Annotated in this window: 58 protein-coding genes (2 of these 58 running past the window's edge); 27 read left to right on the forward strand and 31 right to left on the reverse strand. The window is 58.5% G+C overall.

The annotated features are described in order from the left end of the window. Both ACIQJ2_RS09755 and ACIQJ2_RS09760 read right to left on the reverse strand, forming a co-directional pair. Positions 1–1,875: the 5' portion of a thiamine pyrophosphate-dependent enzyme gene (locus ACIQJ2_RS09755; RefSeq protein WP_400670010.1), read on the reverse strand. Its footprint begins 1,449 nt before the window's first position; 1,875 of the gene's 3,324 nt are visible here — the first part of the coding sequence; the start codon lies at positions 1,873–1,875; its stop codon lies beyond the left edge, outside the window. Positions 1,876–2,098: 223 nt separating this feature from the next. Beyond that, positions 2,099–3,094: a sterol desaturase family protein gene (locus ACIQJ2_RS09760; protein ID WP_199142854.1), complete on the reverse strand. Its 996-nt coding sequence runs from the start codon at positions 3,092–3,094 to the stop codon at positions 2,099–2,101. 132 nt (positions 3,095–3,226) lie between these two features. On the opposite strand from ACIQJ2_RS09760, the gene aac(6') reads away from it, so the two are divergent. Continuing rightward, positions 3,227–3,667 carry an aminoglycoside 6'-N-acetyltransferase gene (gene aac(6'), locus ACIQJ2_RS09765; RefSeq protein ID WP_400670013.1) on the forward strand — a complete coding sequence of 147 codons (441 nt, stop codon included), beginning with the start codon at positions 3,227–3,229 and terminating at the stop codon, positions 3,665–3,667. A 21-nt stretch (positions 3,668–3,688) separates the two neighbouring features. Here the strand turns inward: aac(6') and ACIQJ2_RS09770 are convergent, their stop codons facing one another. Together ACIQJ2_RS09770 and ACIQJ2_RS09775 are read right to left on the reverse strand one after the other, a co-directional pair. Then, positions 3,689–4,351, reverse strand: coding sequence for a GNAT family N-acetyltransferase (locus tag ACIQJ2_RS09770; protein WP_400670015.1), 663 nt, complete (start codon positions 4,349–4,351; stop codon positions 3,689–3,691). 29 nt (positions 4,352–4,380) lie between these two features. Further along, positions 4,381–5,064, reverse strand: a complete 684-nt coding sequence (locus ACIQJ2_RS09775; RefSeq protein WP_400670018.1) for a pyridoxamine 5'-phosphate oxidase family protein — start codon at positions 5,062–5,064, stop codon at positions 4,381–4,383. A 94-nt stretch (positions 5,065–5,158) separates the two neighbouring features. Between ACIQJ2_RS09775 and ACIQJ2_RS09780 the strand changes: the two genes are divergently transcribed. Beyond that, the gene (locus ACIQJ2_RS09780) at positions 5,159–6,583 is read left to right on the forward strand and encodes a PLP-dependent aminotransferase family protein (RefSeq protein WP_400670020.1); all 1,425 of its coding nucleotides are present in this window, start codon (positions 5,159–5,161) and stop codon (positions 6,581–6,583) included. Here ACIQJ2_RS09780 and ACIQJ2_RS09785 read toward each other — a convergent pair. Continuing rightward, positions 6,573–7,436, reverse strand: coding sequence for a helix-turn-helix domain-containing protein (locus tag ACIQJ2_RS09785; RefSeq protein ID WP_400670022.1), 864 nt, complete (start codon positions 7,434–7,436; stop codon positions 6,573–6,575). The two genes, ACIQJ2_RS09780 and ACIQJ2_RS09785, sit on opposite strands and share 11 nt — an antisense overlap. 132 nt (positions 7,437–7,568) lie before the next feature. Between ACIQJ2_RS09785 and ACIQJ2_RS09790 the strand changes: the two genes are divergently transcribed. Then, entirely contained in the window at positions 7,569–8,504 is a 936-nt protein-coding gene (locus ACIQJ2_RS09790) for a phytanoyl-CoA dioxygenase family protein (protein WP_199090285.1), read from the forward strand. 76 nt (positions 8,505–8,580) lie between these two features. On the opposite strand, the gene ACIQJ2_RS09795 is transcribed toward ACIQJ2_RS09790, so the two are convergent. The 6 genes from ACIQJ2_RS09795 to ACIQJ2_RS09820 form a co-directional block, all read right to left on the reverse strand. After that, the gene (locus ACIQJ2_RS09795; protein WP_400670025.1) at positions 8,581–9,162 is read right to left on the reverse strand and encodes a histidine phosphatase family protein; all 582 of its coding nucleotides are present in this window, start codon (positions 9,160–9,162) and stop codon (positions 8,581–8,583) included. Between the two features lie 131 nt (positions 9,163–9,293). Beyond that, entirely contained in the window at positions 9,294–9,500 is a 207-nt protein-coding gene (locus tag ACIQJ2_RS09800) for a hypothetical protein (protein WP_400670027.1), read from the reverse strand. After that, the gene (locus ACIQJ2_RS09805) at positions 9,497–10,243 is read right to left on the reverse strand and encodes a COG4280 domain-containing protein (protein WP_400670030.1); all 747 of its coding nucleotides are present in this window, start codon (positions 10,241–10,243) and stop codon (positions 9,497–9,499) included. Before ACIQJ2_RS09805 ends, ACIQJ2_RS09800 begins: the two co-directional genes overlap by 4 nt. Continuing rightward, positions 10,240–10,368 (reverse strand): hypothetical protein, encoded by a 129-nt coding sequence (locus tag ACIQJ2_RS09810; RefSeq protein ID WP_281436204.1) that lies wholly within the window; start codon positions 10,366–10,368, stop codon positions 10,240–10,242. Before ACIQJ2_RS09810 ends, ACIQJ2_RS09805 begins: the two co-directional genes overlap by 4 nt. Beyond that, complete coding sequence (locus ACIQJ2_RS09815; RefSeq protein ID WP_400670033.1) at positions 10,365–11,264, reverse strand: MurR/RpiR family transcriptional regulator; 900 nt, start codon at positions 11,262–11,264, stop codon at positions 10,365–10,367. Before ACIQJ2_RS09815 ends, ACIQJ2_RS09810 begins: the two co-directional genes overlap by 4 nt. Before the next feature lie 265 nt (positions 11,265–11,529). Then, positions 11,530–12,567 carry an LLM class flavin-dependent oxidoreductase gene (locus ACIQJ2_RS09820; protein ID WP_400670035.1) on the reverse strand — a complete coding sequence of 346 codons (1,038 nt, stop codon included), beginning with the start codon at positions 12,565–12,567 and terminating at the stop codon, positions 11,530–11,532. Between the two features lie 214 nt (positions 12,568–12,781). Here ACIQJ2_RS09820 and ACIQJ2_RS09825 point away from each other — a divergent pair, with 214 nt between their 5' ends. Then, complete coding sequence (locus tag ACIQJ2_RS09825; RefSeq protein WP_400670037.1) at positions 12,782–13,159, forward strand: cupin domain-containing protein; 378 nt, start codon at positions 12,782–12,784, stop codon at positions 13,157–13,159. A 60-nt stretch (positions 13,160–13,219) separates the two neighbouring features. Here ACIQJ2_RS09825 and ACIQJ2_RS09830 read toward each other — a convergent pair whose 3' ends face one another. Together ACIQJ2_RS09830 and ACIQJ2_RS09835 are read right to left on the reverse strand one after the other, a co-directional pair. After that, positions 13,220–14,899: a phosphoethanolamine transferase gene (locus ACIQJ2_RS09830; RefSeq protein WP_400670039.1), complete on the reverse strand. Its 1,680-nt coding sequence runs from the start codon at positions 14,897–14,899 to the stop codon at positions 13,220–13,222. Between the two features lie 216 nt (positions 14,900–15,115). After that, a complete protein-coding gene (locus tag ACIQJ2_RS09835) occupies positions 15,116–15,493 on the reverse strand; it encodes a VOC family protein (protein ID WP_199142827.1) in 378 nt (125 codons plus the stop codon). A gap of 357 nt (positions 15,494–15,850) precedes the next feature. Between ACIQJ2_RS09835 and ACIQJ2_RS09840 the strand changes: the two genes are divergently transcribed. Further along, entirely contained in the window at positions 15,851–16,243 is a 393-nt protein-coding gene (locus ACIQJ2_RS09840; protein WP_400670042.1) for a YciI family protein, read from the forward strand. Between the two features lie 31 nt (positions 16,244–16,274). Continuing rightward, positions 16,275–17,546, forward strand: a complete 1,272-nt coding sequence (locus tag ACIQJ2_RS09845; RefSeq protein ID WP_400670043.1) for an RNA polymerase sigma factor — start codon at positions 16,275–16,277, stop codon at positions 17,544–17,546. A 32-nt stretch (positions 17,547–17,578) separates the two neighbouring features. Here ACIQJ2_RS09845 and ACIQJ2_RS09850 read toward each other — a convergent pair whose 3' ends face one another. Then, on the reverse strand, positions 17,579–18,979 hold the full coding sequence (locus ACIQJ2_RS09850; protein WP_400670045.1) for an MFS transporter: 1,401 nt from the start codon (positions 18,977–18,979) through the stop codon (positions 17,579–17,581). Positions 18,980–19,099: 120 nt separating this feature from the next. On the opposite strand from ACIQJ2_RS09850, the gene ACIQJ2_RS09855 reads away from it, so the two are divergent. Then, a complete protein-coding gene (locus tag ACIQJ2_RS09855; RefSeq protein ID WP_199142819.1) occupies positions 19,100–20,095 on the forward strand; it encodes a LysR family transcriptional regulator in 996 nt (331 codons plus the stop codon). Between the two features lie 55 nt (positions 20,096–20,150). On the opposite strand, the gene ACIQJ2_RS09860 is transcribed toward ACIQJ2_RS09855, so the two are convergent. Further along, on the reverse strand, positions 20,151–20,612 hold the full coding sequence (locus ACIQJ2_RS09860; protein ID WP_400670048.1) for a cupin domain-containing protein: 462 nt from the start codon (positions 20,610–20,612) through the stop codon (positions 20,151–20,153). Positions 20,613–20,778: 166 nt separating this feature from the next. On the opposite strand from ACIQJ2_RS09860, the gene ACIQJ2_RS09865 reads away from it, so the two are divergent. Beyond that, positions 20,779–21,594, forward strand: coding sequence for a DUF2066 domain-containing protein (locus ACIQJ2_RS09865; protein ID WP_400670050.1), 816 nt, complete (start codon positions 20,779–20,781; stop codon positions 21,592–21,594). 29 nt (positions 21,595–21,623) lie between these two features. On the opposite strand, the gene ACIQJ2_RS09870 is transcribed toward ACIQJ2_RS09865, so the two are convergent. Beyond that, positions 21,624–22,484 carry a glycosyltransferase family 2 protein gene (locus ACIQJ2_RS09870; protein ID WP_400670052.1) on the reverse strand — a complete coding sequence of 287 codons (861 nt, stop codon included), beginning with the start codon at positions 22,482–22,484 and terminating at the stop codon, positions 21,624–21,626. 520 nt (positions 22,485–23,004) lie between these two features. Between ACIQJ2_RS09870 and ACIQJ2_RS09875 the strand changes: the two genes are divergently transcribed. Beyond that, a complete protein-coding gene (locus tag ACIQJ2_RS09875; protein ID WP_400670054.1) occupies positions 23,005–24,168 on the forward strand; it encodes a TMEM43 family protein in 1,164 nt (387 codons plus the stop codon). Between the two features lie 125 nt (positions 24,169–24,293). Here the strand turns inward: ACIQJ2_RS09875 and ACIQJ2_RS09880 are convergent, their stop codons facing one another. From ACIQJ2_RS09880 to ACIQJ2_RS09895, 4 genes are all read right to left on the reverse strand, one after another. Beyond that, positions 24,294–26,090 (reverse strand): glycosyltransferase, encoded by a 1,797-nt coding sequence (locus ACIQJ2_RS09880; protein ID WP_400670056.1) that lies wholly within the window; start codon positions 26,088–26,090, stop codon positions 24,294–24,296. A 10-nt stretch (positions 26,091–26,100) separates the two neighbouring features. Next, the gene (locus tag ACIQJ2_RS09885) at positions 26,101–27,282 is read right to left on the reverse strand and encodes a DegT/DnrJ/EryC1/StrS family aminotransferase (protein ID WP_400670058.1); all 1,182 of its coding nucleotides are present in this window, start codon (positions 27,280–27,282) and stop codon (positions 26,101–26,103) included. Beyond that, entirely contained in the window at positions 27,279–27,848 is a 570-nt protein-coding gene (locus tag ACIQJ2_RS09890; protein WP_400670060.1) for an acyltransferase, read from the reverse strand. The genes ACIQJ2_RS09885 and ACIQJ2_RS09890 overlap by 4 nt, the downstream gene beginning before the upstream one ends. A 119-nt stretch (positions 27,849–27,967) precedes the next feature. Next, positions 27,968–29,311: a glycosyltransferase family 4 protein gene (locus tag ACIQJ2_RS09895; protein WP_400670062.1), complete on the reverse strand. Its 1,344-nt coding sequence runs from the start codon at positions 29,309–29,311 to the stop codon at positions 27,968–27,970. 390 nt (positions 29,312–29,701) lie between these two features. On the opposite strand from ACIQJ2_RS09895, the gene ACIQJ2_RS09900 reads away from it, so the two are divergent. Continuing rightward, the gene (locus tag ACIQJ2_RS09900; RefSeq protein WP_400670064.1) at positions 29,702–31,732 is read left to right on the forward strand and encodes a glycosyltransferase; all 2,031 of its coding nucleotides are present in this window, start codon (positions 29,702–29,704) and stop codon (positions 31,730–31,732) included. Positions 31,733–32,251: 519 nt separating this feature from the next. Here the strand turns inward: ACIQJ2_RS09900 and ACIQJ2_RS09905 are convergent. Both ACIQJ2_RS09905 and ACIQJ2_RS09910 read right to left on the reverse strand, forming a co-directional pair. Next, positions 32,252–33,973 carry a flagellin gene (locus ACIQJ2_RS09905; RefSeq protein WP_400670067.1) on the reverse strand — a complete coding sequence of 574 codons (1,722 nt, stop codon included), beginning with the start codon at positions 33,971–33,973 and terminating at the stop codon, positions 32,252–32,254. Positions 33,974–34,302: 329 nt separating this feature from the next. After that, positions 34,303–34,950 carry a hypothetical protein gene (locus ACIQJ2_RS09910; protein WP_400670069.1) on the reverse strand — a complete coding sequence of 216 codons (648 nt, stop codon included), beginning with the start codon at positions 34,948–34,950 and terminating at the stop codon, positions 34,303–34,305. Positions 34,951–35,367: 417 nt separating this feature from the next. On the opposite strand from ACIQJ2_RS09910, the gene ACIQJ2_RS09915 reads away from it, so the two are divergent. Beyond that, positions 35,368–36,621: a tyrosine-type recombinase/integrase gene (locus ACIQJ2_RS09915; protein ID WP_400670072.1), complete on the forward strand. Its 1,254-nt coding sequence runs from the start codon at positions 35,368–35,370 to the stop codon at positions 36,619–36,621. On the opposite strand, the gene ACIQJ2_RS09920 is transcribed toward ACIQJ2_RS09915, so the two are convergent. The 9 genes from ACIQJ2_RS09920 to ACIQJ2_RS09960 all read right to left on the reverse strand — a co-directional run bounded on the left by ACIQJ2_RS09920 (position 36,611) and on the right by ACIQJ2_RS09960 (position 41,045). Next, positions 36,611–37,552 carry a hypothetical protein gene (locus tag ACIQJ2_RS09920; protein WP_400670074.1) on the reverse strand — a complete coding sequence of 314 codons (942 nt, stop codon included), beginning with the start codon at positions 37,550–37,552 and terminating at the stop codon, positions 36,611–36,613. The genes ACIQJ2_RS09915 and ACIQJ2_RS09920 overlap by 11 nt on opposite strands. A gap of 80 nt (positions 37,553–37,632) precedes the next feature. Then, a complete protein-coding gene (locus tag ACIQJ2_RS09925; protein WP_400670077.1) occupies positions 37,633–37,905 on the reverse strand; it encodes a hypothetical protein in 273 nt (90 codons plus the stop codon). A 1-nt stretch (position 37,906) separates the two neighbouring features. Next, positions 37,907–38,083 carry a hypothetical protein gene (locus ACIQJ2_RS09930; protein ID WP_400670079.1) on the reverse strand — a complete coding sequence of 59 codons (177 nt, stop codon included), beginning with the start codon at positions 38,081–38,083 and terminating at the stop codon, positions 37,907–37,909. Positions 38,084–38,142: 59 nt separating this feature from the next. Next, entirely contained in the window at positions 38,143–39,051 is a 909-nt protein-coding gene (locus ACIQJ2_RS09935) for a DUF2303 family protein (RefSeq protein ID WP_400670082.1), read from the reverse strand. 51 nt (positions 39,052–39,102) lie between these two features. Continuing rightward, positions 39,103–39,441, reverse strand: a complete 339-nt coding sequence (locus ACIQJ2_RS09940; RefSeq protein WP_400670085.1) for a hypothetical protein — start codon at positions 39,439–39,441, stop codon at positions 39,103–39,105. 20 nt (positions 39,442–39,461) lie between these two features. Continuing rightward, a complete protein-coding gene (locus ACIQJ2_RS09945) occupies positions 39,462–39,602 on the reverse strand; it encodes a hypothetical protein (protein ID WP_199090323.1) in 141 nt (46 codons plus the stop codon). 66 nt (positions 39,603–39,668) lie between these two features. Beyond that, entirely contained in the window at positions 39,669–39,899 is a 231-nt protein-coding gene (locus tag ACIQJ2_RS09950; RefSeq protein WP_400670088.1) for a hypothetical protein, read from the reverse strand. Positions 39,900–39,966: 67 nt separating this feature from the next. Next, positions 39,967–40,131 carry a hypothetical protein gene (locus tag ACIQJ2_RS09955; RefSeq protein WP_400670091.1) on the reverse strand — a complete coding sequence of 55 codons (165 nt, stop codon included), beginning with the start codon at positions 40,129–40,131 and terminating at the stop codon, positions 39,967–39,969. A 563-nt stretch (positions 40,132–40,694) separates the two neighbouring features. Beyond that, positions 40,695–41,045: a helix-turn-helix domain-containing protein gene (locus ACIQJ2_RS09960; RefSeq protein WP_400670094.1), complete on the reverse strand. Its 351-nt coding sequence runs from the start codon at positions 41,043–41,045 to the stop codon at positions 40,695–40,697. Positions 41,046–41,140: 95 nt separating this feature from the next. Here ACIQJ2_RS09960 and ACIQJ2_RS09965 point away from each other — a divergent pair, with 95 nt between their 5' ends. The 16 genes from ACIQJ2_RS09965 to ACIQJ2_RS10040 form a co-directional block, all read left to right on the forward strand. Next, positions 41,141–41,371 carry a helix-turn-helix transcriptional regulator gene (locus ACIQJ2_RS09965; RefSeq protein ID WP_400670097.1) on the forward strand — a complete coding sequence of 77 codons (231 nt, stop codon included), beginning with the start codon at positions 41,141–41,143 and terminating at the stop codon, positions 41,369–41,371. Positions 41,372–41,580: 209 nt separating this feature from the next. After that, on the forward strand, positions 41,581–42,078 hold the full coding sequence (locus ACIQJ2_RS09970; protein WP_400670100.1) for a hypothetical protein: 498 nt from the start codon (positions 41,581–41,583) through the stop codon (positions 42,076–42,078). Beyond that, complete coding sequence (locus ACIQJ2_RS09975; protein ID WP_400670103.1) at positions 42,075–42,323, forward strand: hypothetical protein; 249 nt, start codon at positions 42,075–42,077, stop codon at positions 42,321–42,323. Before ACIQJ2_RS09970 ends, ACIQJ2_RS09975 begins: the two co-directional genes overlap by 4 nt. Continuing rightward, the gene (locus tag ACIQJ2_RS09980) at positions 42,323–43,720 is read left to right on the forward strand and encodes an SAM-dependent methyltransferase (protein WP_400670105.1); all 1,398 of its coding nucleotides are present in this window, start codon (positions 42,323–42,325) and stop codon (positions 43,718–43,720) included. The genes ACIQJ2_RS09975 and ACIQJ2_RS09980 overlap by 1 nt, the downstream gene beginning before the upstream one ends. Continuing rightward, positions 43,717–44,265, forward strand: a complete 549-nt coding sequence (locus ACIQJ2_RS09985) for a hypothetical protein (protein WP_400670108.1) — start codon at positions 43,717–43,719, stop codon at positions 44,263–44,265. The genes ACIQJ2_RS09980 and ACIQJ2_RS09985 overlap by 4 nt, the downstream gene beginning before the upstream one ends. Further along, the gene (locus tag ACIQJ2_RS09990) at positions 44,262–44,906 is read left to right on the forward strand and encodes a hypothetical protein (RefSeq protein WP_400670111.1); all 645 of its coding nucleotides are present in this window, start codon (positions 44,262–44,264) and stop codon (positions 44,904–44,906) included. Before ACIQJ2_RS09985 ends, ACIQJ2_RS09990 begins: the two co-directional genes overlap by 4 nt. Beyond that, positions 44,903–45,196 (forward strand): hypothetical protein, encoded by a 294-nt coding sequence (locus tag ACIQJ2_RS09995; protein ID WP_400670113.1) that lies wholly within the window; start codon positions 44,903–44,905, stop codon positions 45,194–45,196. The genes ACIQJ2_RS09990 and ACIQJ2_RS09995 overlap by 4 nt, the downstream gene beginning before the upstream one ends. Then, positions 45,193–46,461 carry a helix-turn-helix domain-containing protein gene (locus ACIQJ2_RS10000; protein WP_400670116.1) on the forward strand — a complete coding sequence of 423 codons (1,269 nt, stop codon included), beginning with the start codon at positions 45,193–45,195 and terminating at the stop codon, positions 46,459–46,461. The genes ACIQJ2_RS09995 and ACIQJ2_RS10000 overlap by 4 nt, the downstream gene beginning before the upstream one ends. After that, a complete protein-coding gene (locus tag ACIQJ2_RS10005) occupies positions 46,458–47,135 on the forward strand; it encodes a transcription termination/antitermination protein NusG (RefSeq protein WP_400670119.1) in 678 nt (225 codons plus the stop codon). The genes ACIQJ2_RS10000 and ACIQJ2_RS10005 overlap by 4 nt, the downstream gene beginning before the upstream one ends. A gap of 228 nt (positions 47,136–47,363) precedes the next feature. Then, a complete protein-coding gene (locus ACIQJ2_RS10010) occupies positions 47,364–47,933 on the forward strand; it encodes a hypothetical protein (protein ID WP_400670121.1) in 570 nt (189 codons plus the stop codon). Positions 47,934–48,100: 167 nt separating this feature from the next. Further along, positions 48,101–48,835, forward strand: a complete 735-nt coding sequence (locus ACIQJ2_RS10015) for a MerR family transcriptional regulator (protein ID WP_400670123.1) — start codon at positions 48,101–48,103, stop codon at positions 48,833–48,835. Beyond that, positions 48,750–50,528, forward strand: a complete 1,779-nt coding sequence (locus ACIQJ2_RS10020; RefSeq protein WP_400670125.1) for a phage terminase large subunit family protein — start codon at positions 48,750–48,752, stop codon at positions 50,526–50,528. The genes ACIQJ2_RS10015 and ACIQJ2_RS10020 overlap by 86 nt, the downstream gene beginning before the upstream one ends. Positions 50,529–50,530: 2 nt before the next feature. Continuing rightward, positions 50,531–50,725 carry a phage head-tail joining protein gene (locus ACIQJ2_RS10025; protein ID WP_400670126.1) on the forward strand — a complete coding sequence of 65 codons (195 nt, stop codon included), beginning with the start codon at positions 50,531–50,533 and terminating at the stop codon, positions 50,723–50,725. Then, entirely contained in the window at positions 50,725–52,263 is a 1,539-nt protein-coding gene (locus ACIQJ2_RS10030; RefSeq protein WP_400670129.1) for a phage portal protein, read from the forward strand. The genes ACIQJ2_RS10025 and ACIQJ2_RS10030 overlap by 1 nt, the downstream gene beginning before the upstream one ends. Beyond that, positions 52,250–52,897: a hypothetical protein gene (locus tag ACIQJ2_RS10035; protein ID WP_400670131.1), complete on the forward strand. Its 648-nt coding sequence runs from the start codon at positions 52,250–52,252 to the stop codon at positions 52,895–52,897. The genes ACIQJ2_RS10030 and ACIQJ2_RS10035 overlap by 14 nt, the downstream gene beginning before the upstream one ends. Before the next feature lie 99 nt (positions 52,898–52,996). Continuing rightward, positions 52,997–54,434 carry the 5' portion of a hypothetical protein gene (locus ACIQJ2_RS10040; RefSeq protein ID WP_400670134.1) on the forward strand. It continues 218 nt past the right edge of the window, so the window shows 1,438 of its 1,656 coding nt (coding positions 1–1,438); it begins with the start codon at positions 52,997–52,999; its stop codon lies off the right edge, out of view.

Genomic DNA, 54,434 nt, shown 5'->3' on the forward strand with positions numbered 1-54,434 from the left:
GCGCACAACGACAGGCACATCTGTCTTCTCGGTGACCGTGGCGACGATTTCCGCCCCCATGCCGACGGTGCGGTTGTCTTCATGGACAACGATCAGACGGCGTGTGCGTCTGGCGCTCGCCAGGACTTCCTTTTCGTCCCAAGGGGAGATCGAACGAAGATCGATCACCTCGACGGAAAAGCCCTGGGCTTCGAACGCCTTGGCTGCATTCGCGCACAAGGACACCGTGTTGCCATAGCTGACCAACGTCAGGTCACGGCCGCGGGCCACGTGGCGCGACAGCCCGGGATGGACGAAATGCTTGTCGAGGTCGGGCGAGGTGCGGCCGTCCGAATTGTTGAGCACCGCCTTGGGATAGAGGAAGACGGTGGGGCGCCGCGATTGAAAGGCGGCATTGAGCAGACCGGCCGCATCGCCGGCGCTCGATGGCATGACGACGTCGATGCCGGGCGTATGGGCGAGCATGCCCTCGAAGCTCTGGGCATGGAAGGGGCCGAGGCCCGGCTTGTAGCCGCCGCAGCTGACCATCAGGATGACGGGAGATTCCCAGGCGCCATTGGTGCGCCAGAACATGCTGCCCATTTCCGAGACGATCTGGTTATAGGCAAGCGGCAGGAAATCGGCGAATTGCAGGAATGCGACGGGACGCTGTCCGGCAAGCGCACGGCCGACGGCGGTGCCGACGATCGTGGATTCGGTCAGCGCGGCGTTGCGCACGCGGTCGGGATATTTGGTGCTGAGACCACGAGTGACGCCGAAGACGTCGCCCTTCGGATCTTCGATGTCCTGACCGAACAGCACGACATCCGGATTGGCGGCAAGCTGACGCTCCAACACATCGTTCAGCGCCTCACGCATCGTCAACGTGGCTTCGCGTTCGTTGCCGCGATATTCCGTCGCCTTGCCGAAGGATGCGGGGTAGGGAGCCTTTGCTTCCGGTTCGACCTTCGGGGCATCTTCCTTGCGAGCAAGAGCGGCTTCCGCCTGTACCTCGATCGTCAGTTCCTGCTCGATCGCCTCTAGCTCATTGGTATCGATGCCGGCATTTTTGAGCAGCGCGCGCAGGTTGGGCAGTGGATCGCGAGAGGAGCTCGTCTCAATTTCCAACGTCGTGCGATAGGTCTTCTGATCGTCGGCATTCGTGTGGTCTGACAAGCGTTCGACGTTGAGAAGCACGATGCTAGGCGTGCGGCTTTCGCGGCTTTGGCGAACTGCTTTGCTGAAGGCCTCCCGCGAGGTCGTCAGATCGTCCCCGTCGGTGCGAATGATATCGATGCCGTAGAAAGAGGAAGCCGGACCGCCGGGCAGGTCGAAGAAGGTCTGCTTGCTCGTCCGGGTCGAGATCGAGAAGCTATTGTCTTCAATGACGAAGACGACAGGGGATTGGCTGCGTACCGCTTCGGCCACGGCCTCGACGAATTCGCCCTGCTGTGTCGTTCCGTCGCCGACGCAACAGATGGCGATCGGCTTGCCGGGCCTGTTTTTCAGCGCCGCGCCGACACCGGCTGCGTGCAATGCATTGTTGCCGACGGGACCGACGATCGAGGTGATGTTGAGAGCGCGGGAAGAAAGATGCGCGCTCATCTGCCGGCCGGCGGAATGGGAATTGGCGGTGGCGAGAAGACTGGAGAAAAACTCGCGAATTGGCATGCCGCGCGCCAGCATCAAGGCTTTGTCGCGATAATGAAGATGCAGCCAGTCGTCTTCCTGGAGGAACTCGTTGAGCAGCGCCGTCGACTCATGCCCGGCGCCCGACACATGAAAATGTGCTATGCCTTGCTTAATGAATTCTCGCTCAAGGCGGTCTATCTCTCTAGAAATATAAAATATTCTATGAAGTTGCTTGAGGTATTCTCTGCTGAACCTCCCTTCCATCTCAATGATTTTCCTAATCTTTCATCACGAACAATTTACGTGGACCTAGGTAATCCCCTGGGGGGGCTTTTTCAATACACGTTAAATGACAATATCTTGCCAGATTGAAACGCAATTACGTGTGTTGTCGGGTCGGAATTTTTCGGAATGTTTCTATCCACAGCGCAGATGGGAAGATCGGCCTGGTCGGGAGGCGCGGGGCGATCATCCCAGGCAGAGCGTGCTAGCTGGTTTTACGAATCGGCGGTTCGCTCCGCCGTGTCGCGGCAGCGGCCTTTGCTGCCTGCTCCTCTTTGAGGATAAGCTCCTTCGGCTTTTTACCGATGATCTCCTTGCGGCCTTTCTTGGAGAAGGGCTGGGTGATCTGCGCAAGGAAGCCCTTGGCGACCTTGCCGGTGATGCCGATATCCGTGGAGGAGGGGCGTGGCGGATTGTAGAACGTGCCGAGAAGCTGATCCCAGATCACAAGATTTTCACCGTAATTGGTATTGCCTTCGGCAAGCAGCTTGGAATGATGCCAGCGATGCAGGCGCGGCGTCGAGAATATCCAGTCGAGCGGGCCTGTGCGCATATCGACATTGCAGTGGGTGAGCAGGCCAATTGTCGCCGTCACGGCGCCGATCCACAGGAAAACAGGCAGCGGTGCACCGAGCAGATAGAGCGGAATCTGACTGAGCGCGATCTTGAACAGCGAATCGATGATATGGAAGCGGCCGGTGTTGATGACCCACAGGCGCTCGACGCTGTGATGCAGTGCATGGAAGCGCCAAAGCGACAAATGCTCATGGGCGAGGCGGTGCGCCATATAGAGACCGAATTCGGCGATGACGAGGCCAAGCGCCACCTGGAAGATCATCGGCCACTGGTCCGGCCAGAAGCGGGAGTGATAGCTCAGCACCGGCTGCGCGACGGTGGCCACGGCCATGGGGAAGGACGTGCCGATGGCGGCGGCGATCTGTACGCCGCCCTTGCTCAGCAGCGTATGGGCGATATCGTTGAAGGTTTCGCCATCGCGTTTCTGCCAGGTTTTCTCGTAGGGCATCAGCCGCTCGAAAAGCGCAATCACCGCAACAGTCGAGAGATAGGTGACATTGAACCAGAGGAGATGCATGTTCGATTCGAAGGCGAAATAAGCACCAACCAAACCACCGCAGAAGATCGCCGGCCATAGAAGGGCTGAAACAGCAGCGTAAAGACGCGAACTGCTTTGAAATGTCATGCCATCGTCCTCAGATATCGATCATCGAATAGTTTTCGCGTGAGCAAGCGCGATATGTAGCGCGATGATTGTGGAGTCGAAAGTGAAATTTTTCGTCCGCGCTGGCGGCCGGCAAGCGAGTGGGGGCGAGACATGCGGATAGAAGAAGCAGCACAAGAACATCTGGACGATTGGGTGCGCTTGCGCGCAGAGCTTTGGCCCAATGGTTCGTTCGAACGTCATCGAGCGGAGCTCGCGCAATTTGCGTCCAATAAAAATGCCGTTGCGTTTCTCGCAATCGATTCTGCCAATCATGCCGTCGGTTTTGCTGAAGCGACATTGCGGCACGATTACGTCAATGGTTGCGAAACGTCGCCGGTCGCGTTTTTGGAGGGCATTTATGTGCGCGGCGAGCACCGCAGGCAGGGCATCGCGGAGGCGTTGTGCCACGCCGTTGCCGGCTGGGGACGGGCCGCCGGCTGCTCCGAGTTTGCCTCCGATGCATTGATCGACAATCTCGACAGTCATGCCTTTCACGAGGCGCTCGGTTTTGCGGAAACCAGGCGCGTCGTTTATTTTCGCAAGCTTCTTTAGAGCGCGACGGGGACTTTTCGCCTATCCGAACGTCAGCTTGGTCTTCTGATGTCCCGCTTCGTCAAAGTTTTCGGGAGCCAGCCAGCGCTGATAGCCCGCTTTCAGCTTGGGCCAATCGGCGTCGATCATCGCGAACCAAGCGGTATCACGGTTTTGGCCCTTGGCGACCATGTGCTGTCGGAAAATGCCCTCGAAGCTGAAGCCAAAGCGCTCGGCTGCCCGTTTCGAGGGTTCGTTGAGGTTGTTGCATTTCCATTCGAAGCGGCGGTATCCGAGCGTATCGAAGACGTAGGATGCAAAGAGATAAAGCGTTTCGGTCGTTGCCGGGCTGCGGGCGATCTCCGGTCCCCAAAGAATACTGCCGATCTCGATGACGCCATGCGCATTGTCGATCCGCATCAATGCCTGGCGACCTTCAGCGCGGCCGGTGCGCTTGTCGATGGTTGCGAAGAACAGGGGATCGGCGCTGGATGATGCCTTCTCGATCCAGGGGGAAAAGGCCGCGTAGTCGGCAGGAGCGCTCTCAAACAGATAACGAAAGCGATCTTCCGCGCCGGGAGCTTGAGCCGAGGCAAATAGATCGGCGCCATGGCGCGCCGGGTCGAGCGGTTCGATCCGGACAAAGCGACCTTCGAGGGTGGTTCGTTCTGGGCGAGGCACGCCGCTCCAGTTGGCAAGATCCATATCAACGTCCTTTGGTCTTCGAATGCAGTTCAGCGAATTCGGCCCGATGCTATCAGGTCTGCCAGCGCTTGTGGTAGCTCAATGTTGCCGGGCATGCCGGGTGCAGTTTCCGCCGGCGCCAGATGGCTTGTTATCGGCAGGACGCCGGCCCAAACCGGATAGCCCGCCTCGTCGATATCACCAGGCGGAGCGTTACGGACCTTGGCCGTGGCCTCGTCGATTTTCATTCGCAGGACAGATGTTGCCTTGACTTCCTGCGTGGTCATCGGCCGCAGGCTGTCCCAGCGTCCCGGAAACAGATCTTCGATGAGTTGGCGCAATGCATGGTTCTTTTCGTCGGGATCGTCGACCAGGCGAGCCGTGCCGAAGACCATCGCCGATCGATAGTTGACCGAATGATTGAAGGCGGAGCGGGCAAGCACATAGCCGTCCATGATGCTGCAGGTTAGGCAGACGGGCATGTCCTCGGAAGCGCGCAGAAAACGGCTGGCGGAAGAGCCGTGCCAGTAGACGTACTCGTCTTCGCGCCAGTGCAGCGTCGGCGTCACATAGGGCGCGCCGTTGATGACGTAGCCGACGTGACAGAGGGGTGAGGCATCCAGAATGGCGTGGACGTCAGCGCGGGCGTGAGTGCCTCGTTTCGGGCTGCGCCGCACGCGGCTACGCTCTGTGATGGGGTAGTCCGCTGACGATGGCGGCAGGTGATCGCTCATGGCTTCTTCTCCGTTGTGCCATTGATCTCTGTCAGCAAAGCGGTATGATATAAATAGCCAGTCTTTCAATTTTTATCAAACCAGTTGAGGCTTCATGGTATCCGTGGTGCAGTGGGCGGCTATTGACCGGGTAGCAGGCGATCTGGAAGGACAGGTCTATCGTGTGGTGCGCGATCGGATCCTGCACGGGCATATGGCGGCGGGACAACGAGTGCCCTCGACGCGAGCATTGGCAACTTCTCTCGGCGTCGCGCGCTCGACTGTCGTCATCGCGTATGATCGCTTGAAAGCGGAAGGCTATCTACAGTCGACGACGGGGGCGGCAACACGGGTCGCGGCGTTTTCGGCGCCGTTGCTTGGACAGTCCGTGACCCTTAGGTCGAAACCGCCTCAGACCACGGAGTTCGCCACGGGTGGTTTGTTCGAACCCGGTGTTCCAGATGTCGACGCGTTTCCCCACGCCGTATGGGCAAGGTATCTCGGTGCGCGTGGCCGTTCGCTACGGGTGCACGATCTCGGCTATGGAGCGCATGGCGGCATTCGCGAGCTGCGCGAGGCGATCCTCGACCACATTGCGGCAACGCGCGGCGTGATTGCCAGGCCCGAACAGGTTGTGATCGTTCCGACAACGGGTGCGGCAATCAATCTGCTGACCAGCGTCCTGCTCTGGGCAGACCATCCGAACGATGGCGTTATCTGGATCGAGGATCCGGGCTATGCCACCGCGCATGCATTGTTCCGCATGGCCGGTGCTGCGCTTGTGCCGGTTTCTTGCGACGCGGAGGGTATCGACATTTCGCGCGCAGTCGGGCCGTCACCCCGATTGATCTACGTCACGCCCTCGCACCAATATCCGACTGGTGCGACCATGAGCCTTTCGCGTCGCCTTGCGTTGCTGGAGTTTGCGCGCACTAAGGGCGCGATCGTGATCGAAGACGATTACGACAGCGAATTCCAATATGCGTCCCGGCCGATTGCCGCGTTGCAGGGGATTGATCGCGGGGAGGTGGTCGCCTATCTCGGGACGTTCTCGAAAACTCTGGCACCCGGGCTGCGCGTCGCTTATGCCGTCGTGCCCTCCAGGCTTGTGGCGTCCGTCGAGGCGGCGCAGCGGCTGAGAGGGGCGACGGTGCCGGTCCATATTCAGGCGGCACTTGCCGACTTTATACGTGAGGGGCGTTTTCGCGCCCATCTGCGCCGCATGAATGGCGTCTATGCGGAGCGTATGGCGGCTTCCGTTGCCGCTCTCAACGGCCATTGTAGTGCGTGGCTTTGTGTCGGTGCCGGGACGGGAGGGCTACAGCTGGCAAGCTGGTTCCGGGATGAAACTGTCGATGACCTTGCGGCGATGCGTAGCGTCAATGCCCAAGGCTTCGCGCTGCGTGCGATGTCGTCGCTGCATCTGGGGCCGGCGCGGCCTGGTCTGCTGTTCGGCATCGCCCGAATGGACGCCGAGGGGGCGGACGTGGCGGCGGCGAGAATCGCAAATGCATTGGCGACGTCATCCGTCAGCGGCTGACGAACATCGCCCTATATTCGCGTGGCGTCATGCCTTTCAGCGCCTTGAACTGCCTGTTGAAGTTGGCCAGCGAGGCGTAGCCGACGGCATCGCTGATGTGATGAATGGCTTGATCGGTGGAAGAGAGGCGGGCGCAGGCGTCGCCGATACGCATTCGCATTATGTAGTCGGAAATGGCGACGCCGGTATGGCGCCGGAACATGCGATGCAGGCCGGAGACGCTGAGCGCGGCGATATCCGCCAGCTCGCCAAGGCTGATCGTACGGGCATAGTGAAGATGCATATGCGTCAGCACACGGTCGATGCGTTCTCGGCTCTCTCTAGCGTCCGGTGTCTGGGCCGGCGTGCTGGCAAGCGGCATTGCCTGCCGGTCTTCCGCCACCGTAACGAGAATGCCGAGCAGCGACAGCAGGCGTTCGACCGGGGGCTTCTCAAAAATGCTCTCGAAGGCCGGACGCACGGCTGCCGCGACATCATTCGAAAAGTGAAGGCCGTTGTCGCCACGCCGCAGCATTGCCTCGATGGGTCGAAATTCCACAGCTCCGCCCGTCATCTGCAGCAGCCAATCGCGATGGAACCAGAGGACAAGCGCGATGTGCGGCTTCTTGTCCTCGATCTTGGCGCGTGAGACCCAGCTGTGCGGCAGGTTGGGGCCAACAAGCACGAGATCGCCGTCTTCATATTCGCCGCTGTGATCGCCGATGAAGCGCTGGCCGATCGAGTTCAGCGTCAGGGTCAGTTCGAACTCCGGATGATGATGCCACTGAAAGGGAATGCAATCGTCCAGCCTGCGGTTCAGCATGCTCCACGATGCCTCAGGTGGACGAGACAGAACTTCGAGATAGGGCCTCATAGCGCGTCCATAGAATGATGAAGGCCAGAATAGTATCAGAATTGGCCATAGCCGGGCAACATGACGGCGGCGAATGGCGCTACAACATTTTTGTCACCCGAAATCAAAGGGGTAGCCAGATGGAGGAAACAGATGCAGCCAGCCTTGAAAAGAGATGCTCACCCGACCGCTTCCGCAGTCACGACGCAACTGAAGGATATCCAGAAGACATTGCCGCTCAGGGTGTTGTCGAAGGACGATTGGCAGCATTGGATCACCAAGGGCTATGTGATTGTTCGCCAGGCTGTGCCGCAGGCGAATGTCGAACGGCTTGTCGAGCTTCTCTGGCGTTTTGACGAGAAGGATCCGAGCGACCCTTCGACCTGGTATGCGCCGCAGCGGCGCGAGCACAAGATGAAGGAGCTGAACAATACCGGCATGCTGGAGATCTACAATCACCAGTATCTCTGGGACAACCGCATGGAAAAGCGCATCTACGATGTCTTTGTCGATATTTGGGATCGCGAGGATCTGTGGGTCACCATCGATCGCGCCAATCTCAATCCGCCGAAGAAGGTGAAGGGCAATCCGAACGGCTTCATCCACTGGGATGTCGACACCTCGATCCGTCCGATGCCCATCGGTGTCCAGGCCGTCTTGAGCCTGAAGAAGCAGGATGGCGACGTCGGCGGCTTCCAGTGCGTGCCGGAACTCTTCGAGCATTTCGATCGATGGGAAAAGACGCAGCCCGAGGATCGCGATCCGATGCATCCCGACATGACGGGCCTGTCGGTCGTCAACATCGACATGGAACCTGGCGATCTGATGATCTTCAATTCGCTACTCGCGCATGGCGTCCGCCCGAACCATTCCGACAACCGCGTTCGCATGGCGCAATACATCTCCATGCATCCGGCAGAATACGACAATGTCGCTGAGCGCGAGGAACGCATCCGCCTTTGGCGGGAACTGGACTCCCCGAAGCGCGACGCCTTTCCCGGCGATCCCCGCGAATGGGAAAAGCATAATGCGACCACAGCAAAGCTGACGCCGCTCGGCGAGAAGCTGCTGGGCCTCAAGGCCTGGTAGGCAGCTGAAGATCTAGTTCTTGAGAAGCATCGAGCGGCCTTGGGTCGCTCGATTTACTAGCGGTGATGCGAAGCCGTCAGATCTCGTTCCAGCGGCGGATGACCGGCTCGGTCAGATCATGCTCGTAGCCAAGTACGCTGATGCTTGTGGTGTCGAGCACCAGATGCGCACCACCCTCCGGCGGCAGGCCGACCCAGCGAGCGGCGAAGACGCGCAGGAAATGGGCGCTCGAGAAGATCAGCACGGGGGCGTTGATGGCGCGAAGCTCGCTGATGATCCTGTCGGCGCGCGCGCCGACATCGGCCGCCGTCTCGCCATTCGGGCAACCGTCGCGAAAGACTTGCCAGCCTGGCCGCTCCGCCAGGATCGCCTTGGTGGTGATGCCTTCATAGGCGCCGTAGTCCCACTCCGCCAGATCGTCCTTGACGATGCGACGGTCGCCGAAGCCGGCGAGCGCGCAGGTATTTTGCGCGCGCTGGGATGGGCTTGACCAAACGGCGGCGAAATCGATGGCTGGCAGGCGACCTGACACCTTGCGGGCGGCTTCTTCGCCGTCGGCTGTCAATGGGATATCCGTGCGGCCGGTATGCCGGCCGGAAAGGCTCCATTCCGTCTGCCCATGTCGCACCAGGTAGACTTCAGGATAGGCGCTGCTCATGCCGGTTCTCCTTTGCGCTTGGCGTGCGGAATTCTTTGCATCTGCGAAGGGTTGTGTCGAGAGTTAAAGCTAATGGACAGGCGGCATGATAACCGCCTGCAAAACCAAAGCCTTGCAGGCGGTTGTGAATCTCAGCGCTTCACGGCGCGGCGGACGCTGTAAAGCAGGATGGCGAGGCAGCCGGCAAGCAGCAGCAGCCCGCCGGCAAGCGGCGGCATGGCGAGAAACTCCACCGCGCCGGCAATGACGAGGATGAGGATCAGGCAGAGCGTGGCGAGGCTGCCGTCGTCAATGAACATGCCGATGAGTTCGGAGAAGGCGATGCGCAAGATGGTCATTGGGCTGCCTTTGCTGTTGTGCTGCCGCGCATGCCGCGGATGATGGCATAGGAGGCGAGCGAGACGATGGCGAAGATGGCGATCAGCGCGAGGTCCGCTCCCGGCCAATGCGCGCCGAGACCCTCGCCGGTCCAGAAGATGCCGAAGCTTGACAGCATCAGGCCGACGACGAATTTGAGGGTGTTTTCCGGCACGGTGGCGAGCGGACGATGGACCAGAAGCCCGATGAGCATGACGAGCACGAAGGCGGCAAGCGCTCCGAGGCCGGCATAGAGCGTCAGGCCATGCGCGCCGCCGACGGCGATGACGATGAAGACCACTTCAACGCCCTCCAGTAGTACCGCTTTGAAAGCTGCGAGTCCGGCGAGATAATCGGCGCGGCGATCGGTGGATTGCGCCTGCAACGCTGCCGTCTCCTTGGAGAAGGCTGCCTCCTCGTCATGCAGGGCGATGACGCCGAGCGAACGGAGGATGGCCTTGCGCAGCCAGCGCATGCCGAAAAGGATCAGCAGAACGCCAACGACGAACTGCAATATTTCGATCGGTATCAGCGCAAGCAGCGGCCCGAAGATGAGGACAAGGGCCGCAAGCACGGCAAGGGCAAGTGCCGCGCCCGTCAGTGCCGGGCGCCAGCTGCGGGTGACGCCGACAGCGAGAACGATGGTGAAGGCTTCCACGACCTCGACGAACGAGCCGAGGAAGGATGCCGTCACAGTGGACAGAATGGGTGTGAGGTTGTTCATGAACTGATTCCCGAATGACGGTTAGGGCTTTGAATCGGCATGATATTTTTCGGATTGACTTCTTGATGTGCTGGATGAGCTGGCAAGGGGAGCATTCCAGCATGGCGACCATGGGTGTCGTTCACTTGCGCCTCCTCGTGCCACGTTTGCTCCACGATCTATCGATGGCGCCGCGTAGCTGGCTGAGTTGGTCGAGGCTGTCTATGGCGGTATCCCGGCCCTTTGCCGCGAGCGCCACGATCAACGCCTCGATCAACACCATCGTTCCGCCATGCATGGCGAGGTGGCCGGCATTGCCGCGTGGCACGGGCAGGACTTCGGCCACCCTGTCGGCAACCAGCAGGCCAAGGTCGTCGCTGATCAGGATAACGGGCACTCCATGACGGCCCGCATGTTCGAGCAGCACGTCCACTTCGCGGTAAAGCGGCGCATAGGCGATCATCAGCACGACATCACCGGTACCGACCCACAGCAGCCGGTCGGCAAGTGCGACGCCCGAGGAGGAGAGCGCGTTTGTCGGCAGGCCGATGCGATTGAATTGCAGGCTGGCATAGTCAGCCATGGCGCCCGATGGCCCAATGCCGAAGACATGACGCCGAGCGGCACCCGCCAGACTATCCACGCAACGCTCGAAGCTTGCTGCAAACGCATCTTGCCGCATGACCCGCAATGCCTGTTCATGGATGTTGATGACATGGCGAAGCGCATTGCTGGCCTGGCTGCCCGTCTCTGCCAGCGTGCGTTCCAGCCGCGCGCCGGGCGAGGGCGTTCCCGTTAGCTCGGCAAGCAGCGCGGCCCGGAGTGTCGACAGGCTTTCGAAGCCGAGGGCGCGGGCGGTGCGGACGACCGTTGCGTCGCTGGTGCCGGCGAGCTGGGCGATCTGGGCAGCCGAATTGAGCAGGGCGGCCTGCTTCTGGTCGACGAAGAAGCGCGCGATGCGTTGTTCCGCCGGCGCCAGCGTTTCCATCAGACCTAGAACGTGGTCGTCGAAGCTATGGTGCTTTTGCGTCTTTCCGCCCATCAGGAGTCTTCTCTATTGTAGTAATTGCTACCATTTTTATTACATGTAGCATTTGCTTCAATAAAAGGACAGCAGAAATAAAAACGGGCGCCCCGCTGTGTCGCGAAGCGCCCGTTGAGCCGGGTGATCATGGAAGGCTGCCGTATAGTTCCTCAAATCCCAATCGATTTAAGGATAAAATTATGCAGCAGGTTTAAAGCACTACAGCGACCTTTGCGCGTCACATAGGACGCGCGGCTCTGTAGGGCGGAGTATCCGCCCCGGACTATGCGGCCAGCGCCGCGCGCACGGCCGGGATCACCTTCTGGCCGTAGAGTTCGATACACCGCATCATCTTCTCATGACCGAGACCACCGGCGCTGTACTTCAGCTGGAAGCGATCGATGCCGAGCGTCTTGATGACCGGCGCGAGTTTCGCAGCGACGGTTTCCGGCGAGCCGACGTAGAGCGAGCCCTTTTCGATCTCGTTGTCGAATTCCGCGCGGGTCATGGGCGGCCAGCCGCGCTCGCGGCCGATGCGGTCGCGCATGGCCTTGAAGCAGGGCCATAGCTCCTCACGCGCCTGTTCATCCGTTTCGGCGATATAGCCCGGTGAATGGATGCCGACCGGCTTCACCGGCTTGCCCATCTGTTCGTAGGCGCGATGATAGAGGTCGACATAGGGCTGAAAGCGATAGGGGCTGCCGCCGATGATCGCGAGCATCAGCGGGAGATCGTAATGAGCGGCGCGCACCACCGATTCCGGGCTGCCGCCGACGCCGATCCAGGTCTTCAGCTGCCCGCTTTCGATGGTCGGGAAGACTTTCTGGTTGTGCAGCGGCGGGCGAATGCTGCCCTGCCAGTTCACTGGCTCGTTCTTGAGCAGGGCAGCGAACAGATCCAGTTTTTCCTCGAACAACTGCTCGTACTGCGACAGCTCGAAGCCGAATAGCGGGAAGGATTCCGTAAACGAGCCGCGCCCGAGAATGACCTCGGCTCGACCGTTCGAAACGGCGTTGAGGCTCGAGAAGCGCTGGAAGACGCGGATCGGGTCGTCCGAGCTCAGCACAGTCACGGCCGATCCCAGGTGGATCTTCGATGTGCGGCTGGCGATGGCGGCCAGAATCGTCTCCGGCGAGGAGACAGCGAAGTCTTCGCGGTGATGCTCGCCGATGCCGAAGAAGTCGATTCCAAGCTGGTCGGCAAGGACGCCTTCCTCGACGACGTTTCGGAGAACTTGCGCATGCGGAAGCGGCGCGCCGTTGCCATCGAAGGTGACGTCGCCGAAAGTATCGAGTCCGAATTCGACATTTTTTGTCGTCATGATTTTTCCTGTCATGTGTCGAAATGATAATGTTGAGACAGCATGTAGTGTCGCTCTCGATCATCCACTACCCGGAAAGTTTCGGCTGAAACCTTCGAAGAATTCGATATGCCGATGGCTACCAGTGGCGTTTGACATGCCGGCGTTGCCATCGGCAGCACTCGCGCCAATATTAGTTTGGCCGCCAGCTCAGGTGGATCAAGGGAGGAAATACATGGTCGCACTGAAAAAGGTCAATCTTACCAAAGCCTTTGCAGCCTTCGATGAGACTTGGAGTCCGCGCGTCGGTGGCGATATCAATGATTTTCAGATCAAGCTCGTGAAGCTCGAAGGTGGATTCCATTGGCACCATCATGACGACGAAGACGAGTTGTTCCTCGTCGTTAAGGGGACACTACGCATGAAGCTGCGCGAGGAAAACGGCGGTGATGTTGTGCTCGGGCCGGGTGAATACATCATCGTGCCGCATGGCGTTCAGCATTGTCCTGTCGCCGAGCCGACATGCGAGGTAGTGTTGTTCGAGAGGAATACGACACTCAATACCGGCAATGTCGAAAACGAGCGCACGATCCGTCAACCCAAGCGGCTTTGACGGCCTTGGCTCCTCTGCGGCTCGGCGATGGCGGAGCCGCAGAAGAACGAACGTCTCATCTCAATCCAGTGCGAGCTTGTTCGATGGCGAACGGCAGCCCGCAAAAACATCCAGGCTGCGATCGTAGGCCTTCGTCGCAATGTCCATCATACCGAGAACGCTGTGAAAGATGTTGTCGTGCGAATTCGGGCCTTCGGCGGCGCGTTTGGACAAGCATGCCATGTTGTAGCCGGCCGCCTTTGCCAGATCGTCCGCCATCCACACCAGCATCGGCACCTGCGTCTGCTGGGCCGGCGCGATGATATAGGGCGCACCATGCAGATAGATGCCGTTTTCGCCGAGGGATTCGCCGTGATCGGAGAAGTAGAGCACGGCGCCGGATACCGAATTCGAGCGCTGCTTCAGCTTGTCGATGACCATCGAGACGATGTGGTCGGTGTATAGGATGGTATTGTCATAGGCATTGGTGATTTCCTCCCGCGAGCAGGAGCTGAAATCGTTGGAGCGGCAATCCGGACGGAAGCGGCGGAACTCCTCCGGATAACGCTGATAATAGGCAGGCCCGTGGCTGCCTAGCTGATGCAGCACGAGAACGCTGTCCCCTTTCACCTTGTCCAGCCAGCCATCGACCTTGTCGACAAGGATTTCGTCCTTGCATTCGCCATCCTTGCAGAAGCGGGGATCGCCCAAAGGTGGCAGATAGGTATAGGAGACGCGGTTCGTCAGATCGTAGCTGCCAGTGTCGTTGTCCAGCCAGGTCACGTCGACCTTTGCGTGGGTCAGCACGTCGAGCAGGTTTTCCGTCTCCAGTCCCTTGCGGTGGCTGTATTGTTCGCGCGTATAGACGGAGAACAGGCAGGGGATCGATGTTGCCGTTGCCGTCCCGCAGCTGCTGGTGTTCGGGAAGTACACGACATTGCGCTTAGCGAGCTCCGGATTTGTTATCCTGTCGTAGCCGCCAAGCGAGAAGTTCTGCGCGCGGGCCGTCTCTCCGGCCACGATGATGGTCACGCGCGGCTTGCCGCCATCGACCACGCCGACCTTGCGGGCATCCGTTCCGAGGGGCTGGGCGACAACGTTGGCGTTCCGCTGCATATCGATGACATAACGCACGGCACTTGCGACCGGAATTACCGGATTGAGGGTATCCATCAGGTCGCGATGGGCGCGGCCGATGCCGGCATAGGTCTTGTAGAAGGTGGTGCCGGCAGCGACGAAGACCGCGGAGCAGGCAAGAATGACGGCGGTGTTATAGGCGAGTTTCTTCAGAATTGGACGGTGGATGATCCGCGCCCAAACGATCAGCAGCGAGGGTAGAACACCGGTCAACAATACATGCGTTGCGAAGCGCGCGGTGATCAGGTGTCCAGCTTCCGCACCCGTCGATACCGCCGCATTGCGGATCATTTCCTTGTCGATGATCACGCCGAACTGGTCGTTGAACCAGGAGCATACCGACGCCACGAGAACGAAGAAGATCAAGACGGGCTTGGTGACGTATTTGGCGGAGAAAAGGGTGAACAGCCCCATGATCCCGGCCGAGATGCCCGCCACGAAGGCGGCGAATGCGACGGGTTCGGCGGAGAAATAGTCGGAAGACTTCGTCCAGAACATCCGGTTTGTCACAAGAAGCACATAAAGGGTGACCAGAAGACATAATGTGACGCTGCCGATGGCTGGCCTGACGAGGCGTCGGCCAGATGAGGTCTTGTCGTCGTTCAATGGTTTTCTCCGAGGCATATCCGGTCGATCGAGCCGGAAAACCCTTACCGCAGGGCGCAGCTTTGATTGCGAAAGCGGACGACCTTGGCGACCATTCCTGACATTAACCTGAACGATGGAAGTTTCATCACCGTTGTTTGCACCGCGAAATCGACACGCAATAGTTGATGCGAGCCTTGCCTGATGGCTCGACATGAGCAGTCCAACTATGCGGGAAGCGTGTCGCTGCTGCGCCTATTCGCCGGTTTGGAAATAGGCCTCAAGCCGATAGCCATCAGGATCGATGATAAAGGCGGCATAGTAGAACTGGCTGTAATCGGGCCGGATGCCCGGCTTGCCATTGTCTTCGCCACCATTGGCGATGCTGGCGGCGTAGAAGCCGTCCACCGCTTCCTGGCTCGGCGCGACAAAACAGAAGTGCAGGCCCGAGCCGCGGTCGGCTGGGACCGGTCGCTCCACTTCGCTGACCCAGAACTGGGCGCGTTCCGCACCATAGCCTACCGTGCCATCGAAATTGCTCAAGCGCTCGTAGCCGAGCGGTGCCAATGCGGCATCGTAGAAGGTCTGCGCCCGTGCCAGGTCTTTGACGCCGATGGAGATATGGTCGAACATAGAAACGAGCTCCCGCCATGTTGCCCCGGAGCTTTACTGAAGCCGGTGCCCCTGGGGAGGCGCTGATCTTCGAAGTCCGCAGGTCCGATTTCGCTCACAATCTTGCAACGGTCATGCGAAGTCAACAAAGCGATACGACGGGTTGCAAGCTCACTCGATTGCGGCTTTTCTGATGTCATTGACATCGCTCGAGAGCTGCCGATCCCGATGGATGATATCGCCCGCAAGGGCGTCTCGGCCGCGACGCAGATTTTTTTGAAGTGACTGTCGATTTTCAAAAAGCTGTTTCGTTGTCACTATGAGCGGGCTTGTTAGGCGGCAATGGTGCCGGCGTCTCGCTTCCGGAGGACACTTCCAATGCGTTTCATGTCTATCGTCACCTCTACCGATTTCCTGCAGCCGTCGCCGGCGCTCATGGAGGCTATCCACAAGCTTGCCGATCGCGAAATCAAGGCCGGCCGCATGATCGATACCGCGGGACTGATGCCGCTTGCGACCGGCGCTCGCGTCACGATCAAGGATCGCAAGCTGAGCGTTATCGATGGCCCCTTCGTCGAGGCCAAGGAGGTCGTCGGCGGCTACGCGATTTTCGAGCTGCAGAGCAAGGAGGAGGCCGTGGCACTGGCGGTCGAATTCATGCAGTTGCACAAGGATCTCATGCCCGGCTGGGAAGGTACATGCGAGGTGCGTCCCTACTTCGACCCAAATGCCGAGGGTGTATGCGACCCGCTCGCCGAAGCCCGGGCATGATGCCTTCGATCCGCCATAGGGGCAGGCGGCCTTGACGGCCGCCAGCACCCATCGGGCGATCCTTGCCGTCTGGCGGGTCGAGCAGCCGCGGCTGATCACCAGCCTGGCGCGATTATTGCGCGATGTGCCGCTGGCCGAGGATCTCACTCAGGAAACATTGATCGTGGCTTTGGAGCGATGGCCGGAAACGGGCATCCCAGAACGCCCCGGCGCGTGGCTTATGACGACGGCCAAACGTCGGGCGCTCGATCATCTGCGCCGTCGCCGGATGCTTGATCATAAACACGAGATGATCGTTCGCGAGATGGAGGAGGACGAGCAGATCATGCCCGATCTAGATACCCCTCTCGATGACGATATCGGCGATGAGATGTTGCGCCTGATCTTCACGGCCTGCCATCCGCTGATTTCGCGTGAAGCGCGCGTAGCCCTGGCGCTGCGGATGATCTGCGGCCTGACGACGGAAGAGATCGCCAGGGCGTTTCTCGTGTCGGACGCAACGATTGCGCAGCGCATCGTTCGCGCCAAGAAGACATTGTCTGAATCGGGGCTCACCTATGAGACGCCGCATGGCGACGAGCTGTCGCAACGGCTGGCCTCTGTGCTGGAGGTGGTCTACCTGATCTTCAACGAGGGCTATACCGCAGCGCGCGGTGAAAACTGGCTACGGCAACAATTGTGCAACGAGGCGCTGCGGCTCGGTCGCGTCCTTATATCCGTCGCTCCGATGGAGCCGGAGGCGCACGCGTTGCTGGCCCTGATGGAGTTCAATGGGTCCCGCTCGGCGGCGCGGACCGATGCCGACGGCAATCCGATCCTTCTGCTTGAACAAAATCGCGCTCGTTGGGACCGGCTGCAGATCCAGCGCGGCTTGATGTCCTTGAAGCGGGTACAGCAGCTTGGCGGCGCCGGTGGAGCCTATGCGCTTCAGGCTGCGATCATTGCCTGCCATGCCAAGGCAAATACGGCGGCAGAAACCGATTGGCGGCGGATTGCCGATCTTTATGCGGAGCTTGCCGATCTTATCCCGTCTCCGGTCGTGGAACTCAACCGCGCCGTCGCGGTCGGCATGGCTGACGGTCCAGAAGCGGCGTTGGCAATTATCGAGCGTCTGCAGGATGAGCCCGCGCTCAAGGACTATCATCTCCTGCCGAGCGTTCGCGGCGATCTTCTCTACAAATTGGGCCGATACGAGGAAGCGCGGCTGGCCTTTGAGGCGGCCGCCGCGCTTGCTGAAAATCAAAGGGAACGTGATCTCCTGCTGCGCCGTGCCGCAGAAGCTGCCGGCGCGGAGAAGGGATGACCCGCCTTTTGGGCGGGCCATTTTGCTTCGAGCTACTCCGCAGCCTGATAGTTCGCCGCTCTTGCGCTGGATGAGCGCGGGCCGACGGCGGCAAGCAACGTGATAGCGGCGGCAAGGATCGTCACGAAGCCAATGCCGGCGATATATGGGTTCCAGCCGAAGCTCGGCGCGGCGCTGAATACAGCCGAAGCTGCGGCCAGAACGATGCCGCCGCCGATCTGGAAGGAGGCGAAGAGCATGCCGGAAGCCAGACCGGACTCATCGTCTGCGACTTCGGATAGTGCTGCGACCTGGATCGACGGATAGGTCATCGCATAGCCGACACCGAGCAGGATCTGCGAGACAGCGACGAGCACGATCGTGTCGATGTGTCCCGCCGACAATACCCAGAAGAGATAGCCGATGGCCTGCAGGCCGACGCCGAGCGTCATCAGTGTCGTGGTGCCGCGATTCTGCCCGATGGTGGCAAAGCGCGGAGCCAGGAACATCACGCAGGTTCCGCCGATGGCAAATGCGAAGCCGGTCGCGAAGGCCGACCAGCCGACGACGGTCTGATAATAGAGCGTGGCGATGAACTGGAAGCCGACATAGGCGCCCTGAAACAGGGCGGCGATCGCATTGGCGTGGCTAAGCTTGGCGCGGCGGAACATGGCGAGCGGTACCATCGGATCGTGATGGCGCGATTCCACGATCAGGAACAGAACGATCAGGATCAATGCGGCGAGGAGCGAACCCCAGGTCGCAAAGGCTTGCCAGCCGTCGGCAGCGGCGTTGGTAACGCCGAAGACGAAGAGCAGCAGGCCGGGAGTGATCGTCAAGGCGCCTGCCCAGTCGAAGCGCGCGCCGGAGCCGCTTCGCTTGTGGTCGGGAGGCAGAATAAGCGGAGCGGCGATCAGCGCGAGGATGGCGACGGGCGCACCCATGACGAGGGTTGCTCGCCAGCTGATGAGGGTGGCGGCTCCGCCCAGCACCATGCCGAGTACGAAGCCGGCAGCGCCGGTCGAGGAGAAGACGCCGAGCGCCTTGGCGCGAGCGCTGCCTTCCCCGAAGACGGAGAGCAGGAGGGCGAGGGCAGCCGGCGCCGTGAATGCGGCAGCGATGCCCTTGATCAGGCGGGCGGCGATGAGGGTCGGGGCGCTATCGACGAAAGCGCCGGCAATGCTGGCGAGAGCAAATACCGCGAGCGACCAGAGGAAGACGCGGCGATGGCCGAAAAGATCTGCCACGCGACCGCCGAGCAGCAGGAAACCGCCATAGCCGAGCACATAGGCGCTGACGGCCCATTGCAGCGAGGTCGCCTGCATGCCCAGCTCTTTCTGGATCGCCGGCAGGGCCACGCCGATGGTGGAGACGTCCATGGCGTCGAGGAAATTGGCGGCGCATAGCAGCAGCAACGCCAATCCCGCCCCGCTTCGGGTCTGGGAAGAAGTCATCGGAATCGTTCCTTTCTGTGCTGCCGTCTCTTGGGAGGTTGAAAGCGGCAGGGAACGAGAAAATGTACATCTTCAAATCCTATTGCAAATTGATAGTAACCATGTCAGGTATTACTGGCGATGATGAATGATGCGACCCTTCGAAAAATCGATCTCAATCTGCTGCTCGCCTTCTCCGTGTTGATGCAGGAGCGGAATGTGAGCCGCGCGGCCGAGCGCTTGCTGCTCGGACAGCCCGGTCTTTCCGCAGCACTTCGCCGGTTGCGCGAGACGCTGGATGACGAATTGTTCGTGCGCGTCGGGCGCGGTTTGCAACCGACGCCGCGGGCGCTTTCCATTGCGCCGGCGATAGAGGATGCGCTTTCCGGCATCGAGCGCGCCATTCGGCCGCCGGCCGCCTTCGACCCGGCGGACTGGCATGGTGAGTTCCGCATCGGTCTCTGCGACAACTTCGAATCCTCCTTTTTCGGGCCGTTGGTGGCACGGCTGCGCCAGCTCGCGCCGAACGCGAGGCTGACCAGCGTCGGGTTCGATCGGCGCGACGCCGTGCGCCTACTGGACGAAGGCGCCTTTGAATTCAGCATCTCCCTGCATGACGAACCTGCCTCCTGGCACATACGGGCGCCGCTATTCGAGCAGGCGTCCCTGTGCATCTACGACGCCCGGCATCTGAATTGCGCGGCGCCGCTCAGCCTGAAGCAGTTCGCCGGAGCGCCGCATGTGACCGTTTCGCTTGAGGGCGCCACGTCCAGCGGTGTCGATGTTGCTCTTGCGCGCCTCGGTCATCGCCGCCATGTCGTGGCGACCGTACCCCGCTTTTCAGCCCTGCCGACGACGCTGCGAGCCATTCCCGCCATCGCCACGGTTCCCGAGGCCATAGCCCGCTGCATGGCGCAACTGCACGATCTGACGATTTCGAAGCCGCCGTTCGAGCTGCCGGCCGATCCGGTGACCATGCTCTATCGGCGTGTCGATCAGGCTGACAGCCGTTCGGTGTGGTTCCGTCGCCTGTTCGTGGAGGTGGTGAAGGACGCGCTCTCGGCGAGCGGCTGCAGGATGGACGTATCGACCGACGCCTGCTGCTACGATCCGCCGGTACTGGCGGAAGCGGTGTAATCCTCCAGTTCAGCGTTTGAAGCGGAGATCGCTTCACACCTCCTGCGGAAGCACTTTAGCCATCCGGATAGGGCATGCCGTCCTTATGCACGAACCGTCCGTCGGTGCTCGAGCTCATCATATCGATGTCGGAGCAGGTGATGAGATCGGTCGGCGAGCGCGTTCCGGCCTCAAGATAAATTGCCGTACTGCCAGACTTGTTGACCAGGTGGTGACCATTGCCCGAAGCCTTTGGAAAGGCTGCGCAATCGCCGGCACGCAGCACCGTTTCGCCGTCATCCTCGATCAATGTCAATTCACCTTCGAGCACATAGACGAATTCATCCTCTTCCGAATGCCAATGCCGCTGGCTCGACCAGTTGCCCGGCGGCAGCCGCATGAGGTTGATCCCGAAATCCGTCAGGCCTCCGGCATTCCCCAGTCGTTGCCGTATGCGCTCGGCACAGGGGTCGTTGAATGGGGCTGGATAGCGCGTACCTTTGTGTTTCGCCACCGCCGCAACATCGATCTTCGGCATGAGAAACCTGCCTGCGATTTGCCATGGATGTGGCCAGTTAAAGTGTCGGTGGGAGCTTAACAAAAGCCATCGCAGGTCGTCCAGCGAAAGGCTTGAACTTCGGTCGTCCTTGTTCCGATCCTGGCGCCTATGGTAGTTTGGGCTCGGAACGTTGACACGGGACGAGATGAGGCATCTTGCACATCCAGGTTACCAATTCTGCGCGCTGTTGTTGGCGGGATCGTTCTTCGCGCCGTCGGCAGGTGCTTTCACCCCAAGCGATGTCTATACAGCCGTCAGTGTCGTAACGGGCCAAGGTGCGGAAAATCGCGCCAAGGGCTTTGTGGATTGCCTTGAAAAAGTTCTTCCTCGCGTGTCGGGCAATTCACGGCTGGCCAACGGCAAGGAACTGCAAGCGGCTCGCGAGCACGCTGCAGACTATATCGAGGGATTTTCCTACCGCGACCGGCTGGCGGACCGGCCCGTTCATGACGAACAGGGGACTTACGACAGGCCTCACGATCTCACATGCCGTTTTCGTAAGGATCGGATCGACAATCTGCTGGAGAGGCTCGGTTCCCTTCCGTGGCTCGCCAAACGGCCCACGCTCGAGGTGCTACTGAATGTGCGCCGTGGTGGCGCGGCCTATCAAGTGACGGCTGAGAACGGCCGCGATCTGGCCATGAGACAGGCATTCGGTGCCGCATCCGATCTTACCGGTATCGACGTGACCTTTCCTTCGGAGGGTGAGGACGATGGGCGCGCGGTGGCGGGTGTCGTGCCCTTGTCGGGCGAACTGGACTGGAGCGATAGCGAAGGAGGCTGGATCGCAACATGGGGGCTGAACATTCAGCAGGATGCGGACAATAAGCCCCATGAGGTGAGGTGGCAGGCGCGGGGTGTCAGCTTCGACGATGCCTTCCGGCTGGCGCTCAAGGGAGCCGCCCAGGTTCTCTCCGGCAATGGTGAACCCGTCGGCGTGTTGGCTCCCGCAGCGAAATGAGCGCCGCTACCGTCCTCCCATGATCGAGGCTACAAGCCCTTCTCGAAAGCCGGCATGCTCTTCCAGCCGGACCAGCGGCCGGAGAATATCTCTCGAGATCGTCTTGCGAGCCCGGGTTTGCCGCTCAGCGTATAGACGACAACGCCCATCAGCGGCCGTATCAGGTGAGGCAGGAAGAACTTGATGCTGTAATTGTGTTTCCGCATCACATAACCCATGCCCATGCTATAGGCGCGCATCTTCGCGACATTGGCGGCGGTGGTGCGGTCGCTGTGATCTTCAGGATGGTGGCCGATCAGCGTCGGGATGTAGTAGCCTCGATGTCCGGCCTTCAGCAGCCTCAGGGCAATATCCTGAATTTCGTATCCGCCCCAACCTGTTCCCGCGCCGGGGCCGATTTCGCCGTCGAACCCTCCGACCTCTCGGAATGCGCTGGTGCGGATGATGACTGCCCATTCGATCAGCGTCGTCCAGACGGTCTTTCGGTCGATGAAAGTCGGAGCATTTTCGAAATTGCCCATGATGGTATTGCCTTCGACATCGGCGGCGCGGCCGCTGTAGAAATCGCTCGGATGGCTCGATCTCAAGGTATCGAACTGTGCGATGAAGTCGTTGGGATACCAGCAGTCGTCGTCTGGAAAGAGAAGCCACTGGCCGCTCGCAAGACTGGCGCCGAGGTTGCGGGCCCGGCAAGCGCCACGGCTTTCCGCTCGCTTCCTGATGATATGCAACCGGCCGGACCAAGCGTCGAGAATGGGGCCTAACCGATCATCGTCGTTCTGATCGACGACGATGATCTCAAAACTACCCGTTTTCTGGGCTGCAAGCGAACTCAGGAGTCTTTCGATTTCGTGGGTTCGGCCCAGCGTCGCGATGACTATGGAAAGCATAACTTCAGATTCTTGCAGTACCATTGCAATTCCAACTAACGAATAGACAGCCGAAAACCGGTATTATAAATTTCATTGTTTTCCAATGCTTTTAATCGACCGGAGAATAATTTAAGAAAAATTGGTTTAGTCATAAAATGCATGATGATTTTACGTTGAGTTAGTTGAAGGTGCGTATTCGGTAAAAGTGCAGCAATTGACGGTGAAAAGCGCGGGCTTTTGATCAGGATCTTCTCTTGAAAACAATCCGCATGACGCGGTAGTGCCATATTACATTGAAATGCCTATCAAAATCTCTGGAAGAGCTCAATGCTGCCATGTGAGTGCAAGCCCCCATATCAGCCCAAAAATGGACTGTGATCTCATGACGGATCTATTCTAGCAGGCTGGTATTTCCAAACTTCCCAAGGTTTGAGCAGTCGGTCATTTCCATAGGGTGCGTTTATTGTCCGCATATGCTCGCGAGCCTGCGGGATCACGCGAGTGCGGGAGGCGAAATGCGCAAAAGGTGTCCTCAAGAATGAGTATTACTGAAACAACATCCACCTCCTGGTTCGGGCGTCTCAAGAATGCGCTGATAGGCGTCCTCGTCGGCCTTGTGCTGCTGATCGGATGCGCTTGGCTGCTGATCTGGAACGAAGGGCGCGCCATCGGCACTTACCGGGCGCTGGCGGAAGGTGCCGCTCAAGTCGTGTCGATCCCCAGTGATATCGTGCAATCCTCGAACGAAGGCAAGCTCGTTCATATCAGCGGTACGGTCAAACCGAACGGTGTGCCGCAGGACGGCGATTTTGGCGTGTCGGCGCGGGACGCAATTGCCTTGTTCCGCCAGGTCGAGATGTTTCAGTGGGTCGAACACAAGCAGAGCAGCTCCGAAAAGAAGCTGGGCGGAAGCGAGGAAACGACCACGACCTATTCCTACACAATGGAGTGGCGTTCGGAACTTGTACGATCCAGTGATTTCAAACAGGCGGAAGGCCACCAGAATCCGGAGCGTATGCCTGAAAGCAAGACTTTCGCCATCGAACGCGCCGGCGTGGGTGCGTTTTCGGTGCCGGGAAAAGCAATTGCCGATATCGGCGCCTATTCCGATCTCACGCCAACGGATGAAGAGCTTGCAAAGCTCGGGCAGGGGTTCGGAACAGATAGGCCGGTGCGACGCGACGGTCATGCCGTCTATATCGGTCGAGGAACGTCATCGCCGGAGGTGGGCGACCTTCGCATTTCCTACCAGCGGATCGATGCGAAGGAGGCCAGTGTTGTCGGCAGGCAAAATGGTGCCACGCTCGTTCCTTACGAGACGACCAATCATCACAGCATCCTTCTCAGTGCCGCCGGCGACACCGATGCTGCGCAAATGTTCAAGGCCGCCGAGAAGGAAAATGTGATCATCACTTGGCTGGTAAGAGCGGCAGGCATGGTCGGTCTGTTCGTCGGCTTCGTCTGCATCTTCTCGCTGTTGAGCGTAATCGGCGATGTGATCCCGTTCATCGGATCCATCGTCGCGTTCGGAACGACGGTTCTGGCTGTTATTCTGACTTTGCTCGTCGGCCCGCTGCTGATCGCCATCGGCTGGCTGGCATATAGGCCAATGATTTCCATCGGCATCATCGCAAGCGGCATCGCGCTGGCCGCACTTGTGATCCGCTATCGCAAAAGGAAAGCCACGCAATCGGTGGCATAACGGCCGATCACCCAACAGACAGCGGTCCGGCAGATTTGTTTGCTGGACCGCCTGTTATTGGTTCTTCGTTTAAGCATCGCATTCGGCAGAAAGGGTCGTGCCGCCCAAGCGGATACGGCTCCGGGTTAGTTCGGAGGCTTTCCACCTGTCATGTTGAGGAAGTTCTTCATCTGGAAGCCATGAATGCCTTCGACAAGCGATCGGTTTTCGTCGGAAGCCATGAAGTCATAGAGAGTCTCGAATGCAAAATCGCGAGTATGCGGATTCACATTCTGCGAGAAGATGAAATCAGCCAGATAGAACGGAATCAGTCTCGCATCGTCGAAGCGGTTACCCGCATTCTCGGGAAAGATCAGATTGAAGTCGGCGATCGAAGGTATCTCCAAATAGCGCCTGGCGAGTTGCTTGTGTTCGAGCCGCCAACGATGGCTTCCGGCACTCGATGGAGCACTGGCCTGCGCCTCTCCGTCGCGAATACGGAAGCGAATGAGTGGCTTCGGCATGACATGAATTTCGTGTTTTAGGCAAAGTCTGATCCACATTTCATAGTCCGGCAGATTGCCGAACCTCGGATCGTACAGCCCCAGTTCTTCATAGCACTCGCGGCGCACCAAACTGCTCGGATGGCACAATGCGTTGCGTACGAAGAAGAATCTCAGCCATTCGTGTCGAGTCCGGTTTGGCTGGTCGAAAATGCGGCCAAGGTGATGCTGGTGATCGGCGAGCGGCTGGCTTTGCTCTCCGATGAAACTTGCCGGAGTGAAGACTGCCGCGATCTCCGGGTGTGCATCCAGGAATGCGACCTGCTCGGCGAGCTTGTTGGGCTCCCAAACATCGTCAGAGTTCAGCAGCGCTATATATTCGCCCCGGCTTTCGAGGATCCCGTGATTATGCGAATGGGCCGCGCCGCGATTCTTCTCGAAAAGGAAAAGCTTGACCTTAGGGTCGTCGGCATAACGGCGCAAGATCTGGGGCGTTGTATCCGTAGAGCCATCATCCATGATCAGCAGCTCGAAATTCTGGTAGCTCTGCGCCAGCACCGACTCCACAGCCTCAACGACATACTTCTCGTGATTGTATGCCGGTATGACAACAGAGACCTTGGGTCGGCCCGATGTCTCAGATGTCCCGCCTAGGATCTCGGTTTTCTGCTCGGGCACCGATGTCGTGGCCGCAGCACTCACGGCCTCTTTCATGCCAAGATAGATGACCGATCGCTTGTTGATGCCGTATGCGGCGGCTTGCTCTTCCGACACCATTTCCAGGATCGGATATTCGCTCAGGGCAACACCGCCGCGCGTTAGTGTGTCGCGGAAGCCGGACTTGGAAAAAATGCGAACGTGATCATCTTGCCCGAAGTGACGCCAACGGTCCGCAGGTGTAACAGCGGCAGGGTTTTCGTAGGTCTTGTCGATGCTCAACAGGATGGGAGCCATGATGATCGCAAAGCCGCCCGGCTTCAGTACTCTGCGGAGTTCAGAAACTGCTTTGATCGGGTCTTCGACATGCTCCAAAATGTGCGAGCAAAGAATGAAGTCATAGGTATTGTCAGCGTAGGGTAGCGCGTGGATGTCCGCCTTATCATCGGCTTCGGGCATATAGAGATCGCAGCTGCGATAGGAGATGAAGGGATGGCTCTTGACCCAACGGCTGAATAGCGCTGCCGGTGCGAACTCCAGAAATGTGTAGGTTTGGGCTTTGTCGAGGTGAGAAAACACGCGCTCGAGGAAGAGCGTATAAAGCCTATCACGATCATTGCTGAGGCATTTGGGGCAAGTGTAGGCGGGGACATTCAGCGTCTCGAAATTATCGAGTCCGTGTGGCCAGCCATGTGCTGCAAGATTGTCCGCGTAGTAGGATGGAAGCGGCTGGAAACCGTAGCCGTTCATTCGGCAGACGGGGCAAAAGGAATTGCTTTGCATTGTCGTCCTCTTAAATCGCGCGTCGGGAAAGCGAGTTGTCGCCTACGGACACTCGATCGGGATTTTCGTGCGCCGCCAGAAGCGTGTTGAATACTCTCGCCAGCTCATTTGCCGACAGTGCGCCGTAGAATGGCAGGCAGAGCACTTCTCCCGATGCCTTTGTGGCAACCGGAAGATTAGAGGTCTGCGCCGATGGCAAATCTCTGTAGTGCGGAGTTGAACTGCACAACGGATAGAAGTACTTGCGGGCCAGAATGTTTTCGTTCCGGAACCGCGTATAAAGCGAGTCGCGGCTAAATCCGGCTTTTTCCGCGTCGATGCGGATGGGCAGATACTGATAGCTCGGGGTTACATTTGCCTGCGGTTCCATCAAGGTGACGCCGCGCATGGCGCTCAAGAAGGGCCTGTACCGATCGAGCAGGGCCTTGCGGCGTCCCCACTCCGCCTCAACCATGTCGAGTACCAGCAGGCCGATGGCGGATTGGATCTCGTTTGCCTTGCCGTTCAGGCCTGGGCTGAGAATTGTCTCTTCATTCGCGATGCCGAAGTTGCGCTCAAGATAGATTTTTCGCTGTAGTGACGGATGCGGCGATAGCAGCCCGCCACCCTCGACTGTGTGAAACAGCTTGGTGGCATGAAAACTATGCATTGTAACGTCGCCGAAGCGGCTGATTGGAATGCCGTCGATCCGGCTGCCGAACGCATGTGCCGCGTCATAGACAACCTTGAGGTCATGACGCGTTGCAATCGCGTCGATGGCCTGCACGTCGCACGCTATTCCATAGACATGGACGCCCAGGATGGCACAGGTTCTCGGCGTGATGAGCCGTTCGATGCAGGTGGGATCCAGTGTAAGCGTGACGGGGTCGATATCGCAGAAGACTGGGGTGAGCCCACATGCCGTGATGACATGAACGCTTGCCGGAAACGTGAACGGTGTGACGATGACCTCTCCACCCAAAGGTAAATCCAACACACGAAGAGCGGCGTAAAGGGCGTTGGTGCCGTTGTTGAACAAGCTCACAAACGGCATTTCAAGGAACTCTGCGAGCCGGCTTTCAAGCGCGCCATGCTGCGCACCCATATTGGTCAACCATTGTGAGGACCAGATCTCGGCGATCTTGCGCTGGACCTCATCTTGATCGGGCAACAGAGGACGAGTGACCGCGATGGATGAAAGCTCGTTGCTCATAGGCGTTCCTCAAGTTTCTTTTCGTGGAGAAGAAAATCCCGCTGGCGGGATTTGAGGCGCCGCGCGGGATTTCCTGCATATATTGTGAATGGTTCCAGGCTTTTCGTTGCCAAGCTCATAGCGCCCAACGCGGCGCCCTCACCGACGATGACGCCGGGCAGCAGGACGCTGCCGGTGCCGATGATGGCGTGACGGCCAATAGAGACATTTCTGGATATGACGTTCGTCAGTTCATTGGGAACGGTCGGATTAGTCAGCCACAGTCCGCTATAGTCGTCGCTGTGAGCGTAAACGGAGACGCGAGCGGAGAGGCCGCTGAAGTCCTCCATGGAGATACCCGCAGCGTCGCTGCCGCCGTGGAGGACGCAGTGGCTGGCGATGTGGATGTAATTGCCGAGAGCAATCGTGCCGCTTAATACCGCGAAGTCATCTATGCGGACGTTGTCCTCCATGGACATGGACGCGGCGCCATAAAACCTTGCGTATCGGCTGACCTGGCAATTTCTCCCGAAACTGCGGAAGCCGATGGCCTGCAACTCTTGATCGGACAAGAAGCTCGTGCTCATTCTGAGTTCCGTTTTGGTACCCCAACCGGATAGCTCCGGCCGCTTGCGTGGAGCTTGAGGGGAGGGCAGGTAGCCGATACGAAAGGCTCCGCCGAATCTTCCGGCAAGCCTTGGTCTGACTATCCGGCGATGCCGGTATAGAGCCCTTCCGCGAGCCGTCGCCATGTCAGGCCGCTAATGCTTTCCATGGCGGTTTGCCGCATTCTGTGACGCTCATCTGCAGGAAGCGAAACGGCGCGTTCCAACGCCTTCGAGAGACCTGCCGGATTGGTGGAATCGTAGACGATCCCGTTTACGCCGTCGTGGACGGTTTCCGGCAAGACTCCGAGATCGGGAACGATAACCGGCCGGGAAAACGACAGGGCGTTCAGCGCCGAGCCGGAGGTGAGAATTCTACTGTAGGGCAGAACCGCAAAGTCCGACGCATTGAATATCCATTGCAGTTCCGCATCACTGAGGCGGCGTTCGATCAGCGTGATGCCGGGCGCATTGCCGGCCATATGGGCGACCGTTCCCGGAATGTAGGGCGGCATCGGCTGACCGGCGATGATGAGGCGGGCGGCTGGATGTTTCATGCGCACGACGCGAAATGCCTCGATGAGAGGCTCGATACCCTTGTAGGGCCGCAGCATGCCGACGAACGAAAAGACTATGTCGCTTGCTGCAAGGCCCAGGCGGGCGCGGGCAGTCGCCTCGCTGACGAAATTCTGGTAGACGCCGACATAATTGGGGTGCGGGAGGATGACGATCCTGTCCTCCGGCAGCGGAAATTCCTCTTGCACGACCTGTATGGCGCCTGCCGAATGCAGATGTATCCGGTCGGCGCAGGCGGCGATCTCCGTCGACAACGCCCTCTCCACGGCGAGATAGGGGCTCTCGTGCGAAAGTGCGTTGTGTATCGTCCAGATGACGAAGCCGCCGAGGCTGCGGAACGTCCGAAGCTTGGAAATGAAGGCATCCTTCAGCGCTTCGGCAGTGGCGTAGTTCGGCGCATAGGCAATGATGGTATTTGTCCAATGCAGATGGAAGATGTGCTTCCGCCGCACGCTGCCGCGTTCCGCCCGTAAGGCGGCGATGGCCTGGTCTATTGTGCCGGGGCCGATGGTGTTTTCATCTGGGAACGACACTTGTATCAGCGGCTGATACGGGTTGGCAGACCCGTAGTCGGGGAAGAAATGGATACGCGCCGTGCTTGATGTCGGCAGAGGCATGGGAGCCGCATCTTGCGGGAGAGCCGGTCGAGCGGATGTCGCGCCGCCGTGCTGCGCATCGCCGAGAGCATCGAAGCATCGCGTCTGCTCCGTTCGCAACAGCTTGAAAAGCTGTACCATCTCGGCTTGAAAGTCCGTCAGGACCTGCTGCTGAGCAACCACTTCCGAAATGCGCGTTTCAAGTGTTGCAAGCTGCGCCTGGTCGATAACTCCCCCATGCACTGCAGCCTTCATGAGATTCAGGTCGTCCATTCTGCCCAAGCCCAGTGATCATCGAAATTGGCATATCGTCTAATCTGGAATCCTTGCGCCGGCCTGTCTTCGTTCTAGGCAGGTGTCGGCTTGGCTCGGATGTTCCCGGTGGGGCGGACGGCTGTTTCCAACAGGCTCACGCAAGCTTATCGACCTACCACGAAGGCGAGGCGAAGACTGCCTTTCGTCTCTTGGAGATGCGGGACGGCTGGTCGGCGTTGTGAAGTTTGCATTCGGGGCGGCCTATGCCTTTTGCAATCGCTTGGCTCGACCCTTCGGGCGGAGGAGCGATTAAGGCGACCCTTGTCGGTGACCGTTCTGCGGGCGTCATGAGTTCGGCGCTCGTCGCATGTGAGGCACATCCGGAATCCATATTTGGGCGATACGCTAATGGCTGACGACATCATCACGAATTCCGAAGAACATCAGGGCGAGGCGACCCGTCGGGTCGAGGCGATCAACAGGGATCTGGATGCGATCCTGGCTCAGCAGCGGCAGATGATCGATCTTTATGTCGAAGGTGCGGAGTTGCTGCAGGGCATGTTCAAGGATCAGCAGGATCGGTTTGCCTCGCTGGGTAGCCGGCTCCCGATGGAGCCCGTTGCTGACCAAAGCGAGGTGCATTCGATCGATTTCGTCGTGCCGGTCTACAATTCGCTGCACCATGCGAGGCTTTGCATTGCCAGCATATTGCAACATGCGACGCCGCCCTATCATCTTTACGTGGTCGATGACAAAGGCGACAGCCACACGTCGCGCGAACTGGCAGCTCTGGCCGCCGGCCTCGATAATGTGACCTTGATCGCCCATAGCCAGAATGCCGGCTATCTGAAGTCGGTCAACGAGGCAATGGAGCTCGGAAAATCTGATATTTGCGTTCTCGTCAATTCGGATGCGATGCTTTCCCCCGGCACTTGCGAGCGGCTTCGCGGCGGCTTTGCAAGGGACACCCAGATCGGCGTCATCACCGCCGTATCTACCTGGGCCAACTGGACGAAGATACCCTTTCCTCCCGGCACAAACATGCTGGACCTGCGGGAGTTCATCGCGCGACAGAATGATCTCGGTCTTGCCGATATCGGAAACGCGTCCGGATTCTTCTTTGCGATACGGCGCGAGTTGTTCGACACGCTCGGCCTGTTCGACGAGGCCTATAATCCAGGCTATTGGGAAGAGACGGATTTCTGCATGCTTGCCCTGGAGAAAGGCTGGCGCGTCGTCGTCGACCGGCAGCTCTACATCTATCATCACGGCTGGGGCAGTTTCCAGAGTTCCGGCCGAGACTTTCACATGGCGCGCAACAGATCGACATTCATGGCGCGCTGGGAAAGGCAGTATGCGGCGCTGGATGCGAACTGGCGCTTCCACAATCCGACGGACGCGGTCTCCTCGCGGCTTGCAGCCGTGTCGCAGACCCGGTCCGACAAGCCTCGCGTTCTCTTCGTGAGCATGGACGGCCGTAGGACGGAGCAGTCGATCGCCCTGATCCAACTGGTCAATGGGTTGGTGGCCGAGGGTATCAGCGCAAATATAGTCTATCTCAGCGGTATCGACGAAACGCTGCTGGACATGACCCCCATGTATTTCCGGCCGCTGATCATCGAGGCATCCGTCGAACAGCTCAGAAGCTACAATATCTATGTCGGAACCTGCGAACAAACATCCGAGCTGATCGAGGCTTTCGATCCGTCGCTGGGTGCTACGTTGTTCAGCTTTGCCGCGAACGATCGCGGCTCTCCGCAGCTTCGGCATGGCCCGAAAAAAGCACGCCCGATCGCACGTATGCCCGGTTTGATGGATGGCCACAGGGATGTGCCAAGCGTGCTTCCCGGCGTCAATCTCGATATTTTCTATCCGCGGGACATGCCGCGTACGAGCGACGTCCTTCTTTGCATTACCGAGGCGGTGTGGAAGGAAGATCGGGCCGGGATCGTTCGCTTCTGCGGTATTCTGAGCGAGGCCATGCCAGGTATCCGCGTCGCGGCAATCGGCCCTGCCGCAATAAAGGTGGACCTTCCGGCAATTGCACATCGTGGCAATCCGCACCGGCTGACTGAACTTGCAAATTACTATTCCGAAGCTGAGATCGTTCTGCATTGGGGTGCCGCGAGCCAGTCGAGGTTGACCTTCCTGGAGATTGCCGCATGTGGCGGCATTGCAATGATGGATACCGGGTCGGCGGAAGTTTGCGGTGCCGAGCATATGAAAAACGCCTTGTTGGCCGACAGCCGCGATCCGCTATCAATGTCGGCTGCAATCACCGGTTTGCTCCAATCGCCCTCGCTGTTGGCAACGATGCGGGATGCGGCCCTTTGCATCGGCAATTCCCGGTCGCTACAGGCCGAGGCGGCACAGATGGCAGCGATTTTTCTGGACGCCGGCACGGCCACGCATTCCGACGCGATGCAAAAGGCATCCTAGCCGGCGTATCTGACAAAGAGCGTCTTGCTAGCGGGGGCGTAAGCCATCCCGACGTGGAAGCCGTCGAGTTTGCGATGGCATGCATTGAGCCGGGTGGCCGAGGCTATCTTGAAACCACTGAGATGAGGCATGCCAAAACCCGTTCCCGGAACGATTGCCATGTCTCTGAATTCCGGAACCCTGGGAAAAGGGTGAAGGGGGATCTTACCCTAACAAGGAACGGGCTGGGTAAGATCCGATTTGCGGCTTCGTCCTTGCGTGCGCCCACATAAACGATACCCACATCTGCCGTAGGCGGAACTGTTTAAAGAGCCGCATGATGGTTTGCGCACTGGTGCTGATAACTGCAGCGCCAGTTGCTGTTGGCTTTGTTGGACCGCGAGCTTGGCAGAGGCCTGTTTCACATCGGCATCCACGAGCCGCTGATACCCCTGGCGATGCTATCCATCGGGTCATTGGCAAAGTTCAATTGATAAGCCTTCCTTCAAAACGGGAGAGCTGGCTCTAGTTCATCCTGTTTTAACGGCTTGAATACAGCTGAAGGATCGTGCCCGCGCTGCTATTGGCAATCTGCAATGCTTGAACTGTCAGCTGCTGCTGTGTTTGCTGTGCCGCAAGTTTGGCGGAGGCTTCTTCCATATTGGCATCCACTAGGCGACTGACGCCTTCGTTGATGCTGTCCATCAAGTCGTGCGTAAAGTTCGTCTGTATGTCTATCTGCTTGCTAAGCGAGCCGAGCAAGCTGGCACCCGCAATCGAGCGATTCAGCATATACTCAACGCCCTTAAGATATTGGTCGATGGAAAAATTGGAAGCTGTGACATCGATCTCGGCAAGATCGAAGTCCAACGTCCATACCGGATTGGAATGCACGTTTCCGACCATGACGCGTGCGGCTCGGTTTCCTGCATCGGGGTAGATTGTTTGGTCCGCCGCAAAGGTTATCGTGCTGCCGGCAGCTTTTACCGACAAACCGATTCCGGCCGTGACGAACTCAATGACCTTTGCGAGATCACTTGCATTACCAATGAAGCCATCATTCGTGCCGAGCGCCGCATCGACCGTCGTGCGATCAATCGTGAAGGATTGAAGCGCGCCTTGTCCCACTTTGGCATCGAAAAAAACCTGGGCTTTCGGAGACACGGTAAACGGCGCGGTGAAGCTGATGGATGCCTCCGGATACATGTTGTCATGGTTCTGTGCCGGTGGATTTTCGAGACCCATCGCAAAGCCGTTAGGATGTACGCCGCCAAAACTGGACGCGACATTTGATATGTCGATGCTGGATCCGGGATTGCCGGAGGTCTCGAGCGAGCCGATTTCGAACCGAGTAGGATCGCTGATCGAGCCTGTAAACAGGGTTTCATTGGCTGTCGCGGGGATCGCGTTGTCGGTGAAAAGCTTGTTCAGAACGACTCTCATTTCGGCGCCGTTATGGATAGTGCCATCTGTGGTGCCGAGCGCCGCATCGACAAGGCTCTTGTCGATGCGCAACCCTATAAAGTCCACGCCCGCAGAATGGGCTCCGGCGTCTACCGTCAGGTCGAAGGTGATGTAGTCTGTGGCGCCAAAGGTGGCAGGGCCGGTGAAGATGTGACTTTCGTGGCCTTGGTGCGCGACGGAATTAATCCCCGTGTTTCTGAAACCGCCAATGTCCCCGACGCCACCGATTTCCTTTTGGAGAATGCCGCCGCCGCCGCTGTTCAGCATGCTCGTCGACTTAAGGTTCACGTTCGTCGTCGTAACCGCTATCGACCCGTCTTGCGATCGAACAAATGACGATACGACGTCCGCGGTCAGATCGCTGGTTTCCATCAAATGCGTCGGTGCATTTGTGATAAGCCAATTTTGTCCGCTGAAACTTGCCGATGCCACGACCGCGTTAGCCTGGGCGTTCAGCTGTTTCAACTCTTCCTGAATTTTCGATTTGTCGACGCTGTTTTCCTTCGCGGCAACCAGCTTTTCTTTGAACTTGCCGAGGATATCGATAATGGATGATGTTGCGACATATCCAGTGGTGACCTTGGCCGCCCCAAGGCCAAGGGCGTCGGACACTGCAGAAACAGCCTTGCTGTCGGACCGCATGGATGTCGCGATCGACCAATAGGCCGCATTGTCCGAGGCTGTCTGCACCCGGAGACCGGAACTGACTTGTCCCTGTGTCTGCATGAGTTGGTTGCCGACAGTGCGAAGGGTTTGCAGCGCAGCCATGGCTGCTGTGTTTGTCAAGATGCTGGTCATGTCAAAAGCTCCGTAAATACAGGCCAGCCCGGGACATCGTTATCAGTCCGGCGCAAAAGCTGGCAGGGATGGGAACACTTTTGACGGTTAACCACGAGGGTGCTCGTCGTAATGGCGAGACCGTCACCCCAAAACACGAGCGAACTCGATAGATTAGGGCTGCTCGGCAAAATTGGATTCTGCAATCATAACGAGCACTTTCGTTAACGCTTTTGCACCGGAATTGGTTAACAAAACGTTAACGGCGAAGATGAAGGAAGATGTCCTTGATCGACAGTCCAACGCGTCATCGGCTGGTAACTAACTCTGCATGCTCCCTGCTGCCGACGCTAAGAGAGGTCGTTCTGGCGCAGATATTGAGATATGACACTCGCGACCAACTCGAACTCCGGCCGGAAATCGGCAATGAGTTTCACCAATTTCCTCTCCATTTCGTCGGTGTCGTGGATATTGTTCACGGCAGCGGAGTTTTTCCGCAGAAATCGTGAGTAGAGCCGCCCCTTGTCAGCCGCGCCGGCTTGAAACTGGATACGCTCCAGCCTTGCCGCCAAAGCCGCTGCTTTGATCGTCGTGATCACGTCCTTGCGAACTTTGTGATTTGAAATGGGGCCGACTTCCATGTTCAGCTTCAGGTACCCATCCGTACCCCCATCGCCTCTCCACTCCACGAAGGCGATAAAGGGGTAGCCCGACCACCAGTTCTCGCAACCGCGCCACGGGCCTTCAGCCTTGTCGAACTCTTCGCGCCATTCTTCAGGCAGAAAGCTCACAAGGTTATGGGCAAGCCCCGAGTACAGGAAGCCGCGATTGCCAATTCTGGCCAGCTTGCCTTGGGCGGGACTTTCACCAAACAATCTTTGAACAGCGAGCGCAAAACCTGAGCCAGGCCTGGGCTCGGTGACCAGATCCAGCACCCTTTTATGATCCCGGAACAGTTGGCGTGCCATATTTTCCATTTCAGAGCGTTCTCTGCTCATACTGGTCCGCTCCTCAACAATTTGGCATTGGCGCCTTCGGGGATTCGTTGGCCCGAGAAAGACTAGCGTCTCGCTCCAATTAAATCCATAGGTTGCAATAGCTGGCGCCATATCTTTTTTGTATATTGGCAGGCGTGAGCAGTCGCGCTGGCAAAGCATCCATGTGGCAAGGACGTAACTGATGTGGGGGAGGACAAATTGATGGCGCACCCGGCAGGATTCGAACCTGCGACCTTTGGAATCGGAAGGCAAGCGTGAACGATTTTCCGTTGCTTCCTCTTGTTTACCCCATTTTGATTTTGCTATTCAGATCAAGCGGTAAGCCATTTCCGCAATTACAACGGTCTGGATCAAATTTACTCTAATTTGCTTCCTGCTGCTTCCTATATGCTTCCTGTAACGGGTGGGGTTGCCGGCTTGGCGAAACTGACGAAGAGAATGATAGACGCCCTAGCGGTGCGCGACAAAGACTATTTTGAATGGGATGACGAGTTGCCGGGATTCGGCGTGCGGGTCTGGCCTAGTGGTCGCAAGACCTATGTTGCGCAGTATCGTTCCGGCAAACAGACCCGCCGCTTCAAGATCGGGGCTCACGGTCCGTTGACTGTTGAAGAGGCTCGTAAGGAAGCGAAGGGCGTTCTAGGTGACGTGGCTCGGGGTGATGACCCACAGCTTGACCGTTCGACACGGCGCAAGGCGCTTACGGTGAAAGAGCTTTGCGACATGTATTTCGAGGCGGCTGATAAGGGGCTTGTCTTCGGCAAGCGCGGCAAGCCGAAAAAATCCTCAACTCTGTATGTCGATAAGGGGAGGGCAAACCGCCATATTGTCCCGCTGATAGGCAACCGACTCGTACAGGAACTGACGACTGCCGATGCCATCAAAATGATGCGTGACGTAACGACGGGCAAGACTGCAGCGAACGAAAAAACGGGAAAGTTGCGGGGAAGGGCGGTTGTCACTGGCGGGGCCGGGACCGCATCGCAAGCGGTCACTCTTCTTAGCGCAATCCTCACCTATGGCGTTTCTGAAGGGATCATCCCGGCAAATCCCGCACGCGGCATTAAAAAACCAGCAGTGGGAAAGCGTACGCGGCGACTTAGCCCGAAAGAGTATCGGGCACTCGGTAAAGTTCTTGAAGCTGCAGACGATGAGCTCTGGCAAGGCGTTGTCGGCACTAAACTGTTTTTGCTGACCGGGTTTCGTTTGAGCGAGATTGCAGGCCTGATGTGGTCTGAGCTTGATAAGGCGGGAAGCTGTTTGCGGCTTGATGATTCAAAAGAGGATGCTTCGATTCGTCCCGTTGGAAGTGTCGTCTTTGATGTGCTTGGTCGCGTTTCACGGGAGGGCGAAAATCCATTCGTGTTGCCTGGGCCACGAAGCGAAAAGGGTCATTACACCGCCTTAGATGACGCCCTCGAACGTCTCACAGAAAGAGCAGGGCTTGAAGGCGTCACGTCGCACACGCTGCGTCATTCTTATGCCAGCGTGGCAGGGGATCTTGGATTTACCGAGATCACCATATCCGCGCTATTGGGCCATGCTGCCGGTAACGTTACACAAAGATACGTGCACCACCTTGATAGTGTCTTGATTGCGGCAGCCGACAAAGTTTCCGGTGAAATCTTCCAAATGATGACAACCGATAGCCAAGTCGAAACTACGATCTAGATCGAATTGTCTGCGGCATTAGAATCGGAACGAGATAGAAATACAGGAGTAAGCCGAAGTTTATCGCAAGGGGCGGTATGTTCACCCATCCGTCTGCCGCAACATCTACTAAACCTGCGTATGGCCCAAAAACATATGTAGTGGTTGCCTCTGCTGCTGAAACGCTGGAGATCGAAGCGATGAAAATAAGAAACAGAGCGTAACGGACGTTTGTGCTAGTCACTAAGCGCTTCAAGAGAAAGAGATGTAGCGCAAAATAAAGACCGAAGATCACAAGAAAAAACCATACGCCCCAACCTCGAATATTCACCATTATCCCGCCGCCACCCGGCAGCGTCCTTGTCAGGAAATCCGGTTTCACAGTTATGGAAGGAAGATTAGCAACTCGCGCATCGAAGGAAATCGGGGCGGCATCACGCCTGAAAATTGCTGCTTTCGCAACATCTTCACTTGCTGTCAAATAAACACCTACTGAAACTTCATCACCGCTATTCAGAAGGGTGGGCGAGCCTGTATACAAATTGTCCGAAACGCGCTTCCAAACCACAGAAACGTTTTGAGACCCGCGCCAAGGCGAGTTGCCCACGGCAATGATGCGCCAATCAGGCAGGGCAGTTAGCTTGATATCACTAAAAAAATCCGATGGCAGTATTGGCGCGTCACCAGTGTTTTCGAGCGAAGCACGATAAATATAAAGCTTCTGAACAGGCTGTTTGCCGTTGGAAACGGAAACCGAAATATTCGTGCCAGTATCCTGCAAATCTTTTAGCGGATCGATAGGGCCGATAAAGTCGGCAGACAACTGTTTGGGTGGTATCGGCCCTCGCCCAGCCATGTAAAGTGTCAGCCAAATTGTGGCGCCAATTGTAAGCAATCCGACCAGTACAACAGCTGTACTCAGTATGTGCCCAACCCAGTCACTTTTCGTCATATTTCACACTAATTGCGAATCTTCCAGCTAAGTTACCGCATTCTACGATGCGATATAGATCTTCCGCAATTCATTGCATCTTACAGATTTCTTCGACCCCTTTCCGAGGTTGAGCGGACTGCCTTCGACAGACGTTCTTCGGCCCAGGCGTCCAAGTCCTGAACGTGATAGAGGGGAATGCGACCGCTGTATTGCATGGCGGGTCCTCCCCCAATAGTTGCCAATTTGGCAAGTGTCGAAACGGCAATATCGATGCCGTGTTTAGATGCAAGGTAACTCGGCACATCGCTACGACGCAGACGGGGGCGCTGCGCGGGCATCGGATTGGCAGTTGTAGTTTCGGTAGCGATCATTTTAGCATTTTCCTTTTAAGATACGGACTGTTTCAACGAAGCCGGGGCGCTGGCGGCGAGCTTTTTGCTCGGCTTGCAGGGCGTTTGCGGCGATGGTGGTGACGGTCGCTCCGTCGTAGAAGCGGACACGGAAGAGCCGGCTTGTTGCGGTGGCTTTGGTGGCGGTCGGCTGTTGCATGTTCTTCGCTCCGTTCGTGGGAGCGGAGCGGGCGAGGGGTGACGCCCGCTCCGCTGATATCAGACGCCGGCCATTTCGGGCTTGCCGGTGAATTTCGGCAGCTCAAGCGCGGCGGCGGTGTCATGAAGGGCGAAGTTGACGGCCTTGGTGATATGGATATCCGGGCGATAGAGCATGAATATCCACGAAAGCACGCCGTCGCGCAGACGGTAGCGCAGGCGAACCGGCACACGGATGCTCTCGCCTTCGAAGAATGGCGCGATACTCAGAATGAAGATGCCCGGCACGGTGATAGGCTGGCCGGCGGCGTTCTTGTGGTCTTCCTCGAATACGATCTGGCTTTCGCCGGATTGCAGCTTGACGGCATTCTTGACGCGGGTTTCCGCATTGACCTGCAAGCCGCGCGAAAGCTCGATAAGCTCGTTAGGATAGGCAACCTTCGTGTTGAACATGCCGCCAAAGTCCTTCGCCTCGTCCGGATCGGGCGACGACAGCTCGGCAATGTGGTCTTCGATAAACTCGGCAAACTCGCCCTGGCTCATTGGCTGGCCGTTCTTGGCGACCCAAGCTTTCCACTCTTCGGAGAGCGGGAAAGCGTAGTGGATGCGATGCTTGCCGTTGTCCGGGTCTGCGCCGTGATAGTCGATGACGGCGGTGAAGCTCGGTCGCTGCCAATCGGTGATAGCAAAGATGGCACTGCTTGCCGTCTTGTGTCGGCCCACCAACGCAATGAAGGAATCCAGCGTCTCGACGGTCGCCGTGCCGGTCTTGCGCTCCGGGCGGTCGCGCCAAGGTGCGAATACGTTGGACAGCTCGGTAACGCGTCCGTTCGACGGGTCCAGCAGCGCCGGCACGCTCGACGGGATGCCCTTGGCGTTTGACGGTGCGGGCACGGTGATAACGCGGGCGTTCGCTTCGGTCGCGAGCTTGGCGATATCGAGCACGGCGGCCTTTGAAGATTGATCCATTTCAGTTCCTCTATTGGTGCGCGGGTGCGCGGTTGAAAAAGGCGGGAAGGGTTATTGCTGCGCGCTGGTGACTTCGCGCGGCGTGAACATGTCGTGTTGGCGGGGATGCTCGGTCGAAAGCGCACCGTCCTCGACAACCCAAAAGACCGAGTTCTTGCGGGGCAGCTTGGGCGTCTTGGATTCCAAGTCGGCTGAAATCGTCACCATGCCGTCCTTGACGGCGAGGCCAAGCTTGAGGGTCACGGACCCCTTGAACGTCGCAAGCGGGTTGTCTTCGGACATGCCGGAAAGCTTTTCGAGCGTGTCGCCGATCTCTTTCGAAAAGGCCGGGTTGAGCTGGCCGTTTTCCAACATGCCGATGATCATTGAGGCATCGCGTATTTTCTTCATGCGCGGTTTCCTTTGGTCGGTTAGCGGGTGAGCATGATTGCCAGCACGGCGAGGCCCATGCCGGCGGTGATGAGACCGATTGCAGCGCAGAGCGCGCGCACTTCCTGATGCAGCCGGGGCAGGCTGGCGGGCGTGATGATCATTGGGGAAATGCGGAACATGATGTGATCTCCGTTCATCCGTTCGGGAAGCCGGCCCGAAGGCCGGAAACCGGAGCGGATGCGGGGTTACGCGACGATATCGCCGAGCGCCTGGCTAACGTCATCCAAGCTCGACACGCCTTCGTCCAAGGCGTCGATTGCGGTTTGCGCGTCCTCGCCCTTCTGGCCGTCCTGAAAGGATTCCGGCATGTTGTCGTAGTAGTCCTGCTCTTCGTCGCGGCAGGTTTCCAGGATGCTCTTGGCCTCTTCGATCATCGCGATAGCGCGGGCGATTTCTTTGCGGCGTTCTTTGTTCATGACGTTCGATCTCCATCCGTTCGGGAAACCGCCCCAAAACGAGGCGGAAACCGGAGCGGATGCCAGATCAGGCGGCGCGGGCGTTCTCTGCTGCGCGCAGCATCTCCGCGGCCTTGCCGGCGTGCTTGCTGATTTCGTCTTTGGTGAAGCCTTCGGCCTTCAAGTCGGCCTCGGTGAAGCCGCCGCCGCGTTCGCGTGCCAGATCAGCCATCTCTTTCGGAATATTGCGCATAGCTCTCTCCATCCGTGTTGGGTGCCGGTCCTTTTCGTCCGGCTGCTTCCCGGCGCTCATTGCGCTTGGATGGTCAAATAAGTTTCATAACTTGCAACTTTTGGCAAGAGTCAAAAGTTTCCTAATGTGCAACTTTTTTGAGTGCAACGTGAAACTGGTTTAGGACCTAACGGATGGCTGCGTTGTTGGTGTGTGGATTTTGCTTTCGCGTCGACTATGGTGGCATACTTCGGCAACGTGTCCTCGGAGGCTTGCTCGGTGCGAAGTTGTCTCAGTGAGTGTTTGTCAGATTGGGGAAGGATGGCGACGAATGTCTAAAGGGGAGGGAGCAGACAAGCCGCCTAAAACGGTGGACGAAATTATGAGGGAGAAGCCGCCGGGGCAGACGGCCTATCTTGTCACGCTATTTATCGCGGCACTCCGCTCGGCGTGGCCCAAGTCAAAGAAGGACGACCAATAGCTTCGCTGGTCGTCGTGGTGCATCGATCTATGTTATGTGTTTGTGGATTTCGCTACGCGCAAGGCATCTGCTCGCTCGCATCATTTGGCAATTCAGGCGAAGGCTACTTTCCGTCTGTGCCGGTGCCATTGCCCTGTTGATCAAAGAATAGCTTGAGCATCGATATTGCCCGGTCTTTCTGCTCTTCGGTCTTGTCTCGGAAAAACTTGGCAAGCCAATCGTCGTGCGGTTCGCGGAATAACCCCTGCACGTCCGTTCCAAAAAGGGCGGCGAGCTTTTCCAAATATTCGGGCTTGGGCAGGGTTCCTTTGAACCACTTGGAGACAAGCCCTTTATCAACGTTTAGCTCTTCAACGATGTTCACTTGCTTGAGGTGGCGCGTCTCTGCCCACTCAGGAATGTAGTGGATTCTCTGAGGCGTCTTATTCGTGTGAATACGGCTAACGTTGCTCATGTTTCAACTTTACTCTCGAGAGAGATGGAAGGCGTTAGCACATCGTGAAACCGTGCCTCTTGCGAAAAGTGTCAACTTATGAAACATATCGCGGTATGGAACATCCAATTGCGAGATACCGGCGTGAACATAACTTGACGCAAGATGCGTTCGGGAAGCGCGTTGGTGCGACCAAGGGGATGGTTTCCAAGTGGGAGGCGTGCCGTGTTCTGCCGCGCCCGTCACTGCTGGTTCGGATCGAAGACACTTCGGGCGGTTGCCTGTCGGCAAGCTCTATAGTGCGCTCGTTCGTGACTGCGTCTCAATTTCAGGAGGCCGCAGAATGACCGGCCTCTTTCACCCTTTGCGCGGCCAATCCTCCCGGCCTGCTGCACCCCGCGCCGCGGCGCTCTCTTGTCTGTCGCCCGGCGCGGGGAAATCTCGTTTTGCATGTGGGCCTCCGTAGCTTCGTAACGCCCTGAATTTCTCATCTTCGATCATTTCCCACCACGGGAAAAACGCCGGGAATTTCCCGGCGCGGGAAAGGTTTTGTCTCATGATTCAGACTGCATGGTTTCATCGTATCAAGGCAGCACAGCGCGATCTCATCCGGCTTGTCGGCGGTATCGAGCGTGCTGCCGAAATCTCTTCGATCTCGAAAAGCCATATCGGGCGCATGAACAATGCGACTGACCCGGAAATGATGCCGTTGCATGCCGTTTACGCCCTGGAATCGGATTGCGGCGTGCAGGTCGTGACCTCGGCGATGGCAGAGTTGCACGGCAAGCGGCTGGTTGAACCGGAAAGCGAGCGCGGAGCCGATCATTCCTTGATCGCTGCCTATTCCGACATGGTGCGCAAGGCCGGCGACCTGATTTCGGGCGGTGCGGTCGCTATTGCCGATCTCGTGGTGACGCCAGCCGAAGCGACCAAGATGGACCGGGACGCGGCGGAACTGGAGCAAGGGATAGCGACACTCCGCAAGGCGCTCGCCAATGTGAAGGCGGGCGGCGGGCAAAAGGTCGGCTTCCATGTGGTCGGAGGTGGACAATGAAGCCTCAAGCCGATCACACCATTGATGAATTGATGTCCCGCCCCTTGTCCGAACGTGCAAGGGGTTTTCTGCGTGAGGTGCAGCTTTCCGGCGGGCGCGTTGATGTCGCCCATGACCCCGTTCGCCAACGGCTCGCGCAGGAATGCCGCCGCTGCGGCTATCTGCATGTTCGCGAAGATGAGCGCACCGTTAAGCTGACTGGCTTGGGGCAAACCTATCTAGACCGACTGATGAGGGCGAACTGATGCCCGCTTACTCATCCGTCAAACTTCCCAAGCCCGGCCCGAACGCGCTCGCCCTCATCACGACGGCGGTTAGCGAAGGCGTTGTGAAGGCTATCGAGCCAAGACATGTGACGGCGGCAAACAATGCCGTTGGCAACGGATATCTCACGCGCGACAAGAAGGATGGCAAGACTTACTATCCGACCGACCGCGCCCGCGACATGCTGGCGATGCTGAAAGGGATAGCAGAGCCGGGCGATCTGCCAACTTCTGCGGATATCCCGAATAATTTGCCGGATATCCTGCCTTCTGCCGATGCATCGGGCCTTGTTGCGACTGTCGAACGGGCGCGGGCGCTGCTGGATGAGGGCGATATCGTCAACGCCCGCATTGTTGCCTCGGTCGCTTATGCAACGGCAAAGTCGGCAGCGCAATTCGCCGAGCAGGTTGGCGCGACCGAAAAGCTGATCGCCAAAGCCCGCCGCATGCAGGCGGACGCGCTGTTGATCGAGACGCGGGCGAAAATCCTCATCGCGGACAAGTGGGATGAGGCGCAGGCATCCGGGCAGGCGTCGAAGGGTGGTCGCCCGAAAACCGTTTCCGATGGAAACGGTTTTACCTCGGAAGAAACCGGCCTGTCGCGCAAGGAAATCCATTCGGCTCGAAAGCTTGCGGCGGCGGAACATCGTGAGCCGGGCATTGTCGAGCGTGCTATTCAGGCGCGGCTATCCGCCGGGCTGGAACCGACACGCGCCAATCTGCGCGCCTCCGTGGGCACCTCGACGGCGACGAAGGAAGAGCGCGGCAACAACCTCTATGAGACGCCTGCGGAAGCAATGCATACGTTGCTTGCGCTCGAACACTTTTCGGCGACGGTCCTCGAACCTTCTTGCGGGCGTGGCGCGATTTCGCGGATGCTCGAAAGCGCCGGATATGGCGTCGTTCTCGCCGATCTGGTCGATTACGGCACGGCGGACCAGCACGGCGAGTTGCAGGCCGTGCAAGACTTCCTGACCTCGCAGCCGCCGGAAAGCGGGTCTTACGACATCGTGACGAACCCGCCCTATGGCGAGGTGGTCAACGCCTTCGTCGCCCATGCCTTGCGGGTCTTTCGACCGCGTAAGATGGCGCTTTTGCTCAATCTCAATTTCCTTTGCGGCTTTGAGGATGACGACCGCAATTTCGTCATGGACGATTGCCCGCCGTCTCGCGTCCACGTCTTCAAGCGGCGGTTGCCAATGATGCACCGTGACGGATGGGACGGGAAAAAGGCCAGCAGCCGCATGAATACCGCTTGGTTCGTGTGGGAGCAGGAAGTTGACGGCAGCTATGGCGACAGCACCGTTATCCGCCGCGTTGACTGGAAAGACCACATGCCGGCCGAAAGCGCCGTCGTGGTCGAAGGCAAGGCGGCATGACGACGCCAGCGCAAGCCGCTCGCCAGCGCGAGAGAACACGGGTTTCCCGATTGACCGACATCGCCACCTTTTGCAGGGGCGACGTGTGGTCCATCGATACGGAAGGCGGCGCAACGCGGATCGTCGCGCGCCGGACAACCGGCGAAAATGCCGTGCTTTGCACCCTTCATGCCGAAGCTCTGCCCGAAGATATCGAGCTGATCAGCGGCGCGCTTGAAAACGTGGTGCTGTTTTTGGAGCTTCGGCGCCGCGCCATCGTCGCCTTGCGGCAGGGGCGACCCATCACCCGAGAATCCAGTGGTTTGCGCGAGGGTGATTTCGCCGCGAACGCCGCGATGCTCTGCAATGAAAAGCTGTTTCACCGCTTCCTTGAGCGGCGGGACGGTAGCCGGGCGATTCATAACAAGGAACACGCGGACGGCATTTTGAAAAAGCTGCTCCGCATTACCAGCAAAAGACAGCTCAACACCGAAGAGCGCGCGCAGACGGCCTTTCTCGATCTGCGCGCGGACTTCGAAGTGTGGGCGACAGGCAGGGGCAAATGAGCGAGCGCGAATTTCCAGAAGAGTCGATTCCCTACGGGGACAAGTCCGTCAAGGCGATGAAAATCACATGCGCGTGCTGCGATGCCGTCGCCTACTTCCCCTTTCAGACAGGGGCAAGCCGCAAGCCGCCCGGCGCGGCAATTCAGCATTTCCAGAACAAGGAATGGGTGGTCGGCAACGGCCCGCGCAAGGATTTTTGCCCGCTCCACGCCAGCCCGGCCAAACGCAAAGGAACGACAGTCATGGCTAACACTCCCGCACCGACCAGCGCCGAAAAGCCGCGTGAGATGACGCGCGAGGATCGCCGGATTGTTCATGACAAGCTGGACGAGGTCTATGGCAAGGACGCCTATAAGTCGCCCTGGACTGATGCCGCCGTTGCCAAGGATTTGGGCGTGCCGCGCGATTGGGTTGTGCAGACCCGTGAGCATTTCTTTGGGCCGGCGGCATCCAATCCGCTGTTTGACGAGATACTTGCCGGCATGGCGCAAATCGAAGCCGCCTTCAAGGGCTACGCGGTACTCTGCGCCGACGCGGCGAAGGCTGCGGAATTGCAAAAGCTCGCCCATGCCGATCTCTGCAAGCAGATGGATGCCTATCGTGCCCTTGCTCGCAAGGTAGAGCGTGAGGTGGGCCGATGACCGCCTTGCTGCCCATAGTCGAAGAGCTAGCGGACTGCCAAACCGATGTGCAGCGCGCGGATTGGCTCTTGCGCGTGCCGGCGGGCGTGATCTGCCGCGATAGCAGCTCAATCCGCCGTATCCTCATGGAAACCCGCTTCACGACCGGCGTGCATGCCTTCGATGTCGAGTATGCGGCCATCAATGCCACCCGCTTGCCAGACGGCGGACTGCCTCAAACGGTCGCCCTCAGTGTGCAGGCCGTGCGCGCCTTCCTGCGCGACATAGTGCGCAAAGGGGGTGGACAGTGATTGAACCGGATCACGGTGCAACGTCTCGCGCGTGGTCGTGGCGGCACGCGATTGGAAAGTCCGGCCTGCCGCCGACCACGCGGCTTGTGCTGCATACGCTTGGCTTGAAAATGGATGCAACCGGTAGCTCTTGCTATCCGCCGATCTCTGAGCTTGTCGAGCTAACCGGCCTCGACAAGAAAACCGTATTGAAGCACCTCGATATCGCCGAAGAGAACGGTTGGATCGAGGTGACGCAGCACGGCTTTCGCGGACAGAAGTGGAAGCGCAACGAATACGTCGCGCGTTGGCCGGGCCGCGATCTTGCCGGCAATGTCGCCGCCACTTCCGAAGATGAAGGCGGTGGAGCCTATCCACCACCTTCCGACACCTCCGAATGTGCGCAAGGTGGTGGAACCGTTCCACCACGTTCCGCCGCAAAGGTGGTGGAAATGGTTCCCGAAGCTGGTGGAAATGACGCCATGAAGGTGGTGGAGCAGCTCCACCAAGATAAGATTCTTCCAGCTAACATTCCAGAAACCTCTCCCTCAACCGCTGGCGCGGGAGAGGAAGGATTGAAAAAGGTTGATCGAAAGAAAATTGAGGTTGCCTTCACCCTCTGGTTTGCTTCGTGGAAGAAGGGCGACGTTGACTATGCTCGGAACGCATGGTTTGCGCTTTCGCCGGAAGATCGGGCAGAGTGCATCGAGCGGACGCCTGCCTATCTCCGTTGGGTAAAGCCTTCCGATCAGACGGTAGCAGCGACCTACCTCAAGGGCCGTCATTGGCGCGATCTGCCGGAACATCTGGTTTCGCCACCTGAAAAGACCCATGGCGTTGCCAAGCCCTGCGGAAAGCTCTGGATGGGAACGCGCTTTGAGGCGCTATCGAAAGAGCCGACAGGCGCTCTGCACCTCACGGTATTTGACGAACGCCGCATCGCCAGCGGTGCAATCTCTCGTGATCAGCTTGTGCGCGAGAAACGTCGGGAAAATGGCTGGCCGGTAGTTAGCTCCATGCGTGATCTGGCTAGAAGGCGCGAGCCGTTCACCACATCGCTCTACCTGCTGCCCTACGTCCACGACTTCCGGCAGGTGCATCGAGATAGCGAGCTATTCGCCGCTTGGAAGTCGCTTCATGAGCGCAACGGCTGGCCCTTCATCGAGTACGTGCCCGAATGGGTCTATTTCCCGCCGGTCGATGATGCGGCGAACGATCTGGACGCGGCGGTTGCTGCCGCGCTTTCCGCCTTCCTTTCTTCCATTAACGAGGGACGCATCCAATGATGCATAACGTAAAAATCTATGCTGCCAGCAACCCGGTTGACCCGAAGGCTTACGACCTTACGCGCTTTGAACCGCTGTTCGACCAGATGCGGGACCGGAAGCGAATCAAGGCCACGATGCTATCCATGGCCACGGGCGAGCAGCCCGGAAAGCGGGAGTGGTTCGTGGTTGAGACAAAGCACAAGCAGGAAAAAACTGTTGAAGACGCTCTTCACAAGGCGGGCGTGAAAGTTTTTTTGCCGCTGGAAAGTGCCGGTCAACAGGTCGTTCGCGGCAAGGTCGTGGCGGACTATATGCGCCCGCTTCTGCCTGGGTACGTGCTGGTCAACATCGTCTATTCGCCGGCTGCGGTATGCGGCATCTGCCGGGTTGATGGTGTTGCCGGCTTCGTCGGCGGCATGATCTCGCCGCATCGTGTATCCGATGAGGAAGTCTATCGATTCAAGGCGTTCGATGAAGCGCCGGATCGGGAACACTGCATGCAGTTCAGTCGCGGTGACACGGTTCGCTTTACCTTCGGACCCTTCGTCAAGCTGTCCGGGACCATCTGCAAGATGCGCAAGGGGCGCTCGTTTGGTGGCGAGCGTATGGCAACGGGTGCGGTCGTGAAGTTGGAGCTTTTCGGCAAGACACACCTTGTCGATGCCCCTCTTGCGTTCTTCGAAAAGTTGTGAGAGTCAGAGGGCAGGATGATCTACCGTCCATGTGCAAGCGCGCCACCTTCGGGGAAGGCGAGCGGAGCGAAAAGCTTCCACGCTGTTTAGCCGGGTAGACCCTGCCTTGACCCTCTCAAACGAGAGCAGCGATTCAAGGCCGGTGCTACTGCATTGCCAAAATCATCATCGTATCGAAGGCGGTCCAAGCGGGTCGCCTTTTCTGTTCTCCATAGGTAGGGCTTGCCAATGACCGCGATATCCATGCAGTGGGTTGACCGCAACCTGTCGGAATACGGCAAGCGGATTGGCGAGCTGAAAGAGCGCTTCCCGAAAGTGCTACCGCGTATCGTTAATCAGGTTGGTGCCCGCGCCAAGACGGTTGTCATTCGCGAGCTGACGAAGCAAACCGGTCTGCCGCGAGCGACCATCGTCAAGGCCATTGGCAATCCATCGTCGGCGCGACCGGGTAGGCTGTACTACGAGATGGTTACGCGGGGCGGCAACATTCGCCTAAAGTACCTTCACCCCAAGGAAACCCCATCGGGCGTCGTGGCGAGGCCATTCGGCAAGCCGACGCTCTATCCCGGCACGTTCATGCGTGGCGGCTTGTTCCCTGATCGCGTGAACGTTCCTCACTTCAACGGGCATGTCTTCTACCGTCTGAACAGAGCAGGCACGAAGATTACCTTTGCCCGCTCTGGCGTGATCATCCCGCAAGAGATGACCAAGGGCGCGACCTCTGCCGCCTTCCATCGGGTCGCTGCACCATTGCTCAAAGAGCGGGTCGACGCCGCCCTTACCAAGCTCGTGCCCTGACGGGCCGGGCCTTCGACCCCTCATCGCCGCCGACCCCCGACCCCCCCCTCCGGGCGGGTCCTTCCCCCGAAAGACGACGATTAGCGGGTGCGCGCGACTGCGGGATTTCGCTCTGTGAGAAAAATTATAGGGGGATTCCACCGCTCTTTCGGTGGAATCGGAATCAGATGGCAAAGAGCTATCCAGAAGAGTTGCGGTTGCAGGTCATCGCCTACATGGACGAGGGCCATTCTGTTCGCGATGCCGCCGAGAAATTCAGCGTTAGCGCGAGTTTCGCGGCCAAGGCACGCAAAAAGCAGGCGGCGGCAACCGAGAATACGCTGTTTGAGCCGGCGGAAGCTGCCGCAGCGGAGACGGAAGACGCGAGCAACGGCGAAATGACCGCCTCGCAACTCGCCGACTTGTTGGGGGTGTCCAAGCGGGCAATCTCCGATTTTGTCGAGCGTGGAATCGTGGTGAAGACAGAACGGAATCGCTTCAACGTCGCCGGATCGGTCCAGCGCTATTGCGAGCATCTGAGGATGATGGCGGCGGGACGGTCGGGCGATGGCTCCGACGCCTTGACTGCCGAGCGCGCCCGACTGGCAAGAGAGCAGGCCGACCAGACCGCTTTGAAAAACGCGGCCCTTCGTCGTGAGATGATCGCGATTGTCGATGTCCGCAACGAGTGGACTTCGATAGGTCGCCGCATCCGCAACGGCATGTTGTCGGTTCCTTCGCGTTGTCGTCAGAAGCTTCCGCACCTCACCACTTACGACGTTGACCTGATCGACCGCGAAATACGGTCGGCGCTTACCGGGGTTGGTGACGAAGACGATGACAACAGCTCTGGCGACATTGCGGCGGGCGCTGTGGGACAGTCTGCTACCGCCTCCGAAGCTGCGGCTATCGGACTGGATTGAGAAGAACGTCTATCTGCCGGAAGGTGTGTCATCCCTCACGGGCATGGTGCAGCTCTGGCCGCCGCAGATCGAAATTGCCGACGCAATCGGCAGCGCGGCAATCGAGCGTGTCACTTTGGTAAAGCCGGTTCGTGTCGGCTTCACAACATTGTTGACCAGCGCGCTTGCCAGCTTCTGCGCGAACGATCCGTCGCCAATTCTGTCGCTCCTGCCGACAGAAGCCGACTGCCGCGACTATATGGTTTCGGACGTTGAGCCGATCTTTGACGCGTCACCCTCGCTTCGGGGCTTGTTGACCGGCGATGCGGATGAGGGCGGGCGTAACACGCTGCTGGCTCGCCGCTTTCCCGGCGGCTTCCTCAAGGTGATTGCCGCCAAGGCACCGCGAAACCTTCGTCGTCACAACGTCCGCATTCTCTTCATTGATGAGGCGGACGGCATGGATGCGACCAAGGAAGGCTCGCCAATCCTGCTTGCCGAACGCCGAACACTTTCGTTCGCAGACCGCAAGATCGTCATGGGGTCAACGCCAGTCTACAAGGCCACAAGCCATGTCTTGCGTGCCTATGAGCAATCGGACAAGCGGATTTATGAGCTGCCTTGCCCGGAATGCGGGCACTTCCACGAACTGACATGGGGCGACATCCAATGGCCGGAAGGCGAGCCGGAAAATGCCTATTACGTCTGCCCGGAGTGCGGTTGCACCATTGATGAGCGGCATAAGCCGGCGATGGTCGCCGCCGGGCGTTGGCGGGCACTGCGACCAGAAATCAAGGATCATGCCGGGTTTCGGATGAATGCCTTGATTTCACTTCTGCCCAATGCGTCCTGGGGGCGATTGGCGCGGGAGTTTGTGTCCGTCAAGAATGATCCAACGACGCTACAAACGTTCGTCAACACGATCCTTGCCCAAGGGTGGGAAGAGGAAAGCGACGAACTGGACGATATCGAGCTTGCCGGGCGTGCCGAAGACTTCGGACTTGAGGCTATCCCGGCGGAAGTCCTGATTATCACCGTGGGCGTTGACGTGCAGGATGACCGACTCGAGGCAACCTTTGTCGGATGGGACAAGGCAGGCATTCCCTATATTCTTGGCCATTCGGTCATATGGGGACGCTATGACGATCATTCGACGTGGGCGGAACTGGACGTTGCCATATCCACCCGATGGGACCACCCGTTAGGCGGCAAGATTAAGGTTGATGCCGTTTGCGTTGACAGCTCGGACGGCGAGACCATGGAAACGGTCTATCGCTTTGCCTTCCCTCGGTTCAATCGTCGCGTTCTGGCGATCAAAGGTGCGGCGGGCAATCGACCTTGGATCGAGCGTTCTAAAACGACGGTGAAAGGCGGACGGCTTTTCATTGTCGGTGTGGAAAGCATAAAGAGCAACATATTCGGTCGCCTCACTCGACCGAAGTCCATGCGCTTTTCGAAAGACCTGCCGGACGTTTGGTATGAGCAGGTCACGGGCGAGCAAATGATTGTTCGCTATGTACGCGGTCAAAGCACTCGACAATTCGTCCCGGTTCCGGGTCGCCGCCACGAGGCGCTTGACTGTACGGTCTATGCCTTTGCAGCTCGGCAAATGGTCAATCCCAACTGGGCGCACCGCGAAGGCGAATTGTCCACGCCGCCCGAAGCGCCGGCAGCTTCCCAACAACAGAAAATTGCACAATCGGAGTGGTTATAGCGATGGCTACAACAGACGATCAAATTACCGCCCTTGAGGACGCCATTGCCATGGGCGCAAGGAAGGTTGTGTTTCACTCCGGCGGCACCCGCCGCGAGGTGGAGTATCATTCCTTGAAAGAGATGCGGGAGGTGCTCGCGGCGTTGAAGGCCGGCCGCTCGACCCGCGCTCCCATCATTCGCGCGGCGCTCGACTGATGAGTGTCGCCAATCTGATTGACCGGACCATCGGCTATTTTGCGCCGGAAGCTGGCCTTCGGCGTATCAAGCACCGTGCCGCCATGGATATCATGACGCGAGGTTACGCCGCAGCCGAAACAAGCCGCCTGAAATCCGGCAGGCGGGCACGCTCGACATCGGCGGATGCGGAGATTTCCCGTGCTGGCCGCACGCTTCGCGACCGTATGCGCGATCTCGTTCGAAACAATCCGTATGCGGCCAATGCCGTTGCGCAGCTTGTTTCTCATGCGATTGGCGACGGCATCGTACCGCGCTCCAAAGACAAAAGGGTCAATGAGCTTTTTGACGAGTGGAGCAAGGTTTGCGATGCCGATGGCGATCTTGATTTCTATGGCCTCCAATCCTTGGCCGTTCGGGGCATGTTCGAGAGCGGCGATGGCTTGGTGCGCCGTCGTCGCCGTAAGCCTGAGGATGGCTTGCCGGTTCCGCTGCAATTGCAGGTTCTTGAAACAGACCTGATTGACAGCACGAAAGAAGGCATTCTTTCCGGTAGCGGCAAGGTGATTCAGGGTATCGAGTTCGATGCCATTGGCCGCAAACGCGCCTATTGGATGTTCGGATCGCATCCCGGCAACAGCTTCTTTGATCCGATGTCGTCGGTCACATCGAAGCCGGTTCCGGCGTCCGAAATCGCCCATGTCTTCGAAAAGCAGCGAACGCAGGTTCGCGGGACGCCTTGGGGTGTCCCGGCGATGGACGATACCCACGATCTTGCCAAGTACGAGGAATCGGAACTGGTTCGAAAGCGGCTTGAGTCATGCCTCGTCGGCGTAATGAGCGGCGGCGAAGAGCAAGACATGCTCGGGACGCCGGTAGACGACAAGACGGGGAAGTCTCTTCAACCGGGCGTCTACAATGCCCGTGGTGAGCGTGTCGAAAAGTTTGAGCCGGGCACGTTCTACAATGCCGTAGGCGGGCGACGGCTCGACTTTTCGCAACCTGCCTCTGTCGGCGGCTATGACCCTTACAAGGTCTCGATGCTGCACACTATCGCGGCGGGCTGGCGGATGCCCTACTTCATCCTGACCGGCAGGCTGGACAAGGTGAATTATTCGTCCGGCAAGATCGGGATTGAAGCCTTCAAAAAGATCATCTCGGAACTGCAATGGAAGTTCATCATTCCGATGCTGTTGCAGCCGATTTGGGATTGGTTTTGCGAGGCGGCTTATCTCGCCGGCTTGATTAAGTCGCCGAAGGTTCCGGTCAAATGGTCGCCGCCGCGCTTCTATTCAGCCGATCCGCTGAAGGACGTGAACGCGAAAATCAAAGAGGTTCGTGCCGGCTTCCGGTCGCACCCTTCCGTCATTGCCGAGTCTGGCGAAGATCCCGACGAGGTGATTGCCGAAATCGCCGCATTCCAAGAAAAGACAGACAAGCTTGGTCTTGTCTTCGATACGGACGCCCGCCGGGTATCGCAGGCGGGCCAATTGCAACAGGGCTGGGAAGATGATCCGCCCGATAAGTCGGAAGAGAGCCAAACCGATGACGAAGCTTGAAGTGCGAAAGGCACCCGCCAGCCTGCCGATGCAGTTTCGCGGCGAGGCCCTCAACAGCTCTATCGACGTGGAAGCGCGGACGGTAACGCTGGCCTTTACGACGGGGGCGGCTGTTCGCCGGCTCCGTTACACTGGATGGGATAGTGCCGTACCGTTTGACGAAATCCTTGTCGTCAGCCAACGGGCGATTGATCTCTCACGTATGAATGCCGGCGCTCCCGTTCTCGACAGTCATTCCCGTTGGTCCACCTTTTCGCAGGTGGCAGTTGTCGACCGGGCATGGGTCGAAGGTAGCGAGGGCATGTGCACCATACGCTTTCCGAAGGCGGGAATTGATGCCGCTGCCGACCGCATGTTCGGGTTGGTGTCTGACAAAATCATCAAGAATGTCTCGGTTGGCTATTCCATCGATAAAATCCGTATCGAGGAAGCGCAGAAAAAGGGCGACGTTGAAAAGATTTTCGTGGAGCGCTGGACGCCGAACGAGGTTTCTTTCGTGACGGTGCCCGCTGATCCCGGCGCGCAGGTGCGCGCGAGCGAGGCAACGTTTCCCCTGATCGTCGGCGAGCCGGATAACCATCTGATCCGCGCCGCCCGCATGCGGATGGCCGAAGCCGCGCTTCGCCTGGCCTAATCCGAATTCACAGTTTCACAGTTCGCCGCCTGCGCTCCGCCGGGACGCAGGGCGACGGCGCTTGTTTTGCCCGGTACTCTTCATAAGGAACCGCACGCCATGAAAAAGGCTGCATATGTTTTCGCGACCGTCGCCGCTTTTCTTTGCTTCGGCCTCGCCTTTGCTATCATCTCCGCCGACCCTTCTCACGCTGCTACGCTGATCGGGGACGACAGCTTTCTGTCGGGTGGCGGCTTCAACCACATGCTGCAAGCTTCGCCGGCGCTATTCGCCCTTCGGAGCAAGTTAACCGACCTTTCCACCCGTGCCGAAAAGAAGCGCGGCGAGCTGGTGGATGGCCTGTCGCCCGAAGCTGCGCGTGCAATCGAACAGGACCATGCCGGCATCCTCGTTGAAATCGAGCAGGTTCGCAGCGAGATTACCACGCTCGAAAATGCCAGCCGCAACGCGCCGATTGTTCCGCCGAGTAACAATAACTCTGACGCCGAACAGCAATTCACTCTTGCTGAGCGGACCCGCTCCGCAACGATTGATGATCTCGCCGCCCGCGCCGGCCTCGCCGACTTCGGTCGGGAGCATATTCGTGCCGGAACGTCAGTCGATGCGTTTCGCTCGGCGTTGTTCGAAAAGCTGTTCGACAAGTACGAGGCGGTAAGAACGGACAGTCACGTGCGCGCCCACATTGGGCAGGACGAAACCGAAACGCTCCGTTCCGCACGTGTCGAAGCACTTGCCTACGGACTCGGAGCGCCAATGCCGAAGGATGGCCCATCGGCTGCAGCCCGCCAATATACCGGGCAGGGCCTGATTGACGTTGCTGCTGACAGCGTCAACTTCCGCGGTCGCCGTATGCTGAACGCTCGCGACATCGACGACATTTTCACACGTGCGTCACATGCCACGTCGGATTTCCCGGCGATCTTCGAAGGCGCTGTGAACCGTACGCTTGAGCAGCGCTATGCGCTCGCGCAACCGACGTTCCGCAGATTTGCCCGCAAGAAGAATTTCCGTGACTTCCGCCCGGATACGATTGTCCGCGTCGGTGATTTCCCGATGCTGAAACAGGTTCTGGAAAACGGCGAAATCAAATACGGCACCTTCGGCGAAGGCAAGGAATCGGTGCAGGCGTTCAGTTATGCCATCGCCCTCAACATCAGCCGTCCAATGCTGATCAATGACGATCTCGGCGCGATTTCCGATCTGCTAACCAGCTACGGCGCGTCGGTTGCGTTGTTCGAAGAAGTCACCTTCTATGCCGGCGCCTATAACGGCAAGCTTGCTGATGGAAAGACTGTTTTCCACGCAGACCACTCCAATCTTGGCGCGGCTTCGGCCATCACTGTCGACAGCGTCGGCGAGGGCCGCAAGTCGATGAGCAAACAGAAGAGTATCGATGACAAACCGATGCTCGCAAACCCGGCCCGCATCATGCTCGTTGGTCCCGACCAGCTTACGAACGCGGAAAAGTTCCTGGCCTCGATCACGCCCGCAACGGTTTCGAGCGTGAACATTTTCTCTGGCAAGTTCGAGCTTGTCG

Source organism: Rhizobium sp. NPDC092011, assembly GCF_044756305.1.
In the GTDB taxonomy this organism is placed as follows: domain Bacteria; phylum Pseudomonadota; class Alphaproteobacteria; order Rhizobiales; family Rhizobiaceae; genus Rhizobium.

Bases quoted from the DNA above. Each gene is read 5' to 3' on its own strand.
- ACIQJ2_RS09770 (WP_400670015.1), bottom strand. From the start codon at position 4,351: ATGGATCTTGCCAACTGGAGCGGCGTGCCTCGCCCAGAACGAACCACC.
- ACIQJ2_RS09860 (WP_400670048.1), bottom strand. From the start codon at position 20,612: ATGCCGAAGATCGATGTTGCGGCGGTGGCGAAACACAAAGGTACGCGC.
- ACIQJ2_RS09880 (WP_400670056.1), bottom strand. From the start codon at position 26,090: ATGCAAAGCAATTCCTTTTGCCCCGTCTGCCGAATGAACGGCTACGGT.
- ACIQJ2_RS09890 (WP_400670060.1), bottom strand. From the start codon at position 27,848: ATGAGCACGAGCTTCTTGTCCGATCAAGAGTTGCAGGCCATCGGCTTC.
- ACIQJ2_RS09805 (WP_400670030.1), bottom strand. From the start codon at position 10,243: ATGAACAACCTCACACCCATTCTGTCCACTGTGACGGCATCCTTCCTC.
- ACIQJ2_RS09960 (WP_400670094.1), bottom strand. From the start codon at position 41,045: ATGAGCAACGTTAGCCGTATTCACACGAATAAGACGCCTCAGAGAATC.
- ACIQJ2_RS09835 (WP_199142827.1), bottom strand. From the start codon at position 15,493: ATGTTCGACCATATCTCCATCGGCGTCAAAGACCTGGCACGGGCGCAG.
- ACIQJ2_RS09990 (WP_400670111.1), top strand. From the start codon at position 44,262: ATGAGCGAGCGCGAATTTCCAGAAGAGTCGATTCCCTACGGGGACAAG.
- ACIQJ2_RS09925 (WP_400670077.1), bottom strand. From the start codon at position 37,905: ATGATCGCTACCGAAACTACAACTGCCAATCCGATGCCCGCGCAGCGC.
- ACIQJ2_RS09875 (WP_400670054.1), top strand. From the start codon at position 23,005: ATGAGTATTACTGAAACAACATCCACCTCCTGGTTCGGGCGTCTCAAG.
- ACIQJ2_RS09955 (WP_400670091.1), bottom strand. From the start codon at position 40,131: ATGCGCAATATTCCGAAAGAGATGGCTGATCTGGCACGCGAACGCGGC.
- ACIQJ2_RS09870 (WP_400670052.1), bottom strand. From the start codon at position 22,484: ATGCTTTCCATAGTCATCGCGACGCTGGGCCGAACCCACGAAATCGAA.
- ACIQJ2_RS09935 (WP_400670082.1), bottom strand. From the start codon at position 39,051: ATGGATCAATCTTCAAAGGCCGCCGTGCTCGATATCGCCAAGCTCGCG.
- ACIQJ2_RS09795 (WP_400670025.1), bottom strand. From the start codon at position 9,162: ATGAGCAGCGCCTATCCTGAAGTCTACCTGGTGCGACATGGGCAGACG.
- ACIQJ2_RS09920 (WP_400670074.1), bottom strand. From the start codon at position 37,552: ATGACGAAAAGTGACTGGGTTGGGCACATACTGAGTACAGCTGTTGTA.
- ACIQJ2_RS10030 (WP_400670129.1), top strand. From the start codon at position 50,725: ATGAGTGTCGCCAATCTGATTGACCGGACCATCGGCTATTTTGCGCCG.
- ACIQJ2_RS09940 (WP_400670085.1), bottom strand. From the start codon at position 39,441: ATGAAGAAAATACGCGATGCCTCAATGATCATCGGCATGTTGGAAAAC.
- ACIQJ2_RS09840 (WP_400670042.1), top strand. From the start codon at position 15,851: ATGCGTTTCATGTCTATCGTCACCTCTACCGATTTCCTGCAGCCGTCG.
- ACIQJ2_RS09900 (WP_400670064.1), top strand. From the start codon at position 29,702: ATGGCTGACGACATCATCACGAATTCCGAAGAACATCAGGGCGAGGCG.
- ACIQJ2_RS10015 (WP_400670123.1), top strand. From the start codon at position 48,101: ATGGCAAAGAGCTATCCAGAAGAGTTGCGGTTGCAGGTCATCGCCTAC.
- ACIQJ2_RS09995 (WP_400670113.1), top strand. From the start codon at position 44,903: ATGACCGCCTTGCTGCCCATAGTCGAAGAGCTAGCGGACTGCCAAACC.
- ACIQJ2_RS09825 (WP_400670037.1), top strand. From the start codon at position 12,782: ATGGTCGCACTGAAAAAGGTCAATCTTACCAAAGCCTTTGCAGCCTTC.
- ACIQJ2_RS09760 (WP_199142854.1), bottom strand. From the start codon at position 3,094: ATGACATTTCAAAGCAGTTCGCGTCTTTACGCTGCTGTTTCAGCCCTT.
- ACIQJ2_RS10035 (WP_400670131.1), top strand. From the start codon at position 52,250: ATGACGAAGCTTGAAGTGCGAAAGGCACCCGCCAGCCTGCCGATGCAG.
- ACIQJ2_RS10005 (WP_400670119.1), top strand. From the start codon at position 46,458: ATGATGCATAACGTAAAAATCTATGCTGCCAGCAACCCGGTTGACCCG.
- ACIQJ2_RS09975 (WP_400670103.1), top strand. From the start codon at position 42,075: ATGAAGCCTCAAGCCGATCACACCATTGATGAATTGATGTCCCGCCCC.
- ACIQJ2_RS09980 (WP_400670105.1), top strand. From the start codon at position 42,323: ATGCCCGCTTACTCATCCGTCAAACTTCCCAAGCCCGGCCCGAACGCG.
- ACIQJ2_RS09895 (WP_400670062.1), bottom strand. From the start codon at position 29,311: ATGGACGACCTGAATCTCATGAAGGCTGCAGTGCATGGGGGAGTTATC.
- ACIQJ2_RS09850 (WP_400670045.1), bottom strand. From the start codon at position 18,979: ATGACTTCTTCCCAGACCCGAAGCGGGGCGGGATTGGCGTTGCTGCTG.
- ACIQJ2_RS09945 (WP_199090323.1), bottom strand. From the start codon at position 39,602: ATGTTCCGCATTTCCCCAATGATCATCACGCCCGCCAGCCTGCCCCGG.
- ACIQJ2_RS09965 (WP_400670097.1), top strand. From the start codon at position 41,141: ATGGAACATCCAATTGCGAGATACCGGCGTGAACATAACTTGACGCAA.
- ACIQJ2_RS09885 (WP_400670058.1), bottom strand. From the start codon at position 27,282: ATGAGCAACGAGCTTTCATCCATCGCGGTCACTCGTCCTCTGTTGCCC.
- ACIQJ2_RS09785 (WP_400670022.1), bottom strand. From the start codon at position 7,436: ATGAGGCCCTATCTCGAAGTTCTGTCTCGTCCACCTGAGGCATCGTGG.
- ACIQJ2_RS09970 (WP_400670100.1), top strand. From the start codon at position 41,581: ATGATTCAGACTGCATGGTTTCATCGTATCAAGGCAGCACAGCGCGAT.
- ACIQJ2_RS10020 (WP_400670125.1), top strand. From the start codon at position 48,750: ATGACAACAGCTCTGGCGACATTGCGGCGGGCGCTGTGGGACAGTCTG.
- ACIQJ2_RS10010 (WP_400670121.1), top strand. From the start codon at position 47,364: ATGACCGCGATATCCATGCAGTGGGTTGACCGCAACCTGTCGGAATAC.
- ACIQJ2_RS09985 (WP_400670108.1), top strand. From the start codon at position 43,717: ATGACGACGCCAGCGCAAGCCGCTCGCCAGCGCGAGAGAACACGGGTT.
- ACIQJ2_RS09930 (WP_400670079.1), bottom strand. From the start codon at position 38,083: ATGCAACAGCCGACCGCCACCAAAGCCACCGCAACAAGCCGGCTCTTC.
- ACIQJ2_RS09790 (WP_199090285.1), top strand. From the start codon at position 7,569: ATGCAGCCAGCCTTGAAAAGAGATGCTCACCCGACCGCTTCCGCAGTC.
- ACIQJ2_RS09775 (WP_400670018.1), bottom strand. From the start codon at position 5,064: ATGAGCGATCACCTGCCGCCATCGTCAGCGGACTACCCCATCACAGAG.
- ACIQJ2_RS10025 (WP_400670126.1), top strand. From the start codon at position 50,531: ATGGCTACAACAGACGATCAAATTACCGCCCTTGAGGACGCCATTGCC.
- ACIQJ2_RS09855 (WP_199142819.1), top strand. From the start codon at position 19,100: ATGATGAATGATGCGACCCTTCGAAAAATCGATCTCAATCTGCTGCTC.
- ACIQJ2_RS09905 (WP_400670067.1), bottom strand. From the start codon at position 33,973: ATGACCAGCATCTTGACAAACACAGCAGCCATGGCTGCGCTGCAAACC.
- ACIQJ2_RS09830 (WP_400670039.1), bottom strand. From the start codon at position 14,899: ATGCCTCGGAGAAAACCATTGAACGACGACAAGACCTCATCTGGCCGA.
- ACIQJ2_RS09865 (WP_400670050.1), top strand. From the start codon at position 20,779: ATGAGGCATCTTGCACATCCAGGTTACCAATTCTGCGCGCTGTTGTTG.
- ACIQJ2_RS09950 (WP_400670088.1), bottom strand. From the start codon at position 39,899: ATGAACAAAGAACGCCGCAAAGAAATCGCCCGCGCTATCGCGATGATC.
- ACIQJ2_RS09910 (WP_400670069.1), bottom strand. From the start codon at position 34,950: ATGAGCAGAGAACGCTCTGAAATGGAAAATATGGCACGCCAACTGTTC.
- ACIQJ2_RS09780 (WP_400670020.1), top strand. From the start codon at position 5,159: ATGGTATCCGTGGTGCAGTGGGCGGCTATTGACCGGGTAGCAGGCGAT.
- ACIQJ2_RS09815 (WP_400670033.1), bottom strand. From the start codon at position 11,264: ATGGGCGGAAAGACGCAAAAGCACCATAGCTTCGACGACCACGTTCTA.
- ACIQJ2_RS09820 (WP_400670035.1), bottom strand. From the start codon at position 12,567: ATGACGACAAAAAATGTCGAATTCGGACTCGATACTTTCGGCGACGTC.
- ACIQJ2_RS09800 (WP_400670027.1), bottom strand. From the start codon at position 9,500: ATGACCATCTTGCGCATCGCCTTCTCCGAACTCATCGGCATGTTCATT.